The following is a 56663-nucleotide window of genomic DNA, read 5'->3' on the forward strand; positions in this document are numbered from 1 at the left end:
CCTGTGGCTGCTTCTTCTCGACCGGCTCGACCTCGAACAGCCCATCCCCACCACTCATACCGACATCATCCCGCATGAATGATCACGAACCACAGGCGGGTTGCCAGTTACTGACCCACGCTCCTAGGTGAGCAGGGCTCTGCCCAGCCAGTCGGTGCGGTCCCGGACTCCGGGCAGCGCGAAGAAGTAGCCGCCGCCGAACGGCTTGACGTAGTCCACCAGCGGCTCGCCCGCCAGGCGCTTCTGCACCGTCTCGAACTGCCGGACCAGGTCCTGCTGGTAGCAGGAGAAGATCAGGCCCATGTCGAGGTTGCCGTTGACGTCCATCCCCCGGTCGTAGTTGTAGCCGCGGCGCAGGATGCGCTGCCCTGCGGTCTGCGGTGTGCGGGGGTTGGCGAGGCGGATGTGGCTGTCCAGCGGAATCACATCGCCCTTCGGGTCCTGCGCGTACTTCGGGGCGTCGAACTCGCCGGTGCCGTCCAGCGGCGCGCCGGTATCCCGGCCGCGCCCGAACATCCGCTCCTGCTCGGTGATCGAGACCCGGTCCCAGAACTCCACGAGCATCCGGATCAGCCGTACCACCTGGTAGGTGCCGCCGGCCGTCCACTGCGGCTCTGCGCCCGCGCCCACCCAGAGCAGCCCGTCCATCGCGGCCGCGTCACCGGTGTCCGGGTTGGCGGTGCCGTCCTTGAACCCCAGGTGATTGCGGGGTGTTCCGCTGGGGCGGGGCGGGCTGGTGAAGCCGTCCATCCGCCAGCGCACCTGCATGCCGCCGCGGGTGTGACGGGCGATGTCGCGCAGGGCGTGCAGCACGACGTCGGGGCTGTCGGCGCAGAGCTGGAGGCTCAGGTCGCCGTGGCACCACGCCGCGTCCAGGTCGTCGTCGGGGAAGGACGGCATGGCGCCGAGCCGCAGCGGCCTGCGGCTCTTCAGTCCGAAACGGTCGTCGAAGAGAGAGGCTCCGACGCCGGCCGTGACCGTCAGCCCGCCCGGCGGAACCTCTGGTCCGAGCACCCCGGAATCGGTCGGCGGCGCGGTGATCCCGACCGGCGGCGGGGTGCCGCCGGTGGCCAGGAAGCGCGCCCGGTCGGTGAGCGTGCGCAGCAGCTCCACCAGTTCCCTGCGGCCGTCGGCGGTCACGTCGAAGGACATGAACGCGGCGGCGCGCCGCGGGGGCTGGAGGATCCCAGCCTGGTGCACTCCATGGAATTCCGTACGCGGGACAGCGGCGCCGTCGGCCGCGCCGGACTGCGGGGCCGCGCTGTGCTCCGCGCCGTGGTCCGCGCCCACCAGACCGGCTCCGGCCACCGCCGACCCGATGCCCACGGCCGCACCGCGCAGGAATCCGCGCCGCCGCACCTCACTCATGCCGTCCTCCGTACATCGCAGATGGCCGCCACCGGGGCCAGCCGTTCCACCGCCTCGCTGACGTCGGCGTTCAGCCGCTCCCGGTCCGCGCGCGCCAGACCGCTCAGCGGCGTCCAGCCGCCCTCCCGGTCGAAGCCGTCCAGGGTGTGCTGGGTGCGGTCCAGCCAGGAGTCCAGTTGCGGCAACTCCGGGTAGCGGGTGGTCAGCAGCGGCCGCAGCCGGCCGAGCAGCTCACGGGTGCCGTCGAGATTGGCGCGGGCGGTGGCCAAGTTGCTGCCGCTGCCGTAGTCGGTGCGCCCGGTCAGTTCCAACTGCACGGTGTTCTCCAGGATCTCGTGCGCCCGCAGCCCCAGGTCCGCCGGATCCATCCGCGCCTGCGGCCAGCCGTCGCGCAGCGTGTGCACGGCCTGCGCGAGACGGTCCGCCGGCCCGCGCAGCGAGGCGGCGGACTCCCCGTGCCACAGCCCGTACTCCACCCGGTGAAATCCTTCGAACCGCGGGTCGGCGCTGCCGCCGGGCAGGCCCGCGGTGGTTCCGTTGATCGCCGCGTCCGCGTCCCCGAAGGTGCCGTAGGCGGCGCCCATCCCCTCGTACACCAGATGCGCGGGCAGCCACGCTGCTCTCGCGGACGCCAGGTCGCCGCTGTCGACTGCTTCCTTCAACACATCGGTCTTCTGGGCCAGTTCGATGGTCCTGGCTTGGATCCACTGCTGGTAGGCGAGCGCCGGAGGGATGAGATCGTGCTGGGTCACGGGCACCGCGGCCGGGCCGCCGGCCGCCGGTGCGCCGCTCACCCGGACCGTGGGTCCGGTCACGGCATCGGCATCGTCAGGCAGGCATTTGAACGCATACGCCCCGGTTCCCAGCGCCACCCGCATCGGCCGGGATGTGCCTGGCGCAAGCCCCTCCACCTCGCCGTAGACCGCCCCGGTGCCCGGATCCAGAAGATCAACCTCGGCGGCGGAGCTGGACGTATTGCGCAGATCGAAAACCTGGGTGCCGGGCCGCGGGCTCAGCCAGCCGCGTCCGCAGCCGCTCGGTGAGACCTCCACGGAGGTGTGCCGCAGGCCATCGGCCGCTTGCGGTGCCGGGGGTTTCCCCGCTTGCGGGCCGCCCCGGGATCCTGACGACAGAACGATCCCCACGATCAGCGCGCCCGCGACACCGAGCACGCCTCCCGCCACCCACAACCGCCGACGGCGTCCCAGCCATGGCGGACGGCCGGGGGCACCGGCGTGCTCACCGGGCGTGTCGGCGTCCTGGCCGGAATCGGAGACTGAGCTGGACACACCGGGCCTCCAATACTGTCGGGAGCGGGCGGGCGGCGCCGTTCATGCTAAGCATCCCGGCTGACGCGAAGGGCCGCCCGGGTCCCCCGTGAACCAGATTTCCCCGGCAGTTCACCACTCGGACACCCCGTCCGCGCCGATCGTCCTGGCCGGTGGAAGCCACGGCCGGGCGATGCGCCGAAGGCGAAGACCTCTGATGCGGTGTGCTTCTCAGTTCCACCGCATGGAGGTCTTCGCCTTGTCACGACCGACGTCCGTTGACGACGCCGGCTGTCACCGCGCCTGGGCTGCCGCCCTGCGCGGCAGGCGCGGTCCCCGGGTGAGGGTGTAGCCGCCGATCGCCGCGAGCGCGCCGAGCACACCGCCGCCCGCGGTCCACAGCCAGCGGTCGGACCACCAGCCGGCCGTCCAGCCGCCGTCCGGGGCGGCCAGTACGCCGGACTGCCCCGCGGGGGTCAGCGGGGCAGCCAGTTCGCCGCCCTCGGAGTGCGCTCCGCCCGCGTCCTTGGCCGTCGCGACGACCTCGGTCTTGAACGGCAGCCCGAGATCCTGCGCGGGCAGATCGACGACGGTCAGCCGTACGTAGTACGCGCCCGGCAACGGGTCGTTGGACCTGCTGTCGGCGATGGGCCGCACCGTGCGCAGAGTGCAGGTGAGGGTGACGGACGGGCCCGAGTCCGGGCTCCGTGCGGTCCTGTCCCCCGCGACGCACGGCTGGCGGCGGCGCAGCCCGTCGTAGACGTCGAGCTGCCAGGTCTCCGCGCCGTGCCGGGTGGCCTGGTCCGGCAGGGTCACGGTCGCCTTGGCCGTTGCCGTCTGTCCGGCGGCGGCCGGGAACATCCAGTAGAGGTAGTCGCCGGTGGAGGCGGCGGCCGTGGCCGGCTGTCCCTGTTTGATCGCGGTGGCGGTACGGAAGGCGGTACCGGCCTCGGTCGGCGCGGCGCTCTCGCTCGATCCGGGACTCGGAGTGGGACTCGGGGTGGAAGTGTCGGCCAGCGCGGTCGCGGCGGGCCCGAGCAGGGCCGCCCCGGTGAGCAGCGCGGCGGTCACCATACGAGTCGTCATGCGGGTCGTCGCGCAGGTCGCCTCAGGCGTCTTCAGACGTGTCGTACGCATCAGTTGGTCCTCCAGACGGCGACGCGCCAGCGGGCCAGCCAGCCCCAGATCAGTCCCGCGAGCAGACCCGTACCTGCCAGGACGCCGAGCAGCACCCAGCCGCGCCCCAGGCCGAACGCGGCGACATCGCCGGGCTCATCGGGGGCGTCGACCAGATCGAGCGTCAGCTCGACGGGCAGACCCGGGGAGCGTTTGACGGCGTCGGGCGCCGAGAAGGAGTTGCTGACCTCCAGGCACACGGTGTGCGGCGGCAGCGCCGCGTCACCCGAGCTCGTGTCCTTCGCCGGGTACACGTAGCGCAGGCCCGAGGACATCACATCGGTCCGGCCGCTGCCCGCGTCCGAACCCCTGACCAGTTCCTGGCCCTCGCCGCTCACCGCCCGCACCAGCACGCCGTAGTCCGCGTTCACGGCCCGGTCGGCGCCGACGCTGACGGTGGCGCGCAGCTCCTGGCCGTCGGTGACGGCGACCTTGTAGTAACGGTGCTGCCCGAACTCCTCGCGGTCGGTGTAGACGCCCGGGGTGATACCCGCCGCGTCCCCGCACCGGTCCGCACCCTGGACCGCCTTCGGGACGATCGGCGGGGCCTGCGCCGCACGCCGCACGAGCTGCTTGATCCGGGAGGAGAGCTGGTCGGTGTGCTGCACGGAGGTGTAGGTGCCGCCGGTGGCCTCGGCGATGCAGCTGAGCTGCTTGCGGATCTTGTCGTCGGCTACCAGGCCGAGGGTGTCGACCACCAGATGGGTGCCCTGCGCGGCGAGTTCACGCGCCACGTCACACGGGTCCGGCTGCCCGCAGGAGTCTTCGCCGTCGGTGATGAGCACGATCCTGCGGGTGGCGGCGCCACCCGCCAGGTCCTGGGCGGCGCCGCGCAGCGCCAGCCCGATCGGGGTCCACCCGGTGGGGCGCAGCGTGGCGACGGCCGCCTTGGCCTCGGTCCTGTTCACCGGGCCCACGGGGTACAGCTGCTTGCTGTCCGCGCAGCCGATCTTCTTGTCCGTTCCGGGGTAGGTGGCCCCCAAGGTTCGTATGCCGAGCCGGACATCGTCCGGCACCGCGTCCAGCACCTCGTTGAACGCCTGCTGCGCCGCGGCCATCCGCGACTGCCCGTCCACGTCCCGGGCACGCATCGATCCGCTGACATCCAGGACCAGTTCGACCTTGGGTGGTTCCTGTGCCGCGGGCTCGTCCGCGGCGGCGCTCGCCGGGAACAGACCGGCGGCGAGAGTAGCGGCCAGGCCGCACAGGCCGGCCGCCAGCCGTCTTTTGGTGATCATCCGGGGAGCCTAGTGATCCCCAACCGAACCGGGAAATCGGCCCCTTGAGCCGCCTCGCGGACGGCCGCCGCTGTCCCCAGTAGACCCGTTACGTGCAGGTTCGCGACCGGTCGGCCGGACCACCGGCCGGATTCAGAGGGCCAACTTGAAGCCGTCGTGGCTGCGGACGAAGCCGAGCGAGTCGTAGAAGCGGAGTGCGTCGGTGCGCCGTTTGTTGCTGGTGAGCTGGACGAGGGTGCAACCGCGGCGACGGGCGCGGTCGATGGCGTGGGTGAGCAGCGCGCGGCCGAGGCCGGCGTCGCGCCGGTCGGGCCGTACGCGCACACCTTCGATCAGCGCCCGCTCCTGGCCGTGCCGGCCGAGGCCCGGGATGTAGGTGAGCTGGAGGCAGCCGAGCACGGTGCCGGCGCCGTCGTCCAGGACGACCAGCTCGTTGCGCTCGTCGCTGTCCACCGCGTCGAAGGCGCGGCTGTACGCCTCGTCGACCCCGCCCACGGCGGTGACACCGGCCTCTTCCGTCAGGAGGGCGATGATGGCGGGCAGGTCGTGGCGCGTCGCGGTGCGGAAGATCATGTACCGATCTTCTCATCGGGGGTCCCGGGCCCCTGGGCGAAGCGGTCGCGCAGCTCGCGCTTGAGGATCTTGCCGCTCGCGTTGCGCGGCAGCTCGTCGATGAGCAGCACCCGCTTGGGCGCCTTGAAGTGGACGAGTTTCCCGCGCGCGTAGTCCATCAGTTCGTCCTCGGTGACCTCGCCGCGCGGCACGACGACCGCGGTGATCGCCTCGATCCAGCGGTCGTCGGGCAGCCCCACGACGGCGACCTCGGCGACGGCCGGATGCTCGTACAGGACGTCCTCGACCTGGCGCGAGGCGACCAGCACACCGCCGGAGTTGATGACGTCCTTCACCCGGTCGACGACGGTGAGGTAGCCCTCGGTATCGCGCACGGCGAGGTCCCCGGAGTGGAACCAGCCGTCGCGGAAGGCCTCCGCCGTCTCCTGCGGCTTGTCCCAGTAGCCCTCGCACAGCTGTGGGGAGCGGTAGACGACCTCGCCCGGCGTGCCGTCGGGTACGTCCCTGCCCGCCTCATCGACGACCCTGGCCTCGACGAACAGCACCGGGCGGCCGCAGGAGTCCAGCCGCCCCTCGTGCTCGTCCGGGCCGAGGACGGTGGCGAGCGGGCCGATCTCGCTCTGCCCGAAGCAGTTGTAGAAGGCCAGGTGCGGCAGCCGGGCGCGCAGCCGCTCCAGGACCGGTACGGGCATGATCGAGGCGCCGTAGTAGGCCTTGCGCAGCCCGCTCAGATCGCGGGTGGCGAACTGCGGGTGATTGGCGAGGCCGATCCAGACGGTGGGCGGCGCGAAGAGGCTGTCCGCCTTTCCCGCCTCGACGAGGTCGAAGACCGTCTCCGGATCGGGTCCCGGAATGATGGTGTTCTCCGCGCCGGCCATCAGGTACGGCAGCAGGAAGACATGCATCTGCGCTGAGTGGTAAAGCGGCAGGGAGTGCACCGGCCGGTCGGTCTCCCGCAGACCGAGCGCGATGACGGCGCTGACGTACTCGTGGACGAGCGCGCGGTGCGTCATCATCGCGCCCTTGGGCAGGGCGGTGGTACCGGAGGTGTAGAGGAGCTGCACGAGGTCCTCGGCGCCGACCGCCGGCGCGTCGTTCCCGGGCGCATCGTCCTCCGGCGCTTCGAGCGCGGGCGCGGGCGCGGCAGGCGCGGGCGCGGCAGGCGCGGGCGCGGCGGGCGGCAGCAGTGCGAGCAGCGACTGCTCGTCGTCCCGGAGCGCGAGGGTCCGTACGTCCTCGGGGAGCCGTTCGCACAGCTGCGGGTCGCTGAGCACCAGGGCGCTGCCGGACTGGCGGATCAGATAGGCCAGGTCCTCGCCCTCCAGATGGTGGTTGACCGGCACATGGACCAGCCCGGCACGCGCGCAGCCGAGGAACGCGATCAGGTAGGCGTCGGAGTTGTGGCCGTACGCGGCGACCCGCTCGCCCGCCCGCAGCCCGGTTTTCAGGAGAACGGCGGCCGCCGCGGAGACAGCCTCGTCGAGTTCCCGGTAGGTCCAGGTCCGGTCCCCGAACCGGACCGCCACCCGGTCCGGCACCCGCCGGGCGCTGCGCCGCAGCACCCCGTCGACCGTGTCGCTGTGCACCGCGATCATGACGCCTCCCCGTTTTCCGGACCTGCCCGGGCCACCTTCGGACGGCGCGGGCGCCCAGGTCAAGCGTTGCCAACCGGTGCGCGCGCCGGTCCGGCCGTGCGGTGCGCGTCCGTCCCGCCGCACGGTGCGCACGGCGGTTCGAGGAACTCCGGGGAATCGCGGAAGGAGACCCGGATCGCCGCGTATCCCTTGACCTGCGATACGGATCCTGATTACTTGGCCCCGTGACGACAGTACCGAACGATCGGTCGGGAGCGGACGGCACCCTCCTCGACGCCGCGGAGCAGCTGAGCGGTGCGGAGCTGCGGGATCTGCAGCTGCGGCGATTGCGGGCCACCCTGCGGCACGCGTACGACAACGTCGCCTTCTACCGGAACTCGTTCGACGCGGCCGGGGTGGGCCCCGAGGACTGCCGCACCCTCGCCGACCTCGCCCGGTTCCCCTTCACCACCAAGGCCGATCTGCGGGACAACTACCCGTTCGGTATGTTCGCCGTGCCCGGGACGGACATCCGCCGCATCCACGCCTCCAGCGGCACCACCGGTCTGCCGACCGTCGTGGGATACACGGGCAACGACCTGGACATGTGGGCGGACATGGTCGCCCGGTCCATCCGCGCGGCCGGTGGCCGGCCCGGCCAGAAGATCCATATCGCCTACGGATACGGCCTGTTCACCGGCGGGCTCGGCGCCCACTACGGGGCGGAGCGCCTGGGCTGCACCGTCATCCCCGCGTCCGGTGGCATGACGGCGCGCCAGGTACAGATCATCCAGGACTTCCGGCCCGACATCATCATGGTCACCCCCTCCTACATGCTCACCCTGCTGGACGAGTTCGAGCGACAGGGCATCGACCCGCGTTCGACGTCACTGCGGACCGGCATCTTCGGGGCCGAGCCGTGGACCGAGGAGATGCGGCGCGAGATCGAGGAGCGGCTGGACATCGACGCGGTCGACATATACGGGCTGAGCGAGGTCATCGGCCCCGGCGTGGCGCAGGAGTGCGTCGAGACCAAGGACGGGCTGCACATCTGGGAGGACCACTTCTTCCCCGAGGTCGTCGACCCGCTCACCGACCAGGTGATGGCGCAGGGCGAGAGCGGTGAGCTGGTCTTCACCTCGCTCACCAAGGAGGCGATGCCGGTCATCCGCTACCGCACCCGCGACCTCACCCGGCTGCTGCCCGGCACGGCCCGGCCCGCCTTCCGCCGGATGGAGAAGGTCACGGGCCGCTGCGACGACATGATCATCCTGCGCGGGGTGAACCTCTTTCCCACCGCGATCGAGGAGATCGTGCTGCGCACGCCCGGCGTGGCACCGCACTTCCAGCTCCGCCTCACCCGTGAGGGCCGCCTCGACCGGCTCACGGTGCGGGCCGAGGCGCGGCCCGGCGCGAGTACGGAGCTGCGGGCGGCGGCCGCCATCGCCATCGCGCAGGGGGTCAAGGACGGGGTGGGGGTGACGGTGGAGGTGGCCGTCGTCGACCCGGAGACCCTGGAGCGGTCGGTCGGGAAGATCAAGCGCGTCATCGACGAACGGGAGCCGCGGCAGGGCGCGTAGCCGGCGAACGCCAGCGCACCAGAAGGGGCTTGAGGCCGTTCTGGAAGTTGGACGCCAGCCGCACCGGCGCACCGGCCGGCTCCAGGCCGGGCAGGCGGTTCATCGCCTGGCGCAGCATAGGTGATCGCGGTGTCGGCGGCGCGCGGCGGCTACGGCCCGATGACGACCGTCCAGCAGTCGACGACCTTTCAGCAGGCCGTGCTGGACACGGACGTCCTGATCACCGCCAGGGTGACCAAGCTGGGCCGGCGCCTGGCCTTCATCGACATCACGCTGGCCGCCGAAGGCAGCGAAGAGGTGGTGGCGCAGGCCACCACCGTCTACGCCTTCCCCGGCTGAGGTCACTGCACAGCCAGGGCTGAGGTCACGTCAGAGCTGAGGTCACATCAGATACGGCTGAGCCGCACGACCGGGATGTCCCGTTCCGTCTTCTTCTGGTAGTCCGCGTACGGCGCGAACACGTCGACCAGGTGCGGCCAGACGCGAGCCTTGTCCTCCACGGAGAGGGTCTCGGCGCGGGCGGCGAACCGCTCGGTGTTCACCCGCACGTGAACCTCGGGGTTGTCCTGCAGACTCAGGTACCAGAGCGGGTGGTGGTCGGCGCCGCCGTACGAGGCGACGACCAGGTAGTCGTCACCGTCGCGCCCGTAGATGAGCACCGTACGGTGCCACTTGTCGCTGCGCCGTCCCACGTAGTCCAGGAGCAGGCAGGGCGAACCGTTCATGCTGGTGCCCTTGGTGCCCCCGGACTCCTCGTAGATCCGCGCCTGTTTGGCCACCCAGTCCGTCGGGCTGATCTCCACTGCCGCGTCGTCGTACTCGGTCACGTCTGCCTCCAGGTCATCCTTAGATGTGATCTCCAGCCTAGGCCGGTGAGGCGGCAGGCAAGGGACCGGATCCGGCCGGTGGTCGTGAGCGCCTCGGCACGCCGCTCACAGACCCGGTGCACCCCACACCGGGAACCAGCGCGAGAGGTCCTGTTCGATCCGCAGGTCGTCCGTGACCAGCGCCCGGACCTGCAGTTCCAGCGGGTTGTCGCGCTTCTCCCCCGGCAGCGGCGCGAACGGGTAGAAGGCGCCGCGCTTGTAGAGGTACACCAGCGCCAGCGGGCGCTGGGCCGCGTCCCGGAAGCCGATGAGGGAGCACAGGAGTTGGGGGCCGAAGCCCTGGCCCTCCAGACCCGCGTTGATCGCGTGCAGGTCGGTGACGAGGGCGGGGATGTCGTCGGGCTCGTGCCGGGACAGCAGCCAGGTGTAGCCGTACGCGTCCTGGCTCGGTTCCGTTGCCACCAGGGCCTTGATGTCCTGCTGCGCCTCGGCGAAGGCGCCGCCCTCGACCGAGGCGAAACACACCGACCCCAGTCCGGTGGGCCGGAAGCCGGCCGTCTGCAGAGTGATCGCCGCGGACGGCAGGCCGAAGAGCTGATCGAGGTCCGGCTTGACGGGTTTGCTGCGGCCCAGCAGGACGTCCAGCAGGCCCATCAGCCGCGGCCCAGTTCGACGGAGATCCGGCCGAGCTGTTCGAGGCGCTGGTCCAGGGTGGGGTGGCTCGACAGCAAGCGCGACATCCACTGCCGGGAGTTCGTCCCCGAGTCCGTCCCTGAGGTCTGCCGGGTGCTCCGCTGGGGGGCGATCGCCGGGGCGAAGTAGAAGGCGTTGAAGGCCCCGGCCTTGCGCAGGTCCTTGGTCGGGATGGCCGCCATCTCGCCCGTCACCTTGGTGAGCGCGGAGGCCAGCGCGGACGGGCGGCCGGTGAGCAGGGCGGCGGACCGGTCGGCGGACAGTTCGCGGTAGCGCGACAGCATCCGCGTGAGCAGGAAGCTGATCACGTAGACGACGGCGCTGACCAGCGGGATGAGGACGGCGATCGCGGCGGTGCCGGGACCCCGGACCCGCCGGAAGCCGCCCCACAGGCCGATCCGGGTGATCACTCCGGCCAGGACGCCGAGGAAGGAGGCGATGGTCATCACCGCGACGTCCTTGTGCGCCACATGCGACAGCTCATGGGCGATGACGCCCTCCAGCTCATCCGGCTCCAGCCGTCGCAGCAGTCCGGTGGTGGCGCACACCACCGAGTTCTTGCGGTTGCGGCCGGTGGCGAAGGCATTGGGGACATCGCTGTCGGCGACCGCCACCCGGGGCTTGGGCATGTCGGCCAGCGCGCAGATCCGGTCCACGACGCCGTGCAGCTCCGGCGCCTGCTCGGGGGTGACCTCGCGGGCGCCCATGCTGAACGCCGCGATCCGGTCGCTGAACCAGAACTGGGCGATGAACAGGCCGCCGGCGATCACCAGGATCAGCGGCCAGGATCCGCGCAGGAGCGCCAGCAGCGCGCCCACGAAGACCACATACAGCAGCCCGATCAGGAACATCGTGATGGTCATGCGGGTGGTCAGTCCTCGGTCGGAGGCGAATCGGCTCTGGTCCATGGCCGCTCCCGGGATGTGCGGGGCGCGGGTCGCATGCCGCGGCCCGTCGTACTCCGTTGTTGATTGTGCCTCCTGTACAACGGATACGACGTGCCTGGGGTTTCCGGATCGGCGGGTCGTTCTGCACTTCCTTGAGCGGAACACCGAGCGGGGCGTCCGGTGGGGCAGCCGGCGCGGCGTTCAGCGGGTCATGTCGAGGATCAGTTTGCCGTGGGTGCGCCGCGAGCGGAGGTCCTGATGGGCGCGGGCGGCGTCGGCGAGCGGGTACACGCCGCCGACCTGGGGCTTGAGCCGTCCGTCGGCGGTCATCGCGAGCAGCTCGGCCATCGGTTCGCGGTACATGCCCGGACGGCCGAGGCAGTGCATCAGCCAGAAGCCGACGACCGCGCGGGAGCGGCCCATCAACTGGGCGGCCTGGACGGGCGCCGGGGGGACGCGGGAGGCCATGCCGTACGTCACCAGGCGGCCGAAGGGCGCGAGGGCGGCGAGCGAGGCGTCGAAGACCGGACCGCCGGTCATCTCCAGGACGATGTCGACCTTCTTGCCGCCGTTGGCCTCGACGAGCCGGTCCTTCATGCCGTCGGCGTCGGCGTCGACCGCGATGTCCGCGCCCAGTTCCAGGGCGAGTTCCCGCTTGTCCTTGGTGGAGGCGGTGGCGATGACCCGGCCCGCGCCGAAGGACTTGGCGAGCTGCACGGCCAGCGACCCGGTGCCGCCGGCGGCCGCGTGCACCACCACGCTCTCCCCCTCGGCGATCCTGGCCGAGGTGCGCAGCAGGTGCCAGGCGGTCAGACCCTGGACGACGAGGGCGAGTGCCTGACCGTCGCTGACACCCTCGGGGACGTCGTGGGCCAGGTAATCCTGGACGGCGGCGATCTCCGCGTAGCCGCCGTTCTCGGCGAGGGCGACGACGCGGCGGCCATCGGGGGTGCGGCCGACGACCTCGGCGCCCGGAACCAGGGGCAGCGTGGAACGCGAGAGGTAGCTGTCCTCGACCGTGTGGGTGTCGGCGAAGTTGACCCCCGCGGACGACACCTCCACGAGCAGTCGTCCCGGCTGTACCGCGGGCTCCGGCAGTTCCACCTGCCGCAGCACCTCGGGTCCGCCGAATTCGGTGATCTGAATCGCGCGCACCGCGACTCCTTCCGCTCCGTGTTGTCCTGGCGACCTCACGTTAGGCGGTGGAGCGCCGCAGGGGAATGGGTGACCGACCAGTCGGTATGTGATCTGCGCCGCGTGTGGCCAGGACCGATCCGCCACCTCCCCCGCTTACGCTTTCCCGCGAAGCGGGCGAATCCCCCGGTCCGCTCCGGCCTGGAAGGGAACCCGCGTTGCGCGCACTGCTGGGCGTTCTTGGTGTCGTCGTCGTGCTCGGCATCTACTCCTCCGTCCTGCGGACGCTGGTGATACCCCGCGCGAGCCGTTCCGGCTTCACTCAGATCGTCCAGCGGCTGGTCCACCGGCCCTTCCAGCTGGTCGCCGACCAGTTCGGGAGCGCCGAGACGAAGGACCGGGTACTCGCGCCCGCGGCGCCCGTGGCGATCGTGGTCACGCTGATGAGCTGGCTGGTGTGCTTCATGGGCGGCTACGCGCTGCTGGAGGCGGCGGTGAGCGGTCTGGGCCCCCAGGCGTCGCTGTTCGAGGCCGGTTCCTCGCTGTTCACCCTCGGCTTCGCCAGCAGCAACCGCGCGACGCTGACGGCCATCGACTTCTGCGCGGCGGCTACCGGCCCGGTCGTCATCGGTCTGCAGATCGGCTATCTGCCCACGCTCTACGGGGCGTACGCGCGCCGGGAGACCGAGGTGACGATGTTGCAGGCCCGCGCCGGGAGCCCGCCGTGGGGGCCGGAGATCCTGGTGCGGTACGCCCAGGTGGAACTCCTGGACAGCCTCACCGACCTGTTCCGCAACTGGGAGCGGTGGGCCGCCGAGGTGAGCGAGAGCCATACGACCTACCCGGTGCTCATCGCGTTCCGCTCCCCCCGGGCCACTCGCAACTGGCTGGTCGCCCTGCTGTCGGTGATGGACGCCGCCGCCCTGCGGCTGGCACTCAACCCCTCCGGTCCGCAGGCCGAGGTGCGGATGGCGCTGCGCGCCGGCTTCGTCTGCCTGCGCGACATCGCCGACGTCCGCGGCATCCCGTACGACCGCGATCCCCATCCGGACGACCCGCTGCAATTGGACTACGCGGAATACCTGCGGGGCGTCGCGCGCATGGCGGACAAGGGCTATCCGATGGAACGCACCCCGGAGGAGGCCTGGCCGCACTTCCGCGGCTGGCGGGTGAACTACGAGACGCTGGCCTATCGGCTGGCGCGGGACATCGACGCCGTCCCCGCCCCCTGGTCCGGTACGCGCCGCACCACGGTGGCCATCAGCAATCCGGTCACGCCGGTGGACCGCCGACCGGTCGGATGATCCGTCGGCGGCCCCTCCCCCAACCCCGTCGCCGGCTCCTCACCCGACCCGTCGGCCGGTTCAGATCGCCGGGACCGGCCTGGGCGGCGGCGGGCCGGTGTAGCGAGCCGCCGGACGGATGATCTTGCTGTCCTCGGCCTGTTCGAGGATGTTGGCGCTCCAGCCGACGACCCGCGCCGAGGCGAAGGTCGGGGTGAACATCTCGCGCGGCAGCCCGCACAGCTCCATGACCACACCGGCGTAGAACTCCACGTTGGTGTGCAGCTCCCGGCCGGGCTTCAGCTCGGCCAGGATCGCCTCGACCCGCTGCTCGACCTGCATCGCGAAGTCCACGAGCGGTCCGCCGAAGCCCCGCGCGATCTCCTTCAGCATCCGCGAGCGCGGGTCCTCGGTGCGGTAGACGGGGTGCCCGAAGCCCATGATCCGGTCACCGGCCAGGACGCGTTCACGGATCCACGGGTCGATGCGCTCGGGCGTTCCAATGGCGTCCAGGGTGTCCAGCGCGCGGCTGGGGGCGCCGCCGTGCAGCGGTCCGGACAGCGCCCCGATCGCGCCGACCAGGCAGGCGGCCAGGTCCGCTCCGGTGGAGGCGATGACCCGGGCGGTGAAGGTGGAGGCGTTGAACCCGTGGTCGATGGCGGAGATCAGATACCGCTCGATGGCCCGGGCGCGGGCGGGCTCGGGCTCCCGGCCGGTGAGCATGTACAGGTAGTTGGCCGCGTACGGCAGGTCGTCGCGCGGTTCGACGGGCGTCTGCCCCTGGCCGAGCCGGTGCAGAGCGGTCAGCAGCGTCGGCACGATGGCGCTGGCGGCGAGCGCGTCGGCACGGCGCCGGTCGGCGCCGATGTCGTACAGCGGCCGGAAGCCGGCCGAGGCGCCGGCCAGGGACAGGGCGGTGCGCAGTCCGGCGAGGGGTCCGGCGAGCGCGCAGGAGCGGGCGATCGCGGGCAGCGCGTCGCAGACGTCTTCAGGCAGCCGGCGCAGCGCCGCGGTCCGCGTGGTGAAGGCGGCGCGCTCCGCGGCGTCGGGCAGCGAGCCGTGGAACATCAGGTGCCAGACGTCCTCGAAAGTGCGGGTCTGCGCCAGCTCCACGGCCGAGTACTCGCGGTAGTGATAGAAGCCCTCAAGGCCCCGGACGTCGCCCAGCGCGGTGTCGGTGACGACCACTCCCTTGAGTCCGCGGGGTACGTCGATCGGGGCGTTCTGCTCGGTGCCGGGCATGGTTTCCTCCCTTGATGTTGATTCGACTGTCTATGATTGATTCAATCCTTGTCAACGTTGATTGAATCAATATGGATACGGTGTGACCATGGCGGACGACACAGCGAGCGGGAGCAGCAAGCGGCTCAGCACCCGGGAGACCGCGGACCGGCTCGGGGTGAAGCCCGAGACGGTCTACGCGTATGTCAGCCGCGGACTGCTGACGAGCCGGCGCGCTCCCGGCGGCCGCGGCAGCACCTTCGACCTCCGCGAGGTGGACGCGCTCGCCCGCCGTTCCGGGCGCGCCCGGAACGGCGCCGAGAGCACGGCATCCGGAACGGACACGGGCTTCCCCGGCGGCGGCCCGTGGGGCGAAACGTTGTCCGCGCGGACCGGCATCACCCTCATCGACGCCGACCGCTACTACTTCCGCGGCGTCGACGCCTGCGCCCTGGCCGCCCGTTTCGGCTACGAGGAGACCGCCTCCTGGCTGTGGACCGGCGTACTCACGCCCGGCATCCGCTTCACCGCGCCGCACGAGAGCCTCGCCGCCGCGCGCCGGTCTGTGGAGGCGCTGCCCCGGCACAGCGGGCTGGTGGACCGGCTCCGGGCGGCGGTGATCGCGGCGGCCGTCACCGATCCGCTGCGGTTCGACCTCACTGCGCCGACGGTGCTGGCCGCGGCGCCCGCCCTCATCGCCACGCTGGTCCGCGCACTGCCGCTACGAGACCCCGGCGCGCATGCGGGGGCGGATGCGGGCGCGGCCGACGATGCGAGCACGACACTGGCCGGGCTGCTGTGGCCGCGGCTCTCCCGGCACCCCGCCGACCAGGGCTCGCTGCGCGTCCTGGACGCGGCGCTCACCCTGCTCATCGACCATGATCTGGCCGCCTCCACCCTCGCCGCCCGGGTCGCGGCCTCCGCGCGCGCCCATCCGTACGCGGTGGTGTCCGCCGGCCTCGGCGCGGTGGACGGCCCGCTCCACGGAGCCGCCAGCGGCCTCGCGCACCGGCTGCTGACCGATGTTCTCGAGCGCGGCAGCGCGGCAGCGGTCGTCGCCGACCATCTGCGCGAGGGCCGCCGCGTCCCCGGGCTCGGACACCGCCTCTACCCGGGAGAGGACCCGCGTGCGGGCATGCTCTTCGGCCTGCTCGAGGATCTGCCGCAGGCCGCTCCGGCACTGGCCGCGGCCCGCGAGGTGGTGGAGACCACCGCGCGGTACACCCCGCTGCACGCCAACGTCGACCTCGCGCTCGCCGTGCTGTCGGTCTCCGCCGGCATGCCGGCCGAGGCCGGCGAGACGGTGTTCGCCGTGGCCCGCACCGCCGGCTGGATCGCCCACGCGCTGGAGGAGTACCAGGAGCACCCCTTGCGGCTGCGCCCCAGCGGCCACTACACCGGACCCAGGCCGCCCCAGCCGCTGCCGTGACGACCTGCACGTCCACCACATCCCGACCCCCTCTCGGGACTCCTTGGGCACCTTCCCCTCACTTACCCGCCCGAGGGAGTCGAGGAGGTGTATCTCATGTCGGAGAAGAAGATGTCGTCCGCGTCCAGCAAGCCGGAAGAGCTTGAGGAGTCGGAGCAGAGCGAGGAGTCGGTGGAGCCCAACTGGGTTGCCACCTGAGCGAGCGGCACCACCAGGGGCGTGCCCGTACGCCATGGGCGGGCACGCCCGCGCCGAGCCGTTCCGGGGACGGAACGGAAGCCGGCCGGGGAGGACGCGGAACGCAAGCGGGAGGGAAGGGAAGGCCGCCACATGCCGATCGACCTGGCGCCGGACACTCGCATCGGAGTGTCCGACCATCTCCAGCTCGAAGCCGGTGACGGCGCCGCCGCGGGGAAGACTCTGGTGGTCGCCCCCGGCACCGGCGGCTGGACGGTCACCGAGGACGCCGGCGCACTGGCGCTGCTCGCGCATCTCGACGCGAACGGCCCCGCCTCCCTCGCCGACCTGTACGCGCTCGGCGACCCCATCGCCCGGGTCTCCCACGACACCGTCCGGGAGCTCTTCGACCGGGGCCTGCTGGAGGCGGACCACCGGGTGCGCGGCACCTCGGCCACCCGCCCCGCCCCGGGCCTGGAACTGATCTCCCCCAAGGCCGCCCACAACAGCTATCCGGTGCTCGGCATCTTCCATGTGCACAACTGGTGCAATCTGGCGTGCACTTACTGCTACACCATCGAGGAGGGCATCCCCCGGGAGCAGCTCTCCGCCGAGGTGATGTGCAAGGCCGTCGACGAACTCGCCGACATGCCGACCCGGTTCACCAGTTTCGAGTTCCACGGCGGTGAGCCCACCATGGCCATGCCGGCCATCCGTGAGGTCACCGCCCACGCCCAGCAGGTCTACGCACGCGCCGGCAAAAAGGTCCGCTTCTCCATCCAGACCAACGCCTACAACCTGTCCCCGCAGGTGTGCCAGTTCCTCGCCGACAACGACTTCTCGGTCCGCGTCTCGCTGGACGGCATGCCCGGGACGCATGACGAATTCCGGGTGGACCACGCGGGCAAGGGCTCCTACCGGGGCGTCGTCCGCGGCATCCGCAGGCTCCAGGACCTGGGGATCGCGGTGCACGCGGTCTGCGTCGTGCACGCGGGCACCGCGGACCGCATCGTGGAGATGTACGACTCGATGGCCGCGCTGGACGTCGCCAGCGTCCGCTTCCTGCCGGTGTTCACCACCGGCAAGGCCGGGCTCGAGCAGTGGCTCACCGGCGAGCGGTATCTGGCCGCCTACCTCGGAGTGGTCCGGCACGTGGCCCGGCTCGGACGGGCCGGCGCCCCCACCGTGCCGCTGGCCAACCTCACTGCCGGGGAACTGGGTTCGCTGCGCTCCTTCAAGCGCGAGTACATGTGCATGCGCAACCCGTGCCGTGCCGGGGTCAACATGGTCACCGTCGACACCAACGGCGACCTCTACCCCTGCGAGGAGATGGTCGGCAAGCCGGAGTTCGTCATCGGCAACCTGCGCACCGAGACCATCCGCGACGCGCTCGACACCAGCCCCGTGGTGCGGCAGCTGCGCGACCGGCATGTCGAGGAGATCGACGAGTGCGCGAAGTGCACCTGGAAGCAGATGTGCCACGGCGGCTGCGTGCACAAGAGCTACACCCACTTCAAGAGGCTCGACCGGGAATCGGAGCACTGCTCGTACTACAAGGGCGTCTACCGTGAACTGATCTGGCTCGAGGTGAAGGAGCCCGGCAGCTGGGAGGCGCTGAGCCCGTCCGGAGCCCGCCGGTGAACCGCCCCTGGCCCGCCGCGTACGCGCGCCTGCTGGGCGCGCGGCTGCTGCTGCGCAGCTACTTCTTCCTCCCCTACATCGTCCTGTACGCCCGCCAGGTCGGGGTGTCGCTGGGCACCCTCCTGGTCATCGAGGCCGTCTTCGCGCTGCTGATCGTGCTGATGGACCTGCCCGCCGGGCTCTTCGCGGACCGGATCGGGCCCCGGCAGGCGCTGGCGATCGGCGCCGGGATGGAGGGCGCCGCCGCCCTGCTGCTGGGCTGCTGGCCGCACGCGCTGGTCTTCTGGCTCGTGCAGCCGCTGTTCGCGGCGGCCACCGCGCTCACCCAGGGCAGTGACGCGGGTCTGGCGGGCGCCCTGCTGCGCCGTGCCGGGCGCGGCGCGGAATTCGAGTCCGGGGAGCGGCTGTTCCAGGCCGGAGCGCTGGGCTGGAACGCGGTGGTCTTCGCCGCCGCCAGCGCGTTCTCCCTGATCTCCTTGCGCGCCACCTTCGTGGCCAGCGGCATCGTGCTGTGCCTGACCGTCGCGCTGGCCCTCTCGGTCCCCGACGCCCGCAGCGCCACCAATGACGACGAACGGCCGGGCCTGGTCGCGCAGTTGACCGGCGTGGGGCGCGCCGTGCGCGACACGGCCGGGCTGCGCTGGGACCTGACCGCGATGGTGCTGACCGGGACGGCGTTCTCGATCCTGCTCTATCTGACGCCCGTATACGTCGTGGGAGCCGGGATCGACGAGCGGCTGGTCGGTCTCGTCGCCGCCGCCGTGGCGCTGGGCGCGGCGCTGCTGCTGCACACCGCGCCCGACGGCCTGGGGACCGGCACGGTGGTACTGGCCGCCGTCGCCGCGTCCGCCGCCCTCGCCTCGGCCTCCGTGGCACTCGTCCTGGCCGGGATCCTGGTGGTCCAGTGCGCCCAGGGACGGCTGCTGCCCTCCTACCGGGCGCTGGTGCTGCGCGATCTCGCCGACCGAGGCGACGCCACCGCGATGAGCGTGGTCACCACGGCGTCGAGTCTGGGATTCGCCGTACTGGCCCCCTTCCTCGGCATCCTGGTCGCCCGGCTGGAGCCGGACGGGCTGGCACTGGTGTGCGCACTGCTCTTCTCCTGCGCCGGGGCGACGCTGCTGGTCCGGATGCGCACGGCACGGCGGTGGCGGACCGGCGCACCGGCCGGCCGGCAGGAGGGCGCCGTATGAGCGGACGGGAGCCCTGGTCGCTGGCCGGCCGCCGGGTGGTGCTCACCGGGGCCGCGGGAGCGGTCGGCCGGGAGGCGGCCGCCGCCTTCACCGCCGCGGGCGCCGTCGTCGTCGGCGTGGACCGCAACGAGGCGCCGCTGCGGGAGATGCGCGAGGACGGCATCCTCGCCGATCATCTGTGCGGCGATCTGCGCGAGCGGGACGTCCAGGACGCCGCGGCCGAATGCTGCGACGCCGATGTGCTGGTCAACAACGTCGGCGCGGGCGACGCCCGGCCGCTCGCCGACACCGACGACGAGCTGATCGACCGGATGCTCGACATCAACCTCAAGACGGGCGGCGGGTCTGTGCCGCCGCTTCGCACCGCGGATGGCCGCCCGCGGCCGGGGAAAGATCATCAACATCTCCTCGGTGCTGGCTCTGCACCCCGTCCCCACCGTCCCCGCATACGCGGCGGCCAAGGCCGCCCTCATCGGCTACACCCGCAGCGCCGCGCTCGAATACGCGGCATTCGGCGTGCAGATCAATGTGCTGGCTCCCGGCTATCTCGAAGGGCCCAAGAACGCCGCCTACTTCGCCTCCGCGGCGGGCCGGCGCTTCCAGGACCGCTTCATGCCCGACGGCAAGGTGGGACCCACCGACGCGCTCAACGGTCCGCTGCTCTTCCTCGCCTCCGCCATGTCCGACCACGTCACCGGCCACGTGCTCATCGTGGACGGCGGCTACAGCATCTGGTGAGTGCCATGGAATGGATCGCGCGGCCCCGCTACCGGCTCCCGCTGGAGGACGCCGAGTACGCCTGGCCCAGCCACCCGTCGATGACCGTCGAATGGTTCGGCACCGGTGATCCGGCGATCGCCCTGGCCCTGATGCCGCATGCCAACGAACCGCTGGGCTACGCCCTGCACCGGCCGCTGGAGAACCTCGCTCCCGGCTGTGGGCGGGTGGCCGTGGTCTGGCCGGTGGATCCGCCGCCCGCCGACCGGTACTTCCCGCTCCCCTGCGACTTCCGGGAATTCCTGCGGACGGGTTATCTCCAACCGCTCGAGGAGCAGACGGAATTCGCCCACAGCGCCGACCCGGCCACGCTCACCCAGTGCCATGCCGCCGACTTCCGCCGGCTGGTGCAGCTGGCCGCTCCGGCCGCGCTGATCCTGGTCCACAACGACGCGTTCTCCCGGATCCCCTACCTGTACGGCAACCGCCGGTGGCCCGAGGCCGAGCGGCTGCTCGCCTCGGCGCCGGCCGACGCGTTCCCCGACGTCCCGCTGGACGAGGTCGAGTGGACCCACCACCTCGGACCGCGCACCTACGCCTACTTCAAGGCGGCCGACATCGACGTCCACGGCAGCGAGGCGGCCGGCGTCTACGTCGCCGAAGCACTGCGCATCCCGGTCCTCACCGCGGAACTGCCGATGTTCGACTGGACCGGCATCGGCGACGGGCTGCGGATCGCGGTGCGCCGGCGGATGGAACGGTGGATCGAGGAGGGCTGCGGCGACACCGCCTCGATGGTCGCCGACAGCGATGCCCTGCTCGCCGGACGCCCCGTGCCGATGATCGCGCCCGAGGTCAACGCCCGCGCGCTGCACGCGATCCTGGAAGGCGTACGCGCCGAACTCGACGTTTGGCCGACGGCCTCCGAGCGGTCAACTCGCCTCTGATGGAACCTTCTTGATCCCATACCGGGACATCGGTGGTCACTCCACGGACTGCGGCGTTCCCGAGGCCCGCAGGCCTGGTTGATTCCGGTTCTTCGATGGCATATTCCAAAGGCGAACAAACGTAGCTCAGCTCATCCGAGTTGGGCAGTCCCGGCTGCCCGTGCACGGTGCTCCGCCCGTCCAACCGCCCCACGGACCGACAACCGCCCCAGAGGAGTCATGATCGACACATCCCAGCCGACTGTACGAAAACAAGTGCGCCCGCACTGAATCGGTCTCAGCCCCCACCCGAGGAGATCGCATGGCCACCAGCACCGCTCCCGAACTGCTGCCCTTCACCGTCGACTGCCCGCCGATCTGGTGCCCGATTCCGGTCCGTATGCATCCGGACGCGGAGGGCATCGATGATCATCTCCTCGACTGGGCCAAACGCTCCGATCTGATCCGCAGCCGGTCCGCAGCCGAGCGGTTCCACTCCGCGGGCTTCGGCGAGTTCGCGGCACGGGTGTATCCCCGTGCCACGCGGCTGCACCTGGTGGCCGAGTGGCAGGCCTTCAACTGGATCGTCGATGACCGGCTCGATGAGGGGTACCTGGAAGGATCCCACCAGGAGCGTGAACACATCGTCCACGATCTGGTCGCCCAGATGCCGCTGGACCTGCGCGCCCCGCGCGCGTCCGGCCCGCTGACCGCGGCGTTGTCGGACCTCTGGCAGCGCACCGCGAACCACCACTCCTGGGCGTGGCGGGAGCGATTCGCCGCTCACTACCTGGACTTCCTGGCGTTCACGCTGCTGCCGCACTCGCGCCCGGAGGGGCCGGCCGTGCCTCCCTCCGATGTGCCGACCTTCGTGCGGCGACGCCGGTTGAATTCCGGGTGCGAAATGAGTTTCGACCTCATCGAGACCGCGAACGCTCAAGAGGTCCCTGCGGCTGTGGCGCGCAGCGACGCCTACCGGGCCGTCCGGCTTGCCGCCAACGACGTCATCTCCTGGACCAACGACATGTTCTCCATACGCAAGGAGACCGCCCGCGGGGACCAGGACCACCTCGCGGCCGTTCTCCGGCACAGCACCGGCAGTACCTGGCAGGAAGCCCTCACGCGGGCGGCGGTCATGGTCGAGGCGCTCACCCGGGACTTCCTCGAGGCCAGCGAGGACCTGCGCGCCAGCCGCGCCGTCTACGGTCTCGGCCACGCAGCCTGGATTCCGGTCGATGAATCGCTGACCGACCTCGGCGAATGGATCGCCGGGAGCTTGAGCTGGCACCAGTGGTCCCCACGCTACAAGGACGTGGAGACCACCGAAGCAGGCGCCGTTCCCACCTACATAGAGCGGCACTTGGTGTGACGGCAGGGGTCCGCGTGCCCGTCGGCCCGCCCGTTCCGGCGACCGGTCACCGGCCCCGCAGCCAGCGGGCCGGCGCCCTCCACCACGGTGTGCGCAGCCGAGGCGCGTGCTGCGGCGGCGGGGGGATCGACGGTGCGGCGGGTGGCATCTCCGCACGCGTCGCAGCCTGGGCCGGTACCGGTGCGGGCTGCGCGAGCGACTCCGCGTGCGCGGGCTTGCGCGGGGTGAAGGTTACCGGCAGCGCGGCCAGATTGCGGGACAGCAGGGTGGGGGTCCAGCTCAACTCGTCCTCGTCAACGGCCAGCGTGAGGTCGGGCAACCGGGTGAGCAGGGCATCGATTCCCGTGTCGGCGATCGCGCGCCCGAGGTCCTGGCCGGGGCACTCGTGCGGGCCGCGGCTGAACGCGAGGTGGGAACGGTTGCCGTACATGGGCACCGAGAGGTCGGGGCGGACGGCCGGGTCGACGTTGCCGCCGGCCAGGCAGAGCACCAGCATGTCCCCGCCCCTGATGTGCTGCCCGCCCAGCTCCGTGTCGCCGGTGGCCCATCGGCCGTACACGGTCGTGAACGGCGGCGCGTCCCACAGTGACTGTTCCAGGGCATCGGGAATGGTCATCTGGAGGCCGGCCAGGGATGCCCGGAATCGGCGGTCGGTGAGCACCATGCGCAGGGTGTTCACGATCAGGTTGGCGGTGGTCGAGTAGCCCGCGATGAGGACGAGGCGCAGGTGTTCCAGCGCCTCGTCGTCGGTCAGGGCGGCGGAGTTGCCGATGAGCCACGAGGCGAAGTCGTTGCCCGGTTCGGCACGTTTGCGGGCGACGAGCTCCCGCAACGTCTTCACCAGGTAGTCGTTGCTCGCGATGGCGGTCTCCGAGCCCTTCATCATGTCCTGCGCGGCTTCGACCAGACGCGGCCCGTAGTCGTCGGACATGCCGAGAACCTGCGTCATGACGAGCATCGGCAGGTGGCCCGCGAACTGCGTCACCAGATCGGCGTGGCCGTCGGAGCAGAAGGTGTCGACCAGTTGGTTGGCGAAGCGGTTGACGTAGCGGCGGATCCCGCGGCCGTCGAAGCGCTCCATGCTCTGGGTGACCGCCGCCCGGAGGCGTTGGTGCTCCGCGCCGTCGACGAAGGAGCACATGGGCTGCCAGGCGACGATCGGAAGCAGCGGAGAGTCGAGGGGAACGCGGCCCTGCTGCAGCTCCAGCCAGCGCCGGGAGTCACGGGAGAACCGCGAGGGCGTGCGGGCGACCTCCTCGTTCTCGCGGTGGCCCAGCACGAGCCAGGCGGGGACGTCGCCGTGCAGCAGGACGGGCGCCACGGAGCCGTGTTCCTTGCGCAGCTGCTCGTACAGGGCCATCGGGTCGGCATCGGCCTCGGGTCCGTACAGCCGCCGCCGGCCGTCGGCTCCCAGGGCGTGCGCCGGGCAGCCCGGGGGCGGGACAAGGGGGGAATCGGCATGGGTGTCGTCGGTGGGGGGAGTGCTCACTGGGGCTCCGGGTTCGCGGTGAGGGAGTGCAGGTAGCGCATGAGCGTCATCAGGACGTCCCGGCTGGACGCCCGCAGGCGGGCGTCGCAGTTGATGATCGGGACGTCGGCGGGCAGGTCCAGGGCGGCCCGCAGCTCCTCCGTGGGGTAGGAGGGGGCCTCGGGGAAGGTGTTTATGGCGACGACGAAGGGGACGCCGCGGTCCTCCAGTCGTCCGATCACGTCGAAGCTGACTTCCAGCCGACGGGTGTCGACCAGCACCACGGCGCCGAGTGCCCCGTCGAACAGGCCGTTCCACAGGAACCAGAAACGTTGCTGGCCCGGCGTTCCGAACAGATACAGCACCAGGTGCTCATTGAGGGTGATCCGGCCGAAGTCCATGGCCACGGTGGTGGCGGCCTTGTGCTCGACACCGTGGATGTCGTCGACCCCGACGCCGGCCTGCGTCATCGTCTCCTCGGTCGACAGCGGCCGGATCTCACTCACCGATCCGACCAGGGTCGTCTTGCCGACCCCGAAGCCGCCCACGATCACGACCTTCACCGCCGCGGCGGCCGTCGCGGGCAGTATGTCCTCGGTCCGCGGCCCGATGACGGTGTCAGAGCTTCTGAAGTCCACGCATTACCGCCTCCAAGAGTGCAACATCGGGAAGAAGGGCGGGTGGAACCGGCTTTCGTGCCTCCACCCGCTTGTCGGCCAGCAGATCGGCGAGCAGTACGGTGACGACGCTGACGGGCAGCTCCAGATAGGCGGAGATCTCGGCCACCGAGAGCGGGGACCGGCACATGCGCACAATGGCGACGTGTTCGGGCTGCATCGTCGGCTGCGGTGGTGACCGGGACACGATCAGTGTGACCAGGTCGAGGACGACGTGATCAGTGGATCCACTGCGTCCCCCGGTGATGACATAGAGCCGCTCGGGGCTGGCTTCATCCCAATCTTGGTCTGATTCGCTCATGCGGGCTGCTCGTCGTTGCGCGGCGGACTGTTCAGATGTTCGCCGATCCGGGCCACCAGGTCGCGCATGCGCAGTCCCATCAGGCCGGCGTCGACGCCCTCGTCGGCGAGCACGGCCAGATATGCCCGCTCCCCGGCGGCCATGAGGTAGAAGAAGCCGCCGGTGATCTCGATGACGACCATCCGCATCCGCCCGTCGCTGTGCGGGACTTCCGCGGCGACCGCCGCTGCCAGGCTCTGCAGGCCGGCGCATGCCGCCGCCAGCCGCTCAGCGGTGTCCCTTTCGGTGCCGTGCTGAGCCATGAGCAAGCCGTCGGATGACAGAACCACCACGTGGCGGGTCTGCGGAACGCCTTCCGCGAGATCCTTGAGCAACCAGTCGAAGTTAGCCCGCTGCTGAATCACGGCTATTCATCCCTATCCGACGACGTGTCACTGGTTTGGCTTTCGGGGCCCGTGGTCGACGTCTCGCCGGACACGCCCCGTTGAAAATCGGCCAACCACAAACCGGGCGGCGTGGGCTGATCGGAAGGCGGCGGGGACTCGGCTGCGGCACGCCCCGCGGACGCCTGCGCCTCGGTGGTGACGGCGCGGCGACTGCGGCGCTGCGGCAGGCCGTTGGGCGTCCGCTCGTACTCCGGTGACGTCCCGTTCGCCTGCACCGGGCCGGTGACCGGTGGGCGGGCGGCGGGCAGTGCGGGTCTGCGTGCCGAGCCCGAAGAGACGGCGGCGGCGTGCCGGCCTCCTGCCAGGGCTCCAACTCCGTGATCCGGTCCGGTCAACGGTCCGGCCAGCGATCCGGCCAGCGGGGTTGTCGTCGTGAGGTCGGTGGGCACGATCACCACCGCGCGGACGCCGCCGTACGCGGAGGGACGCAGCGAGACCTGCAGGTTGTACTCCTGAGCCAGCCGTCCCACCACCGCCAGGCCGAGCCGCGGGGTTTCACCCAGGTCCTTCAAGTCGATCCCGGACTGCGCCTCCCGGAGCATCCGCTCGGCCCGCTCGCGGGCCTCTTCGCTCAGGCTCACCCCGCCGTCCTCGATCTCGATCGCGATGCCGGCCTGGACCTCCGAGGCGGTCAGGATCACCCGCGTGTTCGGCGGCGAGTACCGGGTCGCGTTGTCGAGAAGCTCGGCCAGCGCGTGGATCACCGGCTCCACCGCACGCCCGACGACGGCGACCTGCGTCACCGCCTGCAGATCCACCCGCTGGTAGTCCAGGATCCGCGACATGGCCCCGCGCAGCACGTTGTACAGCGGCACGGCCTTGCTCCACTGCCGGCCCGAGCGGGCTCCGCCGAGGACGGCGATGCCGTCGGCGAGACGCCCGACCAGCGCGGTGCCGTGGTCCAGGCGCATCAGGTCGCCGAGGACGTCGGGGTCCTGTCCGTGCCGTTCCTGCATCTCCCGGGTGGCATGCGCCTGCTGGTGCACGATGGCCTGCACGCGGCGGGCGATATTGACGAACGCTCGTTGCGCGGCCTCGCGCAGACCCTCTTCGGTGTCCACGGCTTCCAGCACCCAGCGCATCACCGCTAGATGCTCGGGCCGGACAGGCCCCGCGCGGTCCAGCGCCTCGTCGACCGTCTCGCCTTTCTGAAGCCGGGCCACCGCCTCCGGCAGCAGTTCCTCAGCCAGCCGCAGCGTCTGGATCTCGTGTTCGTGCAGGAGGCGTCTGAGGCCTTCCATGCCCGTGGCGTGCTCGATGCGCAGCGCGGCGATGACCCGGCCCCGGCGCACCGCCACAGCCGCTAAGACGGCCACCGCCAGCGTCGCCGTCACACCGCACCAGCCGACGGCCACCCGCGCCTCAGCCGGGACGACGGACACGGCGACGACCGCGATCACCGCAGTGACCGCCGGGGGAAGGAGCAATGCGAGGGCAGAGGACAGCCGTTGTTCACCGGGTGGCGATTCATCACGAACCATCTGCAACCTCAAGTTATCGAAGGTGGGGGGGATGGCCCGGCGGTTGCACCTCAGACCAGTCACTGCCGAATGCCGCACATGTCCGATCCGCCCTATGCGTTATGGCCAGCGCCGCGACGGCAGGCAGCGACAACGGAGTGTATTCTCGTCAACTCGCTGCGCCACCAAGGAGCATAGCCGCTACTGGTATGCCCCAGGCACACTTCGCCCAACTGGCAAGACGCGAACTACGCTGTAATTTAAGGGCTTTGATGCGACACCAGAATCGAATCCATGCACGTCGCCAATGGTCTCGCGCAGGGTCACGATGGGGATGCGCCGGGGTGACCGGCGAGGTATCGGACCACGCGGTTCGTCCGGTTGGGAGTGCGATCGCCGGGCCCGCCCACCGGCTTGTCGGACCTACCGGAGGCCGGCGCCGGAGCCGGCGAGCGCACGGTGGCGCGCCGGGGCGCGAGATGTCATACGTCGCGCCGTTGGCGCCGGGCGAGTAGTTCCGAACGCCCCCCGGAGGGCGGCGGGGGACCGTCGCGGCTCGATGTCCAAGGGCACCTGGCTCACCCTCTCCGGGTTTACGCCTGGCGGGAATGCGATCCTATGTGGTCACGAACACCACGTGCACCCGCAGATGGGAGATGACGGGACGGCACCGCCGTATGTCGGCGGTGAGTTCCCAGCATGGTGACATCAACCCAGCTCGTTATGCACAGCATTGTCGGCGCGCTGTTCCCCGCGTTCGGCCCGGCGTCGGCGGCACCAGTTGCTCGTCAAGGATGCAGTTCGGTCTGCCCCGCTCCCGGGCACACCCGAGTCCGCCGGTCCCGGCCGCGCCCTCAGGGCCCGCGGCGCGGGGCGTCAGGCTGCGGCTGCGGCTGCGACGATGTCTGCGCCGGTCGGCCGGTGAGGGGCGATGATCCGCCCGTCGGGCAGTAGTTCACCGGTGTCCTCGAAGAGCAGGACGCCGTTGCACAGCAGACTCCAGCCCTGTTCCGGGTGGTGGGCCACGATGAGTGCGGCTTCCCGGTCCGGGTGGGAGGCGGTCGGGCACTGCGGCTGGTGAGAGCACATGAGGTTCCGTCCTATCGATCGACCAGCGGTTGAGGTGGGTGGGGGCGGACCCAGGGGGTGGGAATGTCGGGGAACATTCCCGGTCTGCCCCCGGTATCCGCCGTCCGGTCCTTCTTCCCGGTACGGGCGGCGAAGCTTGCGCCTTGCGGGGCGGTGGCTCACAGCCCGACATCGAATTTCTCAAGCGTGCCCATACTGGCGCCGACGTCATGAGCGAGGGTGGCGGCGTGGTGGGGCAGGCCGGTCAGGGTGGCCCGCAGCAGAGACACGGCGGCCTGACGGTCAGCGGCGGCGCGGCTCCGCGCCCGCACGCATCGGCGTAGCGGCTGCCCGCCGGCGGGCCGGACAGGTCCTGGCCACGCCCTGGACACCGGGCCGGTCACCATGAGCCGCTGGCGCCGCTCGAGCCGTGACCGTACGCCGCTGCGGTGCAGGCCCGGCGCGGGGCACGGCGCCCGGAAGCCGGTGGCGTCCAGGCGATCTGGCAGGTGCGCCACCGGCTTCGGCGTGGTCTCAGGCGATACTGCGGGACGGCGAAGTCGTTGATCGCCGCCTGCGCGGCTTCCGCTGCCTGCCGCGCCGCGACGCCCTTCTCCTTCGCAGACGCCGCTCCGGCCACAACTGCGGCGCCCGCGGCCTTGGCGGCCTCTCCCGCCTCGACAGCGACCAGGCAGATCACGGGCGCCAGGCCGGGCAAACAGCCTGCGCCGCGTCTCCCCCGCGGCACCCCGTCACATGGACAGAGTGTTCTCCATCGGAGCGGGTGAGCGGTCCTCGCGGATCCTGTCCTGTGGGCGCTTGACGATCAGATAGAGCACCCCTGCGCCCAGCACCACGGCCGTGCCCAGAAGCGCGGCCCACACCTGGTACCAGGGCGCGCCCGGCGGGGCGAGGATGACCCGCGGCCAGCAGACGTTGGCCACCTCGAAGCCGGTCCACAGCACCGCCAGGACGTTGAGCACGGTGCCCCGGCGACCCTGCTGGATATGACCGGAGGGCACCCAGGTGCCGCGCAGCCGGGCCACCAGCGCGGCCAGCGACACCAGGAAGAACGGCACGTAGGTGGCGGCGGTGCCGAACGCGATCAGGCTGCCGATGGCGGTGGCGTTGAGCCCGAGCAGCAGCGCGGCGCTGCTGACCAGGGTGGAGGCGACCAGGCCGCCGATGGGCGCCTGGCGCTTATTGACCTTCCTGACCTGGCGCGAGAACGGGAAGACGTCGTCCCGGGCCAGCGAGTAGACACCGCGGGCGGCCCCGCCTTGGGAGGCCATCGCGCAGGCCAGGAAGCCGACGAGTACGACCGCGACGAACGGCTTGTCCGACCAGGAGCCGAAGGCGGAGGTGACCGCGGTGGTCACCGGGTCCAGGTCTTCGCCGGCCACCACCCGCGCCGGGTCGGGGTGCGCCAGGGCCACCGAGAGCGCGTTGAGGATGACGACCGCGCCGACACTGAGCAGCGCCCACCACATGGCGCGCGGCACCTGCCGGCCCGCGTCCTTGGTCTCCTCGGCGGTCGACACACAGGCGTCGAAACCGATGAACGCCCAGCCTGCGACGGCGATCACCGCGAGGAACGCCATCCCGGTGGATCCCCCGGACAGCTGCTCGGCGCCCAGTGTCTTGGTGAACAGCGAGAAGTCGTGCTCCCGGTAGAACAGCAGCAGCGAGAACCCGACGAGCACCGACGCGACCGCCTCGGCGGCGATCCCCATCGAGACGAAGCGGCGCAGGATGTTGATGCCGTACGCGTTGACCAGCGTGCAGAGCAGCAGGATGCCGACGGCCACCGCGATCATGCCGCCGGGTGACGGCGTGACCCCGACGAGCGCGAACACCCAGGGCGCGGCCAGATAGGCCACGGTCGTATTGCCGAACATCACCGCGAACTGCCACACCCAGCCGCTCAGCCAGCCGAAGGACGGCCCCAGAAGGCGCCGCCCCCACTGGTACGGCCCGCCTGCCAGTGGCCACTGCGAGGCCAGTTCGGAGTAGACGTTCACCACCAGGCACTGCCCGAGCAGCACGATCGGCAGCGCCCACACCCATGCGGGCCCGGCGATCATCGTGCCGACCTCGGACACCGCGTACAGGGCGACCACGGGAGAGACCACCGCGAAGCCCATGGAGATGTTCCCCATGACGCCGAGACTGCGCCGGAGCTCCTGCTGGTAGCCCAGGGCGCGCAAGCGGTCGGCGTCGGAGTCGGATCCGGTGCGGGGCTCAGTTCCGGTGGAGGGCTCAGTTCCGCCGGGAGGCTCAGTTCCGGTTCTGACTCCGGAGGAGGGTTCAGTCATGGGACACCTCGTCGAAGAGGGGAGCGTACGGGCTGCGCCGATGCACTCCGACCTAAAACTAACTTTGTTAGTTTGCGGACCTTAGCCTTCCCCCGGCCCGTTGTGAACCCTCTGCGCCCCGATAGCCTGACGACGCTGCCGGGAGGGCCTCCTCCGGGCGGCTCCGCCAGCAACGAAGGAGAAGGTCAGCGTCGTGGGCCGACCGCATCTCGCCGTCCTGAACCGCGCGATCATCGCGCGCGCCGCCCTCGACCTCCTCGACGAGGAGGGCCCCCAGGCGCTGACGATGCGGGCCCTCGCGACACGTTTGGGCGTGCGCGGCGCATCGCTCTACAACCACATCGGATCCAAGGACGACGTACTCGACGCGGCCTCACAGCTGATCAACGAGGAAATCGACCTGAGCCCACTGCAGGCGCCGGACTGGCGCGACGGCATCGCCGAGTACGCCCGCGGCTACCGGCGGGTCTATCTGCGGCACACCAACATGATCGCGCTGGTCGCCCGGCGGCGAGTCGAGGCCGACCGGGCCCTGCGCGGATACGACACCCTCATGGCCACCCTGACCCGGGCCGGCTGCGCACCGGCCATCGCGGCCGAGGTCGCGGCCGCCATCGACTACCTCGTCCTCGGCTCCGCGCTGGAGACCTTCACCGCCGGCTTCACCCGCCCCCCGCAGGACTACCGCCCCGAATACCCGGCACTCGCCGACTCCCTCGGGCAGGCCGCCGCGCTGGACGACGACCCGGCCGCACTCGACGAACGCGGCTTCGAGCTCGGCCTCGGCCTGATCCTCGACGGCATGGCGGGGCGGCTGACCGCACAACGGCCGTAAGGCCCTGGCGCCGGATGAGGGCAGATCCAATGAGCCGGACACCCTTTCTCCGGCTGCTCCGCATCCACAATCATTCACGCGCAATGTGTCGCGAGGGAGCACGGCTTCCCACCGCAATGGTGAGCGCGACGACGATCAGCATCGCCGCGACGGCGAACGTGATCCGCATACCGGTGGCAACGGCCTAGCCGACCGACGCTGACGATCAGGGTGGTGATGGCGAGGAGATGGGCGAGGACGATCCACTGGACTCCCTGGAAAGAGGCGGTGAACGCCTGTGCCAACGTCGGCAGGGCAACATTGGCGGTGCTGGTGCCGAGCGAGGACAGCAGCATGGAAAGCGAAAGGCCGGCGAGCGTCCACCGAACCGAAGGCGTCCGTTCCGCACTTCCGGCTACCGCCTCATCTCGTCCCGCATTGACTGGCCTCAACATGAACTCCGTTCTCTGGCGGCTCTTCAAGCGCGGTCGTCAGGTCACCGCTGACCCCATGTCCGGCACGGTCACCGAGCCGAGCGCACGCCCGTGAAGACCGTGGTGGCGGAGAGAAGGAAGGCGTCGGGCCGCCGCAGGATGCCCTCCGGTGCCGCGGGATCGAGCAGCACGTCGAGTGTTGTGCGGTCCTCCACGTCAAGGGAGTCGCTCATCGTTGCCCGCAGCCGGGTCAGTTGGGCATGCAGGAAAGCGCGGGCCGTCTCGCCCAGCGGTGCCGGCAGGTCGAGGAGGGAGGTGATACTGCCGACGCGGGTGAGCCCGGCGCGGCTGAGCATCGCGGGCCAGTCCTCGACCACGGTGGTGCTGCCGGGCACTTCGGCTCGCATGATCTCGAACCAGTGCTCCTGGGCGGCGTCGAGCCGGGCCTGGAGACCCGGCCTGCCGATGCCGATGTCGCGCGGCAGGAAGCGCATCGGCAGGCCGCCCTCCGCTACGGCGAGCAGCCCGCCGGGCCTCAGCACACCGGCGAGCGCGTTCAGCGCGCCCTGCTGATCGCCGAGGTGGTGCACGGCCCTGCTGCTCCAGACCAGATCCGCCGTGCCGAGTCCGCCCTCCCCGTGCTCGTCACCGCCGTCCAGGCCCTCGGGCAGCTCCGCGTGCCGGACACCCTGGCCGCGCTCTCCGAGGCGACCGGCATCTCCAAGAGCACCCTCTCCCGGCTGGAGTCCGGACAGCGCCGCCCCAGCCTGGAACTGCTGCTGCCGCTCGCCGGCGCCTACCACGTGCCCCTGGACGACCTGATCGGCGCCCCCGAAGTGGGAGATCCCCGGGTACGGCTGACACCCCGCACCCTGCCGAGCGGCGGTACGTTCGTACCCCTGTCCCGGAGCCCGGGCCCCCTCCAGGCGTACAAGATGATCATCTCCGACCGGGGTGCCGAGCCGGATCTCCGTACGCACGAGGGCTACGAATGGCTGTACGTGCTGGACGGCCGGCTGCGGCTCGTGCTCGGCGAGCACGATCTGGTCCTCGGCCCCGGCGAAGTCGCCGAGTTCGACACCCGGCTGCCCCACTGGTTCAGCAGCGCGGACGGGCGGCCTGTCGAGATCCTCAGCCTCTTCGGGAGGCAGGGGGAGCGCATGCACGTGCGCGCGAAGCCCCGGGCATGACGGCGACACCTCGGGGTCCGTCTTTTAGCTCGCGCGCAACCACTCGTCGAGAGCGGCGAAGTCCGCGTCGGTGAGGCCGTCGCTTTTCAACCGGAATGCGGAGGGACGGTTCTGCCACGGTGGATCAGCAGTGGAGTGGCCTGAATCCACCGTAGACGGAGGACATACGGTCGGGCACCGTGGGTGATCGCATATCCGGAACCGATGTTCGCTCACCGGCACCCGGGTAGGCATCTTCATCCATTCAGCAACAGGAACCGGGGTCCTTCGTGAGACACGTGACCAACAGGCTTTGGCCGCTCTGTCGTCCGCCGCGCTCTTGTCGCTCGGAGCTGCCACCTCCGCGCATGCGGACGGCCCCGACAACGGCTACTACAACAAGATGACCAACCTGAATTCGGGTATGTGCGCTGCGGTGGGCAACAATTCCACCTCGCCCGGCGCCGGGTTGATCCAGTTCCCTTGCGACAACAAGTACAACAAGCAGTTCGCGGCCGGCTGGGCGGGCAGCAACGCCTACTTCCTGCGCATCCGCTCGGACAATCAGTGTGTCACTGTCCAGAGCTGGGCCGAGCACGCCCTGGTCGTCCAGTCGTACTGTGCGAACAGCGACGCGCAGGTGTGGGTGGCTGAGTCGCTGGGCAACGACAGCTACCGGCTCAGGAACCGTGCCAGCGGCCTGTGCCTGACGGCGGCCTGGGGCATGACGAACAGTGGCCAGCCCCTCGACCAGTCCACGTGCGGTGGATTCAACGGTCAGGCTTGGCGCTTCTCCGCGATGCACAACTGATCGCGTGATTCCGGACTTCCGGGCAGTGGGCTGACGCCTTCGCCCGCTGCCATCGAGCCTCGCGCCCTCGCTCAATCCCCGCCGGGAGACGACATCCTGCGGGATGAGAAACCGAAAGGCCCCCGCCCGGCACATGCGCGAGCCCAGCGCGATGTATTCGCGCGCGGCACTCACGTGCCGGTCGGGGGCACCTGACGCCAATCCCCGTCCCGAGCAGGGATGGAGAACTACGGGCGGAGATCGTCGCTGCGCGCGGCGCCCAACCCGACGGCGGTCAGGACCCAGGCGGCCACCGCGATCCACAGCAGGACCTGGCCCACGGTGTGCGGCCAGTCGATGCCGGTCGCGTCGGCTGTGGACAGACAGGCGGCGGCGGTCATGCCGAGAGGGAACACCGTCGCCCAGCGCCGGATGTCGTAGTGCGGGCGCGGCCAGCGCGCCTCGGCGACCGCCAGGACCGCATACCAACCCAGGGCGAGAGCGAGCAGTCCGAGCGTGGCGGTGCGCAGCGCGGTGTGCGCGGCGCCGGCCCACACCGGGGATGCGGTGAGTTTGGATCCGGCCAGAGCGGAGATGGCCAGCGCGCCGCCCGCCACCCACTGATCACCCGCCCCGGTCGCCACCTGCCGGAAGTCGAAGCGCAGGAGAGCATCCAGATACAGCAGCAGTCCGAGGAAGAAGCAGACCAGCGCCGCCCAGTCCAGCCAGTCACGCCGGCCGCCCGCTGCGAGGACAGCGGCCAGGACGGACAGGCCCTGGGTGGCCACGCACACCAGGAACGCCGCCCCCGGCATCCGCCGCTGCCAGTGACGCACGACCGTGAACATCAACCCGGGCCAGCACACCGTGGCCAGCACCAGCAGGATGGCGGCGACGGTCTGCCAGCCGAACAGGGACAGCCGGACGCCGAGAACCGTGGTGGCGGCGACGGCGGTCAAAGCCGGCGGAGTGTCGGCCTCGGCTTCGAAACGGGCGCGGTCGCCGAGGAGGCGCGCGGCGAAGTCGCCTGCGAGCAGCAGCCACAGCAGCCCGGTGAGGGCCAGTGCGGCCAGCGACAGGCTGTCGTGACCCGTCTGATGCAGGCCGATGGAAATGATGCCGGTGGCATTGACGGCGGCGCCGGCCGCCGGCGGAAGGTCGGCCCACCAGTGGCCGGGCGGAGGGTTCACCCTTCCAGCGGAAGCTGTCGGTCTGTCAACCGCAAACGCAGTGGGCCAATGGGGCCACGTCCGGCCCCGCCTGCAGGAGCCGGGGCTCATGGGCTGGAGTTCCGTCCCTGCTCTGGACCGTTGAGGTGTTGTCCCGGTACGAGTGAGGGCCTGGCGCATTGCCGGGTTCCCGGGGCAGGACTTTGTGGACCTGACGGCTTCCACACCCCGAGGAGTTCCTCATGCCTGTCGATCCGACCGACCCGGAGACGTTCGAGAACGACGACGTCACCGAGTTTGCAGCGGAGACCCCCGAGGCGGATGCCTCTCGCGTCGTAACGCTGGACAAGGACGACTACCGATAGATCGCCGCACTCCCGCGCGCCCTCCCCCGCACCACGCCGGGCTACTACGGGCTAGGGCAGAACGGTCTTCCCAGCACCGTTTTCGATCCGCCAGGCCATGGCCGAGACCGTCACACATGCCCAATGTAAGGTCTGCAAGTGGCTATGGTCTATTACGCGAGGTGGTCGTGATGGTGGCAGAACTCGCACGGGCATGGGTGGCCGGCTGGGTGCTCTCACGGGAGACCGCGCCGCCGGTCGAGGAGCCGTGGGGCCTTCGGGTCGATGTCGGGCTGCCGAACCATGTGGCCCGCCATGTGCTGCCCGACGCCGACGAGACGACCGTGCGCAAGGTCGCCGAGACGGTCACCACTCCTGGCACCTGGATCAAGGCGTTCGTCCCACCGGAGTCCATGGCCTCTTGGCTCACCCCCGACTGGACATCCGGCGACGCCGGCTTCCTGATGGCCACCGACATTCGCCCCTCGCCCACCCCCACCCCCGAGGGCTACGAGCTCACCACCGAGACCAGAGGCGCGGTCATCCGCGCGAGTGTGCTCGCCGCTGACGGTTCCATCGCCGCCCGCGGCCAGATCGCCCCCATCGGCGAGACCGCTGTCATCGACCAGGTCACGACCGATCTCGCCCACCAACGCCGGGGCCTGGGCAGCTTCGTCATGCGCACCCTTGCGAACGTCGCGACCGAGAAGGGCGCCACCACCGGCGTGCTCGGCGCGACCGTCGAGGGCCGGGCGCTGTACGAGTCGCTGGGCTGGAGCGTGCACGCGCCGCTCGCCGGTTTCGTCTACAAGGCCGTGGCCGTCTGCCCGTTCCGGACCGGACAACAGCCTCGTTTTCGGCAATTGAGATCGTCGGGAACTCGCGAAACAGACGCCGTCGGCGCCGCTCCGCGAGGAATTGCCCGTGAGTTCGAACCAGGCGGCATTGCCCGGCCGTGACCCGTGGTGGCGGTCGCCGCCGCGCCCGCGGCGCCTCGATATCACCGGCCTCCTGGAAAATCCGGGCGTTTCCGCCAATCAGACGGGTCCCTCGGGAGGTTCGGCAGGATCGGGAGATTCGAGCCGGTAGCCGTGGCCGCGCAGGGTGGTGATCTCCGGGGGGCGGACGGGGTCCGGTGATGCGGCGGCGGCCTGCTGCAGTCGGCGTCGCAGGGAGGCCATGGTGACGTCGAGGGTCTTGGTGGGGCCGAACCAGTTCTCGTCCCAGACCTGTGCCATGAGGTCTTCGCGTGGCACCGCGGTGCCCTGGTTGCGGCCCAGCACGGCCATGAGTTCGAACTCCTTCGCGCGCAGATCGATTTCCGTTCCGCCGAGCCGGCATCGCCGGGCGGCGATGTCGAGGGTGAGGGCGCCGATCACGACGGTGGCCGGGTCTTCGGGTGCGGAGGCGGGGCGGCGGCGCAGATGGGCGCGCAGCCGGGCGAGCAGGACGGTGAGGCTGAAGGGTTTGACGAGGTAGTCGTCGGCGCCCGCGTCGAGGCCCGCGATGACGTCGATCTCGTCGGAGCGGGCGGTGAGGATGACGATGAGCAGGTCGGGGTGGTCCGCGCGGAGGCTGCGGGCGACGTCGATACCGTCCACGTCGGGCAGGCCGAGGTCGAGCAGGACGACGTCCGGGCGGGCGTCGTGGGCCGCGGTCAGGCCGGAGGCTCCGGTGCGGCACCACGTCACGGTGTATCCGTTGCCGCGCAGGCCGGTGTGCAGATGGCGTCCGATGGTCTCGTCGTCCTCGATCACCAGGGCGACGGGCCGGTCGGGCGCGGTGGCCGGAGACATGGGCATGGTCCGAAGCCTAGGCGGCGCGCGCGGGTAGGGGCGGTGCAGACATCCCGGTACGGATAAGAGCGGGGCAGACACCCGCGGGCGCGTGGCGCCCGCCCCGCCCGGCGGACCGGCCGTCACAGTTCCCGCAGCTCTTCGACGGCCGGACGGCTGGAGGTTCGGGCCGCGGCCAGGGCGGCGGCCACCAGGGCGGTGAGCGCGGCCAGGAAGGTCAGTCCCAGATACCCCCACGGCACGGCCACCGCCGCGGGCGGTGGGTCGAAGACACCGGTCAGCACCTTGATGAGCATCTGCGACAGGGCCCAGCCGATGACGGCGCCGCCGAGCACGCCGCCGATGAGCACCGCGGCGGCCTCACTGAGAACCAGACCCCGCAGCTGGCGGCGCGAGGCTCCCAGCACGGTGGCGATGGCGAAGGTGCGGCGCCGTTCCGCCAGGCCCAGCGCGAGCACGATGCCGCCCGCGCCGGCCGCCAACAGGACCGCGAAAGCCAGCTCGATCCTCGTCAGCCCGGTGAGGTCGACAGAGGTGAGGCTGGAACCGACCGCGGACCGGGCCTGGGTGACGTCGGTGACGCTCGCGGAGGTGCCCAGCTGCTGTCGCAGCTTCGCGGCTACGGCCTTCTGGTTCGTGCCGCCGGTGTCGACCAGGAACGCGCCGACCGCGACGTTGCCGGTGGCCTTGGCGATGTAGTCGGCGTTGGCGATGAAGAAGCTGTCACGCGGAGCGGTGGGGAACTCCTTGACGATGCCCGCGTAGTGGAAGGCGACGGTACGGAACTGCCCGGTGCGGCCGTCCTGCAGGCGCAGGTTGAGCAGGTCTCCCGGCGCGAGCTGGAAGTCCTTGACCGTCTCGTCGCTGACCAGAATGGAGTCGGGCCGGGCGGCGAGCCGGTCCATCAGACTCCTGGCGGTGCCGCCGGCGAAATAGGCGTCCTGCAGGGAGGTGGCGGAGGTGATGGTGGCCGGCTGCACCCCGTACAGGTCCTGCAGATCGGAGCCGACATAGGCGAACCGGTGCTGCACCGGCTCGACATGCCGTACGCCGGGGACGGTGGCCAGGGCGCCGGCCGCGCCCGGTCCGGTGTGCGTTCCCGGGGACTGGGTCACGGTCACGTCCGCGCCATTGGTCAGCTGGGCATCCACCTCCGCCTGCTGGCGGTAGGTGGCGTTGAACGTCGCGGTGGAAGCGGCGAAGGACACGGCCAGCGCCAGCAGCACGACCGACCGCGCCAAGGGGCGGTGCTGCCGCGACATGCTCGCGGCGGTCGCCCCGGCCAGCCTGCCCGCCAAGGGCTTGGCCAGCCGCGCCAGCGGCCGCCTGCCATGGACCAGCGCGAGGGATACCAGCCGCCACAGCAGGAGCGAGGAGCCCAGCCAGAGCAGGGCCGGGCCCAGGAACGCCCAATAGGAGACCGAGATGGCGGCGACGCCCTCCGGAGCGAGCACCAGCGCGTAGTTGTTGCCGCTGGACGCGCGGAAGACCAGGAGGGAGACGGCCAGCAGGATGAAGTCCAGCCCCCACCTCCTCCAGAGCGCACCGCGACGCCGCACGACCTCGCTCCGCGCCGCGGCGACGGTGCCGGCCCGCAGATCGCGCAGTGCGGGCAGTAGGACCACCGCCGCGGCGATGCACAGACCGATGACCACGGCCACGGCGGACCAGCCTGCGGCGGAGGCGACGGTGGTGCCGAACGACGCGGTGCCGAAGGCGAGCCACCCGGCCAGCGCGGCGATACCGATCCCGGCCAGTCCGCCGGACAGCCCGACCACACCCGCTTCGACGGCGGCGAGCCGGGCCACCTTGCGGGGCGACAGTCCCCGGGTGCGCAGCAGTGCCTGTTCGCGGCGGCGCCGGTCGGCTCCCGCGCCCGCGAGTGCCGCGGTCAGCAGGGCCGCCAGGACGGCTCCGGGGGCGCCGAGGAACAGGAAGAGGATCTGGGCGTAGAGGGCGTCCTTACGGGCGGCGTCGAGCGACGCGCCGAGGTTGTCGCCCACCACAGCGGCACCGGACAGATGTGCTTCGAGGTTGTGGGCCGCCCCGACGACGGCGGAGAACGCGGCGGCGGGATCGTTCGGCAGCCGCGCGTCGCGTGCGACGTGCACCTGGGTGCTGACCGCGGCCGGGTCCACGGCCTTCACCGGCGCCGTCAGTGTGTCGAACAGCGCGGCAGGCAGCAGCATGACGTTGTCGGGCGGCGCGGCGGGCTGCGACGCGGGCGGGGCGCCGATCTTCTGGAACAGCGAGTCGGCCTGCGGCAGGTCGACGACGCCTGCCACCGTGACGGACGCCGGGCCGGCGCCGGGCCGTTCGATGCGCACGGTGTCGCCCGGAGCCACGTGCAGGTTCGCGGCGGTCTGCTGCGCGAGCAGGACGCCGCCGGCCGCACCGGTCAACTGCCGGATCTCACCGGGGAACGCCGACCGGTAGCCGTTCGGGATGCCGAGCAGGAGCCCGGAGCCGGTGCTCTGCGTCGAGCCCGCGACCGTGGCCTGGAAACCGGTGCTGCGGGCGAAGCCGACCGGCAGCGCCGACCGCACTCCGGCAGCGGTCCGCACCGCTCCCAGGACACGGGCGGGATCGGCTCCGGGCTGGACCTCCACCTGCCAGTCGACCGCGACGGAGCGAACCGCGCGGGCGGTCATCGTCGACTTCGAGGCGGTGAGGAAGGAGCCGAGTGCGGCAATGAGGGCCACCGCCAGCGCGATACCCAGCGCCGTGGCCGACAACCTGCCGCCGCGCCGCCTGAGCAGGCCGCCCAGCCACGTGACGATCATGAGGGGTCTCCCTGGCGTGTGGTGGTCAGCGTGTCCGGACCGGCACTTGCCGGAACGGCCAGTCGGCCGTCGTGCATCGTCCAGCGCGCCGGGAAGCGTTCCCCGACGCTCGGGTCGTGCGTCGAGACGACCAGCGCCGCGCGTATTTCGTCTGCCGCGGCCAGCAGCACATCGACGATGTGCCGTCCGGTGGCGCCGTCCAGCTGACCGGTGGGCTCATCGGCCAGCACCAGCCGCGGCCGCAGCGCCAGCACCCGCGCGATGGCGACCCGCTGGGCCTGCCCGCCCGAGAGTTCCTCGGGCAGTTTTCCGGCCAGGTCGCCCACACCGACCAGGTCGAGGGCGTCTCCCGCCCGCCGCCGGGCCTCGGCCTCGGGCGTGCCGGCCAGGACCATCGGCAGTGCGGCGTTCTCGGTCACGTCCAGGGTGTTGATCAGGCTGGGGCTCTGGAACACGACACCGATGTCCCGTGCGCGGAGCGTGCCCTCGGCTGGGAAGCAGGGCCAGGTCACGGTGCCGCCGGTCGGCTCTTCCAGTCCGGCCATCAGGTGCAGCAGCGTGGACTTGCCCGACCCCGAAGGCCCCATGATCGCGATCCGGTCGTACGCGTGGACCCGGCAGTGGGTGCCGTGCACGGCGACGACCGCGCCCTCCCCCCTGCCGAAGGTCCGCGCGGCGTCCTGGCAGTGCACCAGGACCTCTCCGCCGTCGCGGCCGGCGGAACTCTCGGCGTTCATCGCTCGATCCTTCCGTCGTGCAGGGCCAGGACCCGGTCGGCGACCCGGACGACCTCGGGGCTGTGGGTGACCACCAGGACACCGCAGCCGTCCCGCGACCGCTCCCGCAGCAGGTCCAGGACCCGCTGTTCGGTCTGTCCGTCCAGTTCACCGGTCGGTTCGTCGGCCAGCAGGACATCCGGGTCGTTGGCCAACGCGACGGCCAGCCCCGCGCGGGCGAGTTCACCGCCGGCCAGTTCGTGCGGCAGCGCCCGGGCCCGGCTGCCGAGTCCGACCTGCTCCAGGAGGCGGTCGACGTCCGGGGCCGTGCCCCGGCGGCGGCCCGCGGCCGACTGGGCGAGACGGACGTTGTCGCGGACGCCGAGGTGGGCGATGAGGTTGCCGGTCTGCAGCAGCACACCGATGCGACGGGCCCGCGCCCGGGCCCGTTCGGCTTCCGGCCGGTGGCTGATGCGCTCGCCGCCGATGTGGACGACGCCGCCGGCCGGCTCGTCCAGCCCCGCCAGGCAGGCCAGCAGCGTGGACTTGCCGGAACCGGACGGACCGACGACCGCAACCGTCTCCCCCCGCCCGACCTGCAAGGAGACCCCGCGCAGCGCGAGGGTCTCCTCCTCACCCGAACGGAAGAACCGGTACAGGTCCCGGGCCTGGAGGGCAGGTGCCCCATCGGCACCCATCACTGCCACCGAAAGGAGTCGGTGACGATCCGCCAGGGATCGACATTGTCGGCGTTGACCGGACCGGACACGGTGATGACGACCTCCGTGCCGCCCCGGTGGAAGGCGTACCGCTCGAAGGCATCCCGGACGATCTTGCCGGTCACCGGGTCGGGAGCCGAGTTGCCCTGGTAGGTGAGCAGCACGGCCGCTCCGCCCTGCCGGGAGGTCTGCGAGGCCTTGCCCATCGTGAACGCGGGTACCTGCCGCGACAGTTCCGGTACCACCGATGTCGTCGCGGCCTGCACCGTGGGGGCGGTCGGGGTGGCGCTGCGCGACATCTCCACGCGGTTGAGCTTGTCGGTGAAGACCGTCACACCGCCCGTCTCGGTACGGGCCCAGCCCTCGGGCACCTTGACCGTGAAACCGGCCCCGGCCGGGCTGTACGCGACGTAGGCCTGGTTGTCGGGGATGTCACCGGCGGGATTGGACTCCACCGGGGCCGGCGTCTGGCCGCCTGCGGAGGAGCCGGGGGCGGACGGCCCGGTGGACGGGGAGGAACCGGCCGTCGTGGGACCGGCCGGCGGTGTCTGAGTACCGCCCGAACCGCTGCACCCGGCGACGGCCGCCGCTGCCAGCGCGGCGCCGGTGAAGGTGACGGCGAGAGAGCGTCGCAAGCTCATGGTGGCCTCCGCAGGGGATATGGCGATCACCCTGACGTTATGGAGAGCCTGGTTAAGGCCCGGCGCGATAAGGGTTAGAGGACGGCAAAACGTCGTTGCCGTCACGCCGGGCCCGGTCTGGGCGCTCCCCGGCGCTCATGATGGGGGCATGAGACAGCGTGTGGTCCGGGTGGCCGTGGCCGCCGTCCTGGTGGCCCTCGTCCTGCTCGCCGTGCCTCTGGCAGCAGGGATCCAGCGGTCCTTCTTCGACGACGAGCGCGGCGAACTGGAGCGTATTGCCCTGGCGGCCGCCGTGGGCGTCGGGCCGCAGTTCGCCGTCGGTGACGGCGTCGAACTTCCGGACCAGGAATCAGGCGGCCAGCTCGGCGTGTACGACCTGACGATGCGGCTGCGCGCCGGTACCGGAACGCCGCAGGCGGACGATGTGACGCGGCGCGCGGCGCGCGGAACGGTGGTCCGCGGGCATACCGGCGGGAAACTGGTCGTCGCCGTACCCGTCTCGTCCTCCGAGAAGGTCATCGGCGTGGTCCGGGCGACGGCGACGACATCGGAGGTATGGAAGCGCGTGCTGCTGGCCTGGCTGGGGCTGCTGGGCGCCGTCCTGCTCGCCCTGGGCGCCGCGATCGCGGTCGCCCGCCACCAGGCACGCGCGCTGAGCACTCCGCTGGAGGCCCTGTCCGCCACCGCTCAGGCCGTTGCCGACGGCGATCTCACCGCGCGCGCCGAACACTGCGGCATCGCCGAGATCGATCAACTGGTCACCACGCAGAACACGATGGTCGAACGGCTGACCAGACTCCTACAACACGAACGGCACTTCAGCGCCAACGCCTCCCATCAACTGCGGACACCACTGGCAGGCCTGCAGCTCGGGCTCGAGGCCGCCCTGAACGCACCGCGGGAACCGGGGAGCAGCCTGCGGCCGGCGCTCGAAGAAGCTCTGGAGGCGTCGCGTCATCTCCAGCGGACCATTGACGAGGTACTGCGGCTGGCCCGGGCCGACTCCGGAGGTCCGGTCTCCACACCCGACGAGACCGCCGCCGACCTTCTGGAGCGGGCGGCACGCCGCTGGCACGGCGCGTTCGCCGATGCCGGACGCCGCCTGGACATCGATGTGCGGCCCGAGGCACGCTCCCTTCGCCTCCCGGGGCGCGCCACCGACCAGATCCTCGACGTACTGCTCGACAACGCGCTGCGGCACGGCCGGGGCACCGCGACGGTGACGGTGCGCGAAGCCACGGGAGCGATCGCGGTGGACGTGACCGACGAAGGTGCCCTGCGCATCGCCCCGCAGACCGCCTTCGAGCGCGGCGCCACCACCGGGTCCGGCAACGGCATCGGGCTCTCCTTCGCGCGCGAGCTGGCCGAGGCGGCCGGGGGCCGCCTCACCGCCAGCGGCACCGACCCGACGGCCTTCACCCTGCTGCTCCCGGACACCGACCGGACACCGAACGGTGAACGGTGAACGCCGGTCGCGCGGTTGCGCAGCGGGGGTGAGTCGCCGTGCCGGTCACCGACCGGTTGTCGCGGCCGACGAGAACACCGTCCGTCACCCCACGGGGTCACACGCCGGCGGCGGTGACCACGGCGTCGGTGGCGAAGCCCAGGAGCAGGCCGAGCAGGATGCACCAGGTGGTGAGTTCCTTGGTCGCCGCGCTGCGCCGGGCCACGGCGAGCAGTTCGATGACCACGTAGAGGATGGATCCGGCGGCCAGGCCGAGGAAGGCGATGGACAGGGTGTCGTTGACCAGGTGCTGTCCGAGCAGGGCCCCGAGGAAGGTCGGCCCTCCACCGATGAGTCCGAGCCACAGCAACGTCGCCCACGAGGGCCGCTCGCCCTCCGCGGCGAGCGGGGCGACGATGCCGAAGCCCTCGGTGGCGTTGTGCAGGCCGAAGCCGATGACGAGAAGCACGGCAAGCGAGATCTCGCCCTGCGCCGCGGAGTTGCCGATCGCCAGGCCCTCCGCGAAGTTGTGGAGTCCGATGCCGGTGGCGATCATCAGCGCGAGCTCGCCCGCCTGGGAGCGGGTGGCGGGGGCGAGTTCGGCGGATGCCGCGGCGCCGGGGCCGTACGGTCCACCGGACCTGGCCCGGGCGCGCCGCGCCGCGGTCCAGCGGTCGTAGTGCACCAGGCCGGCGAGGCCGGCCGCCAGTCCCGCCGCCAGCACGGCACCGTCGCGGAGGGCGGCCATCCAGTGCTTGTCGGTCAGGGCCGCGTCGGTGGGTTCCCAGGCGTGCGTGAGGATGTCCCAGACCAGGAAGATCAGGATTCCGATCGCCACCGCGTTCAGCGCCGCTCGCAGCCGGGGTGCCGCGTTGCGCAGCCGCCCGATCGGCAGGCCGAGGAAGATGGTGAACCCTGCGATGGCACCGAGCAGGGTGATCTGGGAACCGGACATGCACACTCCACGGACCGGGTGCCGGCTCCAGGCCGACTCGACGAATTATTAGGCAAGGCTCGGCTAACCGTAGAGGGTGATTCGCTGATCGTCTACACCGATGTAGTCAGCGCCACATGCCACTTCGCATTCCGGCCACCCTCCGTACCCCAGGAGTGGTGGCCGAATTTCTACATCGTGTAGTAGGTTCGGGCGACGACCCGGGTGGGGGCGTGCCGCGGCCTCGCGCCGAGCGGCGCGGTCCTTCGCGTGCCCGGCGTCCCAGCTGTCAGCGAGGGCGGAACACCTCCCGTCGCGCACGCGCCAGCAAGGAGACCGATCGCCTGTGTCCTACCGCGACGACCCAGCCGCCGTGCGTGAGTTCCCGCCTCCCGGTGCCCGGCCGCACCCGCCCGCCGCCCGGCGGATCGTGATCATATCCGCGAGCATGGGTGCCGGACACGACGGCGCCGCCGCCGAGTTGGAGCGCCGCCTGCTGTCCTGCGGATTCCAGGTGGACCGGCACGATTTCCTCGACCTGATACCGGCCCGGCTGGGCACGCTGCTGTCCAGCGGCTATCACCGGTTGCTGACCTGGGCCCCGACGGGCTACCAGCGGATCTACACCCGCACCGAGGAGACCCGGCGCCCCGGCCCGGCCGTTCGCGCCCTGCTGCGCAGCGCCGAACGGGGCACCCTGCGGGCGGTCACCGCGGACACCGTCGCGGTGGTGTCGACCTATCCGGGTGCGAGTCAGGTTCTGGGCGCCTTGCGGCGGCGTGGCACGGTGAGTGTGCCGGCGATCACCTATCTCACTGACTTTTCTGTGCACGCGCTGTGGGTCGCGCCGGGCATCGACCTGCATCTGGCCGCCCATCCGATACCCGCCGGCCAGGCGCGGGCGCAAGGCGCCGCCGGGGTGGTGGAGTGCGGCCCGGTGGTCGATCCCCTGTTCGCGCCCGCGACCACCGCCGGACGCCGCGCGGCGCGGCACCGGTTCGGTCTGCCCGAACAAGCGCCGCTGGCCTTGCTGGTCGCGGGCTCGTGGGGGATGGGGTCGATCGAGCGGGCGGCCGCCGAGATCCGGGACAGCGGCGTCGCGGTGCCGGTGGTGGTCTGCGGCCGCAACGGGGCGCTGGCCGACCGGCTGCGGGCGCAGGGCATCGAGCACGTCCACGGATGGGTGCGGGACATGCCGGGCCTGATGCGCGCCTGCGACGTCCTGGTGCAGAACGCGGGAGGCCTGACGTGCCTGGAGGCGTTCGCCAGCGGCCTTCCCGTCGCGAGTTACCGCTGCATCCCCGGTCACGGACAGACCAATGCCGCCGCACTGCACGAAGCCGGACTCGCCACCTGGATACGGGAACCGGCCGCACTGGCCCTCCGGCTCGCCGAGCTGCTCGACGGTCCGCTCGGCGGTCAACAGCGCGCCCGGGGAATGGTCTTGTTCGGCCCGGACCGTGATCCGGTCCTGGCCGTCGCCGCCGCGGCGGGCCACCGCACCGGCGCCGCCGCGACAGTGCGGCACCCACCCGGGCGGCCACCCGGGCAGTCAACCGAGCGCCCATCCGGGCGGCCGGTGCGGCGGACGGGCCGGCTGCGGGTGTCGGTGATAGCCACCGTGGTCGCCACCACGGTGATGCTGGGCATCGGCGCCCCGCTCGCCGAGGCGTACGGCGATTCCCCGGCCCGCTTCGGCGCATTCGCCCACTTCTTCGAAGGAAACCGTTGATGCCCCTCGAACGGCCCGCCCGCACCCTGCTGCGCAGCGGCACCGCGGCGCTGTCGGTGATCGCCACCGTCCACGCCGCGCCGGCGCTCTCCACCTTCGGACCGCTGCGCAACCGGTTCATGCCGCGCCTGTCGGGACAAGGCCGCCGTGACCATGTCGCGCTCACCTTCGACGACGGCCCCGATCACCTGTCCACACCGCACTTCCTGCGCCTGCTGCACACCCGGGATCTGCGCGCGACGTTCTTCCTGCTCGGCTCCATGGCGGTGCGCTCGCCGGGCCTGGTACGGGAGATGTCGGCCGCCGGCCACGAAATCGCCCTCCACGGCTGGGCCCACCGCCCGCTGCTGCTGCGCGGACCGCGCGCCACGTTCGACGACCTGGCCCGCGGCCGCGACGCCCTCGCGGAGATCACCGGCTTCCGGCCCCGGCTGTTCCGGCCGCCCTACGGCATCATGACCGCCGGCACACTGCTGGCCTGCCGCCGGCTCGGGCTCACTCCGGTCCTGTGGAGCACCTGGGGCCGGGACTGGCGAGCGCGTGCGACACCGCGCACCGTCCATGACACCGTCGTCGGCGACCTGCACGGTGGCGGGACGATCCTGCTGCACGATTCCGACTGCACATCCGCGACCGGGGCCTGGCGCAACACCCTGGGCGCGCTGCCCCCGATCCTGAACAACTGCCAGGAACGCGGCCTGGCCGTCGGCCCGCTGCGCGAGCACGGGCACCTGCCGGGCCCACCGGACTCCCCCGCCCTCTACACGCCGTAGTAACTTGGGGTGTGGACCAGCCAGTGCCGCGCAGCGGGCGGCAGAACCGGCGGGCCCGGACGGCGGCCTCGGAGCGGCCCGATGACGTGGCCAGGCAGGAGTACGGAACATGGGCGAGCATGAGGGTCCGAGTGCGGGACGGCGGGCACCGGGCGAGTTGGAGAGCGAAGTCCTGGCGGCCTTGTGGGCGGCCGGCGAGCCGGTCGGCGCGGGCGTGGTCCGCGAGCAGGTGGCGGGCGACCCCGCGTACACGACCGTACTGACGATCCTGTCCCGGCTGCACGACAAAAGGCTGGTGACCCGTGAACGCGCGGGGCGCGGCTACCTCTACTCCCCGGTGCGCGACGAGGCCGGGCACACGGCTGCGGGGATGCGCGAGCTGCTGGAGCACGGCGGGGACCGGGCGGCGGTGCTCGCCCGGTTCGTCTCCGAACTGCCGCCCGAGGACGAGAAGCTGCTGGAGCAGCTGTTGCGCGGACACACGGAAGGCTAGGACGTGTGGATCAACCTGTACCTGCCCCTGGTCGCCAGCGGGGTCTTCGCGCTGGCCGCGCCCTGGACGGGTCAGAGACTGCCGCCTCGCATCGCCGCGTGGCTGCTGACCTCGGCCGCCCTGGTCGCGGTGTGCGCCTGGTTGGCCGTCCTGGGGATGCTGGGCTTCACCCTGGTCGGGCAGATCCCACAAGTGGCCGCCGAAGGGCGGTGGTCCGCGCGCATGCTCGCCGCCGACGCACCGGTCGACCGGCCCGTGGCCGCCGCCTGTTCCCTCGTCCTGCTCGCGTGCGCGGTGGCGCTGACGGTGTCGGCCTGGCGGCAGACGCGCGTTCTGCTCAGCGCCTGGCGCGAATGCCGGGGCCTGCCCGCGGCCGGCGACCTGGTCGTGATCGACGATCCCGCGCCCACGGCGTTCGCGCTGCCCGGAGTACCGGGAAGAGTCGTGATCTCCTCGGGAATGCTGCGGGCCCTGAGCGTCGATGAACGGCGGGCCCTGCTGGCGCACGAACGGGCGCACCTGCGCCACCGTCACCATATCTTCCTGTTCCTGCTGCAACTGTCCGCGGCCGGCAATCCGCTGCTGCGGCCGGTCGCCCGGGCCGGCGCGTTCGCCCTGGAACGCTGGGCCGATGAACAAGCCGGCGCCGAAGTCGCCGACCGTCAGCTCATTGCCCGGGCCGTCGCCCGAGCGGCCCTCGCCGCCCGGCGGTCCCCGACGACGATGCTCGCGGCCACCGGGGGCCCGGTGCCCCAGCGCGTCACTGCACTGCTCAGCCCGCCGGCGCCGCTGCGCCGGGCGCTGCTCGTGGGATTCGGCGCGCTGATGGTGGTGTGCTGCGCCAGCCTGGGCGTCGCCGCGCAGGGGATGGACCAGTTGTTCGACGCCGCCACGCCCAGCACCGCCCTCATAGATGTCTGCGACCACTGACCACTGACGGATGCCCCGGTGGACCGCGGGCATGCCCGGGCGGGGTCGTCGCACGGGTGGACGGGTCCGACGGGTCCGACGGGTCCGACGGGTCCGACGGCGGAACGTGGTCGGCCGGCGCCGCTCGCGCCGGTCAGCGACCCGGCCAGGCCAGGCCGAGGTCATAGGCCAGGATCACGGCCTGGATCCGGTCGCGGGCGCCGATCTTCGCCAGCACCCGTCCGACGTGGGTCTTGACCGTCGATTCGGCGAGCACCAGCCGTTCGGCGATCTCGCGGTTGGTCCAGCCCTGGCCGAGAGCGACCAGAATCTCGAGTTCGCGTTCGGTCAAGGCGCTCAGCCGGGGGTCGTCGGCGGGCTCCTGGCCCACGGGGCGGCGGGGCAGATGATGCGCGTAGGCGTCCAGCAGCCGCCGGGTCACGGCGGGGGCGATGACCGCATCGCCGCCGGCGACGGCGCGGATGCCGGCGAGCAGTTCCTCGGGGTGGGCGTCCTTGAGCAGGAAGCCACTGGCTCCGGCGCGCAGCGCGGCGTGGGCGTACTCATCCAAGTCGAAGGTGGTGAGCACCAGTACGCGGGAACGGCCCCCGCAGGCGATGATGCGCCGGGTGGCCTCGATGCCGTCCATCCCGGGCATGCGCACGTCCATCAGCACCACGTCGGGCCGCAGCTGCGTGGCCTGGCGGACCGCTTCGGCCCCGTGGGATGCCTCGCCGAGGACTTCGGTGTCCGGGGTGCTCTCCAGCAGCATGCGAAAGCCGAGGCGCTGCAACGGCTGGTCGTCGACAATCAGCACCGTCGTCATGATCCGCCGCCCTGGCGCGACGGCGCGGGGACCGGAAGCGGGCCGGGGTCCAGGACGCTCTCCACGGTCCATCCCCCACCCGGACGCGGGCCGGCCGCGACCGTTCCGCCGTACAGGGCGGCGCGCTCGGACATCCCCGATATCCCGTGCCCTTCCTGGCTCGTCCGCTGAGTGCCGGTGCGGCGGGCGCCGCTGCCCAACGGATACCGCGGACCGTTCGGGGGGCCGGTATCCTCCACGCGGATGCGGATCTTGCCGCCCTCGGAGGCCACGGTGAGCTGGGCCTGCGTGTCGGTGCCCGCGTGCTTGAGGATATTGGTCAAGGACTCCTGCACGATGCGATAGACCGCCAGCTGCACCCCCGGCTCCACGGCCTCCAGGTCCCCCACCGTGCGGTAGACGACCTCGGGCCCTGCGGAGCGGACCCGGTCGCACAGCGCGTCCAGGTCCCCGATGCCCGGCTGCGGGCTCAGTTCCAGGGTCGGCCGCTGCGGTGCGGCCCCCGGATCCTCGCGCAGCATCCCCAGCATCCTGCGCAGTTCGCCGAGCGCCTGGCGGCTGGTGCCCGAGATGAGCTGCAGCGCTTCCTTGCTCCGCCCGGGCGCGAGGTCCGCCGCGTAGGCGCCGCCGTCCGCGAGGCTGATGATGACGGACAGGTTGTGCCCGATGATGTCGTGCATCTCGCGGGCCACCCGGGCGCGCTCAGCGGCGGTGGCCAGCTTGCTCTGCTGATCGCGTTCGGTCTCCAGCCGGGCGGCACGGTCGCGCAGCGCGGCCAGGTAGGCCTGGCCGATCCGTACCGCCAGGCCCAGGGCGGCGGCCGCCGTCGCGGCACTGCCCAGGAAGAACAGGGCGACCAGCGGGGACACCACGGTGGACACGCGCAGGGCCACCAGCACCAGCGCGACGACGGTGATTCCGCACGCCCAGGGCAGATGGCGCAGCCTGCCGCGCCGGGCCATCCCGTACAGGGCGATGAACAGGGCGATGTCGATGTGCAGCCACACGTCGAGGATCCACTGCAGGAAGAACACCGCCGTGACGGCCGCGAACACCGCGCTGGGCGCCGTGCGCCGCCAGAGCAGCGGCAGCGTCAGCCCCAACTGCAGCGCCAGGACCCAGCCCCAGGACAGACCAGCCACCTGCAGGGCCTCGTGGCGATCGCCCAGGCGCAGCAGGTCGGGGAGACCGAAGACCAGCAGGACCACGACCACCAGCGAGGTGTTCACCAGCCACGGCCGGTTCTGGTCCTCACGAAGCAGCCGCCGGCCGCCGCGCATCAGGCGGGCGACCACGGGGTGGCCCCACAGTGGGTCCTCGTTCGTCATCCGCGTCACCCCTCCATCGTCCGCCACGACCTGCCCGGTGCCACCCCGGGGTGGACCGGAGGTGCCACCGGTCAGGTCGCCCCCGCGCACCAGCGCGGGATGGCGTGCTCGTTCAGGCGACGCTGCTTCAGGCGTCGCTGCGCGTCAGCCGGTAGGCGGCGCCGGCCAGCGCCAGCACGGTCCAGCCGAGGAACACCGCCAGGCCGGCCCCGGCACTGAGTTCCGGGGCAGTGTGGTGCAGAGCGAACATCGACTCGCCGGCGTGGCTCGGCAGGTACGGGCTGATGTTGTCGCGCCAGGAACTGGGCAGCAGCGAGATCAGTCCGGGGATCAGCATCAGCGTCGCGACGAGCACGGAGATGCCTCCGGCGACCGAGCGCAGGATCGCGCCCAGGGCGACGCCGATCACGCCGACCAGGCCGAGGAAGAGCCCGGCTCCCAGGAGACTGCGCACCACACCGGTGTCGGACAGCGACAGCGCCGCAGGCGTGCCGGAGATGACGAGGCTGCCGAACAGGAAGGCGGCGAAGGCGCCGACACTGCCCACGACCAGGGCGACCACCCCGTACACGGCGGCCTTGGACCACAGCACCGGCAGCCGGCGCGGGACGGCCGCGAGCGTGGAGCGGATCATCCCGGTGGAGTACTCACCCGCGATGACCAGGACGCCCAGGACCCCCAGGGCCAGCTGGGCGAAGTTCGTCCCGAACAGCGAAATGCTGACCGCCGTGGCGCTGGCGAAGTCCCGGTCCATGTGCTTGCCGGGCCCGATGCCCGACTTGTAGTGGGCCGAGGCGATCAGGCCGAAAGCGACCATGAACAGCAGCGCCAGGCCCAGGGTGATCCAGGTGGAGCGCAGGGTCCAGAGCTTGGCCCACTCCGAGCGCAGCACCCTGCGCCCCGTCACCCGATAGACCGGACGTTCGACCTGCGCCGGGGCAGCCGGCTCTACCTGCGTGATTGCACTCATGCCGCACTCCCGGTGATGTCGCTGACGGTCACGGAGCCGTGGTACTCGACGGCGTCCCGGGTCAGGTCCATGAACGCCTCCTCCAAGGAGACGGTCTTGGCGGTGAGCTCGTACAGCGCGATGCCGTGCTCGGCCGCCTTCGTGCCGATGACGCGCGGCGTCAGGCCGGTGACCTGCAGCTCATCCGAGCCGGCCCGGCCGACGATGTCGACACCGGGCCCGGCCAGGGCCTCCCGCAGACGCGCGGGATCGGCGCTGGCCACCTTCACGGTGTCCCCGCCGGCCTGGCGGACCAGGTCGTGGACGGTGGTGTCGGCCAGCAGCCTGCCCCGTCCGACGATGATGAGGTGGTCGGCGATGAGCGCCATCTCACTCATCAGGTGGGAGGAGACGAAGACGGTCCGTCCCTCACCGGCCAGTCCGAGGAGCAGATTACGGATCCACAGGACACCCTCGGGATCCAGTCCATTGACCGGCTCGTCGAGCATGACCGTCGCCGGGTCACCGAGCAGTGCGGCCGCGATGCCCAGCCGCTGTCCCATGCCCAGGGAGAACGCTCCGGCACGATTCTTCGCCACCGTCTGGAGACCGGTCATCTCGATGACCTCCTCCACCCTGCGGCGCGAGATCCCATGGGTATAGGCCTGAGCCATCAGATGGTTGAAGGCCGAGCGGCCGGGGTGTATCGACTTGGCCTCCAGCAGCGCGCCGACCTCCTGCAGCGGGGCGGTGTGCTGGGCATAGCGCCGGCCGTTGACGGCAACGGCACCGCTGGTGGGGGCGTCCAGGCCGACGATCATGCGCATGGTCGTGGACTTTCCCGCACCGTTGGGGCCGAGGAAGCCGGTGACGGTGCCGGGCTTGACCGTGAAGTCCAGCCGGTCGACCGCCGCCTTGCCCCCGTATCGCTTGGTCAGCTGATGCGCCTCGATCATCGGTTCTTCCCTCAGGTCCGGCCGCCGGATCGCCCGGCGTGCGTCACCCTCCACGCTAGGAGCAGGGAGGGCGCCGGCGGTGGCACCCGGGGAGTGATCTCCGAGTGGAGGTGGTACCGCGGTACTACACGGCGCGAGCGGCGGTTCCCCTACAACGCGGGCAGCGCCGTCCGATGGCATCGCCGCGAACGCCTCAACCGGCGGGCAGCGCCACGACGAACCTCGCGCCGTCGTCGGAGGCCACCAGAGTGATGTCGCCGCCGGCCGCGCGCGCCAGGCGCAGTGCCAGCGGAAGGCCGAGACCGGCGCCGTCGTGGCCGTCGTCCGGATCAGCGCGGCGGCCGGCTTCGAACACCGCGGCTCCGACCGCGGCGGGCACCCCGCGGCCGTCGTCGGTCACGGCCACCAGCACACCGCCGGGCCGGGGGGAGTACTCCACGGTGATCCGGTGCACCGCGTATCGGCGGGCGTTGTCGACCAGCGGTGTGAGGATCCGTTCCAGCAGCACGGCGGAGACACCCGCGGTCGTCCCCTCCGCGCCGACGACCGCGACGGGCGGCGCCTGGGGGTGCTCCTCGACGCTGCGCCGGGCCAGTGCGCCGGCCACCTCGCCCACGACGCAGCGCCCCGGCACCCGGTCGGCGTCGGTACGGGCCTCGGAGAGCAGCGTCTCGCAGATCCGCTGCATCTGGGTCGCGCTGGCGGCGATGGCCTCGTGCGAGACGCGCCGCTCCGCGCGGTCCCGGGGACGGGCGGTCAGCCAGTCGGTCTCGGCGGTGATCCTGGCCAAAGGGGTGCGCAGCTCGTGGGAGAGCTCGGCGGTGAGCTGTTGCTCATGGCGCAGCACCGCGGCCTGCCGGTCCAGGAGCCCGTCGAGGTTGCCGGCGAGCAGCTCCAGTTCGGCGGGGCGGTCATCGGCGCCGAACCGGTGGGCGGTGCCGTGCTCGCTCCACTCCGAGGCCTGGGCACTCATGGCCCCCACCGGGCGCAGCGCCCGGCCCACGACGGTGCGGGACACCAGGTAGACGCCGCCCAGGAGCAGCAGGCCGAGTCCGATCGAACCGGTGAGCGCCCACTGGGCGGTTATGCGGTAGGCGTCCAGAGCCACCGAGGCGACGACGGTGCCCACCTGATGGCGCCCTGCCATGACCGGGAGCGCGTACAGGCGGGAGAGCTGCGGTTCTGAGACGTCCGCGAAGGTCTTCCCGCGCCCGGCCAGGGCGTCCGCCCGCGCCTGGAAGGCACTGGCAGCCTTGGGGCGCTCGATGGCCCGGGTGCCCTGATAGATCCACATGCCGCTGTCCAGTGCCCCGTCGTCCGTCGGCTCGCGCACCACGATCTGCCCGCCCGGCTGGACCTCCACGGTCGCGGCGACCGCCATCGCGCGGGTGCGCAGCAGGTCGTCGGCCTGCTGGCGCAGCCGGGCGTCCAGGGACATGTTGAAGGCGAGGGTGAGTACGGCGACCCAGATCGCGGTGGTGGCCAGCGCGAGCAGGGCGAGCCGGCCGCGCAGAGTGGCAGGGGCTCTCATGCGCCTCATGCGCCTCATGCGAAGCGGTACCCGACGCCCCGCACTGTCAGAATGCCCCGCGCACTGCCCGCCTCGCGCAGCTTGCGCCGGAGCCGCACCAGGTACTGGTCGAGGGTGTTGTCGCTGACCTGGGCGCCCTCGGGCCAGGCCGCCCGCAGCAGGCTCTGCCGGCGCACCGCGGCGCCGGGGGCGGACATCAAGCAGGCCAGCAGCCGGAACTCCGTCGGCGTCAGCGACACCGGCTCACCGCCGGCGGTCTCGACCACGTGCGCGACCGGGTCCAGTCGCAGTCCGTCGACCTCCACGCCCGGTTCGCGCCCGCCCCGGCGCAGCGCGGCACGGACGCGGGCGGCGAGTTCTGACAGGTGGAAGGGCTTGGCGAGGTAGTCGTCACCGCCGGCGGAGAAGCCGGACAATCGGTCGGCCAACCCGTCGTGGGCGGTGAGGAAGAGCACCGGCACCTGCACACCGGCCGCGCGCATGGCGTGGCAGACATCACGCCCGTCGGAATCGGGCAGGCCGATGTCCAGCACCACCGCGTCGACCCGGTCGTCGACGACGCGCAGCGCCCCGGCCCCGTCGGCGGCGGTGAGCACCTCGAAGTGTTCCTCGCGCAGGCCCCGGGCGAGCACGTCGCGCAGTCCGTGGTCGTCCTCGACGACCAGCACACGGTGAGCGATCATGCGCCTCAGTATCACTCGGCCGCGGCCCGGCTCCTGACCGAGGGCTGTGACGTGCTCAGGTTGTGTTCAGGTCCGATATGCGAGCCTCGCCCGCATGACGACCACCATCGATCACTCCGGAACCACACCCGCCGTCCGACGGATGCTGAACAAAGTGCCGGAGGTCACGGTCTATTTCTGGATCATCAAGATCCTGTGCACGACGGTCGGAGAGACCGCTGCGGACTACCTCAACACCAACCTGAACATGGGCCTGACCAACACGACCTATGTGATGGGGACCCTGCTGGTCATCACTCTCGCGGTGCAGTTCACCGTAAAGAAGTACGTGCCGACGGTCTACTGGCTCGCCGTCGTGCTGATCAGCGTCGTCGGAACGCTCGTCACCGACAACCTGACCGACAACTTCGGCGTCCCGCTGACGACCGCCGCCGCCGCGTTCGGCATCGCGCTCGCTGCGACCTTCGCCGTCTGGTACGCCAGTGAGAAGACGTTGTCCATCCACTCCATCCACACCCGTCGGCGCGAGGCGTTCTACTGGCTGGCCATTCTCTTCACCTTCGCTCTCGGCACCGCGGCCGGTGACCTGGTGGCGGAACGGATGGCCCTGGGCTACTGGGTGTCCGCGCTCGCGTTCGCCGCGGTGATCGCCGCGGTCGCCCTCGCGCACTTCCGCCTCGGCCTGAACGCGGTACTCGCCTTCTGGATCGCCTACATCGTGACCCGCCCGCTGGGCGCGTCCCTCGGCGACTACTTGTCGCAGACCCCCGACGACGGCGGCCTGGGGCTCGGCACGGTCGGCACCAGCGCGATCTTCCTCGTCACGATCCTGGCCCTGGTCGTCTACTTGAGCGTGACGCGCAAGGACCAGGACGCCGCCCTGGCCTCCTGACCCCGGGTGCCGCCTGGTACGACAGGGGTACGACAGGGCAGTGAGGGCGGAGCGCCAACAAGGGTTCATGGGCCCGGGTTTGACGCCGTCGGGGACGTGGTGACCCGGCGGCGGAGACGGCCGTCGAAGCATGATCCGACGGTCGTCTACAGTTATGTAGACATTCAGGGGGGCCGGGTGCGGTTCCGTCCCGGTCGGTGGGGCATGCCCCACCGGAGTACGGCACATCCAGCCCTCCCCCAACGGAATCGCGCCGCGCCAGGTTTCTCGTAGCCGACCTGTGAGCGCGAAGGGAACGAGGTTCAAGCAGTGGCATCCGTCTCCGCCCTGACGACAGGTCATCCCCACCCGACCGGCCCCGCGAGCACCGCACGGCTGGCGGCGAGCAAGGTGCCAGAGGTAACGGTCTGCTTCTGGATCACCAAGGTCTTGACGACCGGTATGGGTGAGACGGCATCGGACTACCTGGCCCATCGTCTCGGCCCCATACCCGCCGTCGGCCTGGCCGGGATCGTCCTTGCGGCGACGCTGGCGCTGCAGTTCTGGGTCCGCCGGTACTCGCCTTGGGTGTACTGGACGGCGATGGCGATGGTCAGCGTGTTCGGCACCATGGCCGCCGACGTACTGCACGTTGGACTGAACGTCCCCTATGTCGTGTCCACCCCGCTGTTCGCGGTCGTACTCGCCGTCATTTTCGCCGTCTGGTACGCGACCGAACGCACCCTGTCCATCCACGGGATCCACACCCGTCGCAGGGAAGCGTTCTACTGGGCCACCGTGCTGGCCACCTTCGCCCTCGGCACCGCCGCAGGGGATCTGAGCGCCAGCACCCTGGGGCTCGGATACTTCGGCTCAGGGGTCGTTTTCGCCGCGGTGATCACTGTCCCGGCCCTCGCCCACTGGAAGCTGGGCCTGAACGCCGTCGCGGCGTTCTGGTTCGCCTACATCGTCACCAGGCCCCTCGGCGCCTGCTTCGCGGACTGGGTGGGCGTCTCCCACGCCCGCGGCGGCCTCGACCTCGGCACCGGACCGGTCAGCCTGGTGCTGGCCCTTGCCATCGTCGGCATGGTCGGCTATCTGTCCGTCGCCCACAAGGCCGGCGCGGACCGGCTCCCCGAAGCCTGAGCCCGCCGCCGTCCGGGGAGGCCCAGGCACTTCGGCCTCCCCGGACGGCGGTCCGGTCACCGACGGTCCGTCAGTGGCCGGGCAGTACCTGGGTGTGCTCCTCGCGGACGGCCTGAAGGGACTGCGGATTGAGGCCGAGCAGGCTCAGGATGGTCGGCGCGATCTGCTTGGTCTGCACGTTCGTGCGGTCACGCACACCACTGGGGGTCCCCGCGCCGGAGACCACCAGCGGAACGTTCAGGTCATCGGCGTGGGCGCCACCGTGCTCGGCGACCTTCTTGGTGCCGCCGGTGTACACGACCCCGTACTGAGCCACACCGAGGATGTCCGGGACGCGGGAGTCGCCGGGCTTGACGCCGAAGTAGCGCGCCGCCGCCTGACCGGCGAACACCTTGCTCAGGCCGCCGTGCGTGAAGCCCTTGCGCCCGCCGTTGATGTCGGTACCGGTCCCGCTCTGCGCCATCAGGTACTTCTGGGCGAACTCGGTGGTGGCCCGGGAGCGGTCGTTCAGCCAGAGCAGCATGGCGTCGTCGTCCACGGAGTGGGCCACCAGGTCACCTGCCGCCGGATGGAGCTTCTTCCACGCGGCGTTGAGACCGTCCAGCAGCGGGCCGTCGTTGACCCGGGTCAGTTCGGCGGGGTCGGTGGGCGACTGGCCGTGCTTGGCGGAAAGGATGATCGTGGTGCTGCCGGCCAGGTGCTCC

At 71.3% G+C, this 56663-nt stretch carries 53 protein-coding genes and 2 pseudogenes (1 of these 55 running past the window's edge); 22 read left to right on the top strand and 33 right to left on the bottom strand.

Annotation, left to right across the window (positions count from 1 at the left end; all coding sequences use genetic code 11):
- Positions 1-123: 123 nt before the first annotated feature.
- The 6 genes from efeB to QMK24_RS20775 form a co-directional block, all read right to left on the bottom strand.
- Complete coding sequence (gene efeB, locus QMK24_RS20750; RefSeq protein ID WP_283467969.1) at positions 124-1368, bottom strand: iron uptake transporter deferrochelatase/peroxidase subunit; 1245 nt, start codon at positions 1366-1368, stop codon at positions 124-126.
- Entirely contained in the window at positions 1365-2576 is a 1212-nt protein-coding gene (locus QMK24_RS20755; protein ID WP_283468059.1) for an EfeM/EfeO family lipoprotein, read from the bottom strand. The genes efeB and QMK24_RS20755 overlap by 4 nt, the downstream gene beginning before the upstream one ends.
- 354 nt (positions 2577-2930) lie before the next feature.
- Positions 2931-3773: a hypothetical protein gene (locus tag QMK24_RS20760; RefSeq protein WP_283467970.1), complete on the bottom strand. Its 843-nt coding sequence runs from the start codon at positions 3771-3773 to the stop codon at positions 2931-2933.
- On the bottom strand, positions 3773-5050 hold the full coding sequence (locus QMK24_RS20765) for a VWA domain-containing protein (protein ID WP_283467971.1): 1278 nt from the start codon (positions 5048-5050) through the stop codon (positions 3773-3775). The genes QMK24_RS20760 and QMK24_RS20765 overlap by 1 nt, the downstream gene beginning before the upstream one ends.
- A 132-nt stretch (positions 5051-5182) precedes the next feature.
- On the bottom strand, positions 5183-5623 hold the full coding sequence (locus tag QMK24_RS20770; RefSeq protein WP_283467972.1) for a GNAT family N-acetyltransferase: 441 nt from the start codon (positions 5621-5623) through the stop codon (positions 5183-5185).
- A complete protein-coding gene (locus tag QMK24_RS20775; protein WP_283467974.1) occupies positions 5620-7218 on the bottom strand; it encodes a fatty acyl-CoA synthetase in 1599 nt (532 codons plus the stop codon). The genes QMK24_RS20770 and QMK24_RS20775 overlap by 4 nt, the downstream gene beginning before the upstream one ends.
- A 224-nt stretch (positions 7219-7442) precedes the next feature.
- On the opposite strand from QMK24_RS20775, the gene paaK reads away from it, so the two are divergent.
- Both paaK and QMK24_RS20785 read left to right on the top strand, forming a co-directional pair.
- On the top strand, positions 7443-8777 hold the full coding sequence (paaK, locus tag QMK24_RS20780; protein ID WP_283467975.1) for a phenylacetate--CoA ligase PaaK: 1335 nt from the start codon (positions 7443-7445) through the stop codon (positions 8775-8777).
- 120 nt (positions 8778-8897) lie between these two features.
- Positions 8898-9116 (top strand): annotated as a pseudogene (locus QMK24_RS20785) (hotdog domain-containing protein); the annotation flags it as partial.
- A 47-nt stretch (positions 9117-9163) separates the two neighbouring features.
- Here QMK24_RS20785 and QMK24_RS20790 read toward each other — a convergent pair.
- From QMK24_RS20790 to QMK24_RS20805, 4 genes are all read right to left on the bottom strand, one after another.
- A complete protein-coding gene (locus tag QMK24_RS20790) occupies positions 9164-9604 on the bottom strand; it encodes a nitroreductase family deazaflavin-dependent oxidoreductase (protein ID WP_283467976.1) in 441 nt (146 codons plus the stop codon).
- Positions 9605-9709: 105 nt separating this feature from the next.
- Positions 9710-10258 carry a PspA-associated protein PspAB gene (gene pspAB / locus QMK24_RS20795; RefSeq protein ID WP_283467978.1) on the bottom strand — a complete coding sequence of 183 codons (549 nt, stop codon included), beginning with the start codon at positions 10256-10258 and terminating at the stop codon, positions 9710-9712.
- Positions 10258-11205 carry a zinc metalloprotease HtpX gene (gene htpX, locus QMK24_RS20800; RefSeq protein WP_283467979.1) on the bottom strand — a complete coding sequence of 316 codons (948 nt, stop codon included), beginning with the start codon at positions 11203-11205 and terminating at the stop codon, positions 10258-10260. Before htpX ends, pspAB begins: the two co-directional genes overlap by 1 nt.
- Positions 11206-11385: 180 nt before the next feature.
- Positions 11386-12339 (bottom strand): quinone oxidoreductase family protein, encoded by a 954-nt coding sequence (locus QMK24_RS20805; protein WP_283467980.1) that lies wholly within the window; start codon positions 12337-12339, stop codon positions 11386-11388.
- A gap of 197 nt (positions 12340-12536) precedes the next feature.
- On the opposite strand from QMK24_RS20805, the gene QMK24_RS20810 reads away from it, so the two are divergent.
- Positions 12537-13622: a hypothetical protein gene (locus QMK24_RS20810; RefSeq protein ID WP_283467981.1), complete on the top strand. Its 1086-nt coding sequence runs from the start codon at positions 12537-12539 to the stop codon at positions 13620-13622.
- Positions 13623-13682: 60 nt separating this feature from the next.
- On the opposite strand, the gene QMK24_RS20815 is transcribed toward QMK24_RS20810, so the two are convergent.
- Positions 13683-14843, bottom strand: coding sequence for a citrate synthase/methylcitrate synthase (locus tag QMK24_RS20815; protein WP_283467982.1), 1161 nt, complete (start codon positions 14841-14843; stop codon positions 13683-13685).
- An 88-nt stretch (positions 14844-14931) separates the two neighbouring features.
- Between QMK24_RS20815 and QMK24_RS20820 the strand changes: the two genes are divergently transcribed.
- The 7 genes and pseudogenes from QMK24_RS20820 (at position 14932) to QMK24_RS20845 (ending at position 22274) form a co-directional block, all read left to right on the top strand.
- Complete coding sequence (locus QMK24_RS20820) at positions 14932-16251, top strand: citrate synthase (protein WP_283467983.1); 1320 nt, start codon at positions 14932-14934, stop codon at positions 16249-16251.
- A 330-nt stretch (positions 16252-16581) separates the two neighbouring features.
- Complete coding sequence (locus QMK24_RS20825) at positions 16582-18069, top strand: radical SAM/SPASM domain-containing protein (protein ID WP_283467984.1); 1488 nt, start codon at positions 16582-16584, stop codon at positions 18067-18069.
- The gene (locus tag QMK24_RS20830) at positions 18066-19262 is read left to right on the top strand and encodes an MFS transporter (RefSeq protein WP_283467986.1); all 1197 of its coding nucleotides are present in this window, start codon (positions 18066-18068) and stop codon (positions 19260-19262) included. Before QMK24_RS20825 ends, QMK24_RS20830 begins: the two co-directional genes overlap by 4 nt.
- Positions 19259-19582, top strand: a pseudogene (locus tag QMK24_RS41870) (SDR family NAD(P)-dependent oxidoreductase); the annotation flags it as partial. The gene QMK24_RS20830 and the pseudogene QMK24_RS41870, both read left to right, overlap by 4 nt.
- Positions 19583-19607: 25 nt before the next feature.
- Entirely contained in the window at positions 19608-20000 is a 393-nt protein-coding gene (locus QMK24_RS20835; protein ID WP_283468061.1) for an SDR family NAD(P)-dependent oxidoreductase, read from the top strand.
- Positions 20001-20005: 5 nt separating this feature from the next.
- On the top strand, positions 20006-20926 hold the full coding sequence (locus tag QMK24_RS20840; RefSeq protein WP_283467988.1) for a hypothetical protein: 921 nt from the start codon (positions 20006-20008) through the stop codon (positions 20924-20926).
- Positions 20927-21227: 301 nt separating this feature from the next.
- Positions 21228-22274 carry a terpene synthase family protein gene (locus QMK24_RS20845; RefSeq protein ID WP_283467990.1) on the top strand — a complete coding sequence of 349 codons (1047 nt, stop codon included), beginning with the start codon at positions 21228-21230 and terminating at the stop codon, positions 22272-22274.
- 46 nt (positions 22275-22320) lie between these two features.
- On the opposite strand, the gene QMK24_RS20850 is transcribed toward QMK24_RS20845, so the two are convergent.
- From QMK24_RS20850 to QMK24_RS20880, 7 genes are all read right to left on the bottom strand, one after another.
- Complete coding sequence (locus tag QMK24_RS20850) at positions 22321-23763, bottom strand: cytochrome P450 (RefSeq protein ID WP_283467991.1); 1443 nt, start codon at positions 23761-23763, stop codon at positions 22321-22323.
- The gene (locus QMK24_RS20855; RefSeq protein ID WP_283467993.1) at positions 23760-24380 is read right to left on the bottom strand and encodes a GTP-binding protein; all 621 of its coding nucleotides are present in this window, start codon (positions 24378-24380) and stop codon (positions 23760-23762) included. The genes QMK24_RS20850 and QMK24_RS20855 overlap by 4 nt, the downstream gene beginning before the upstream one ends.
- The gene (locus QMK24_RS20860) at positions 24361-24720 is read right to left on the bottom strand and encodes a DUF742 domain-containing protein (protein WP_283467994.1); all 360 of its coding nucleotides are present in this window, start codon (positions 24718-24720) and stop codon (positions 24361-24363) included. The genes QMK24_RS20855 and QMK24_RS20860 overlap by 20 nt, the downstream gene beginning before the upstream one ends.
- Positions 24717-25124 (bottom strand): roadblock/LC7 domain-containing protein, encoded by a 408-nt coding sequence (locus QMK24_RS20865; protein WP_283467996.1) that lies wholly within the window; start codon positions 25122-25124, stop codon positions 24717-24719. The genes QMK24_RS20860 and QMK24_RS20865 overlap by 4 nt, the downstream gene beginning before the upstream one ends.
- 2 nt (positions 25125-25126) lie before the next feature.
- Positions 25127-26647 (bottom strand): ATP-binding protein, encoded by a 1521-nt coding sequence (locus tag QMK24_RS20870; protein WP_283467999.1) that lies wholly within the window; start codon positions 26645-26647, stop codon positions 25127-25129.
- An 855-nt stretch (positions 26648-27502) separates the two neighbouring features.
- On the bottom strand, positions 27503-27715 hold the full coding sequence (locus QMK24_RS20875) for a DUF5999 family protein (RefSeq protein WP_283468002.1): 213 nt from the start codon (positions 27713-27715) through the stop codon (positions 27503-27505).
- A 731-nt stretch (positions 27716-28446) separates the two neighbouring features.
- Positions 28447-30009: an APC family permease gene (locus QMK24_RS20880; RefSeq protein ID WP_283468004.1), complete on the bottom strand. Its 1563-nt coding sequence runs from the start codon at positions 30007-30009 to the stop codon at positions 28447-28449.
- A gap of 193 nt (positions 30010-30202) precedes the next feature.
- Here QMK24_RS20880 and QMK24_RS20885 point away from each other — a divergent pair, with 193 nt between their 5' ends.
- Positions 30203-30844, top strand: a complete 642-nt coding sequence (locus QMK24_RS20885) for a TetR/AcrR family transcriptional regulator (protein ID WP_283468006.1) — start codon at positions 30203-30205, stop codon at positions 30842-30844.
- Positions 30845-31346: 502 nt separating this feature from the next.
- Here the strand turns inward: QMK24_RS20885 and QMK24_RS20890 are convergent.
- Positions 31347-31847: a class I SAM-dependent methyltransferase gene (locus QMK24_RS20890; RefSeq protein ID WP_349307909.1), complete on the bottom strand. Its 501-nt coding sequence runs from the start codon at positions 31845-31847 to the stop codon at positions 31347-31349.
- Between the two features lie 48 nt (positions 31848-31895).
- Here QMK24_RS20890 and QMK24_RS20895 point away from each other — a divergent pair, with 48 nt between their 5' ends.
- Positions 31896-32447 carry a helix-turn-helix domain-containing protein gene (locus tag QMK24_RS20895; RefSeq protein WP_283468008.1) on the top strand — a complete coding sequence of 184 codons (552 nt, stop codon included), beginning with the start codon at positions 31896-31898 and terminating at the stop codon, positions 32445-32447.
- A gap of 292 nt (positions 32448-32739) precedes the next feature.
- Complete coding sequence (locus tag QMK24_RS20900; protein ID WP_283468010.1) at positions 32740-33237, top strand: RICIN domain-containing protein; 498 nt, start codon at positions 32740-32742, stop codon at positions 33235-33237.
- Positions 33238-33464: 227 nt separating this feature from the next.
- On the opposite strand, the gene QMK24_RS20905 is transcribed toward QMK24_RS20900, so the two are convergent.
- Positions 33465-34406, bottom strand: coding sequence for a tellurite resistance/C4-dicarboxylate transporter family protein (locus QMK24_RS20905; protein WP_283468012.1), 942 nt, complete (start codon positions 34404-34406; stop codon positions 33465-33467).
- A 221-nt stretch (positions 34407-34627) separates the two neighbouring features.
- Here QMK24_RS20905 and QMK24_RS20910 point away from each other — a divergent pair, with 221 nt between their 5' ends.
- Positions 34628-34750 (top strand): hypothetical protein, encoded by a 123-nt coding sequence (locus QMK24_RS20910; protein WP_283468013.1) that lies wholly within the window; start codon positions 34628-34630, stop codon positions 34748-34750.
- A 170-nt stretch (positions 34751-34920) separates the two neighbouring features.
- Entirely contained in the window at positions 34921-35688 is a 768-nt protein-coding gene (locus QMK24_RS20915; RefSeq protein WP_349307910.1) for a GNAT family N-acetyltransferase, read from the top strand.
- A 78-nt stretch (positions 35689-35766) separates the two neighbouring features.
- On the opposite strand, the gene QMK24_RS20920 is transcribed toward QMK24_RS20915, so the two are convergent.
- The 5 genes from QMK24_RS20920 to QMK24_RS20940 all read right to left on the bottom strand — a co-directional run bounded on the left by QMK24_RS20920 (position 35767) and on the right by QMK24_RS20940 (position 41384).
- On the bottom strand, positions 35767-36525 hold the full coding sequence (locus QMK24_RS20920; RefSeq protein WP_283468062.1) for a response regulator transcription factor: 759 nt from the start codon (positions 36523-36525) through the stop codon (positions 35767-35769).
- Between the two features lie 122 nt (positions 36526-36647).
- On the bottom strand, positions 36648-39308 hold the full coding sequence (locus tag QMK24_RS20925) for an FtsX-like permease family protein (protein ID WP_283468014.1): 2661 nt from the start codon (positions 39306-39308) through the stop codon (positions 36648-36650).
- Entirely contained in the window at positions 39305-40045 is a 741-nt protein-coding gene (locus QMK24_RS20930; protein WP_283468015.1) for an ABC transporter ATP-binding protein, read from the bottom strand. Before QMK24_RS20930 ends, QMK24_RS20925 begins: the two co-directional genes overlap by 4 nt.
- The gene (locus tag QMK24_RS20935; RefSeq protein WP_283468016.1) at positions 40042-40722 is read right to left on the bottom strand and encodes an ABC transporter ATP-binding protein; all 681 of its coding nucleotides are present in this window, start codon (positions 40720-40722) and stop codon (positions 40042-40044) included. Before QMK24_RS20935 ends, QMK24_RS20930 begins: the two co-directional genes overlap by 4 nt.
- On the bottom strand, positions 40722-41384 hold the full coding sequence (locus QMK24_RS20940; protein WP_283468019.1) for a hypothetical protein: 663 nt from the start codon (positions 41382-41384) through the stop codon (positions 40722-40724). Before QMK24_RS20940 ends, QMK24_RS20935 begins: the two co-directional genes overlap by 1 nt.
- Positions 41385-41532: 148 nt before the next feature.
- Here QMK24_RS20940 and QMK24_RS20945 point away from each other — a divergent pair, with 148 nt between their 5' ends.
- Positions 41533-42849, top strand: coding sequence for a HAMP domain-containing sensor histidine kinase (locus QMK24_RS20945; RefSeq protein ID WP_283468020.1), 1317 nt, complete (start codon positions 41533-41535; stop codon positions 42847-42849).
- A gap of 97 nt (positions 42850-42946) precedes the next feature.
- Here the strand turns inward: QMK24_RS20945 and QMK24_RS20950 are convergent, their stop codons facing one another.
- The gene (locus QMK24_RS20950) at positions 42947-43783 is read right to left on the bottom strand and encodes a ZIP family metal transporter (protein ID WP_283468022.1); all 837 of its coding nucleotides are present in this window, start codon (positions 43781-43783) and stop codon (positions 42947-42949) included.
- Positions 43784-44108: 325 nt separating this feature from the next.
- On the opposite strand from QMK24_RS20950, the gene QMK24_RS20955 reads away from it, so the two are divergent.
- The 4 genes from QMK24_RS20955 to QMK24_RS20970 all read left to right on the top strand — a co-directional run bounded on the left by QMK24_RS20955 (position 44109) and on the right by QMK24_RS20970 (position 47690).
- Positions 44109-45494: a glycosyltransferase gene (locus tag QMK24_RS20955; protein WP_349307911.1), complete on the top strand. Its 1386-nt coding sequence runs from the start codon at positions 44109-44111 to the stop codon at positions 45492-45494.
- A complete protein-coding gene (locus QMK24_RS20960; RefSeq protein WP_283468023.1) occupies positions 45494-46267 on the top strand; it encodes a polysaccharide deacetylase family protein in 774 nt (257 codons plus the stop codon). The genes QMK24_RS20955 and QMK24_RS20960 overlap by 1 nt, the downstream gene beginning before the upstream one ends.
- A 109-nt stretch (positions 46268-46376) precedes the next feature.
- Positions 46377-46760, top strand: coding sequence for a BlaI/MecI/CopY family transcriptional regulator (locus QMK24_RS20965; RefSeq protein WP_283468025.1), 384 nt, complete (start codon positions 46377-46379; stop codon positions 46758-46760).
- 3 nt (positions 46761-46763) lie between these two features.
- The gene (locus tag QMK24_RS20970; RefSeq protein WP_283468026.1) at positions 46764-47690 is read left to right on the top strand and encodes a M56 family metallopeptidase; all 927 of its coding nucleotides are present in this window, start codon (positions 46764-46766) and stop codon (positions 47688-47690) included.
- Positions 47691-47823: 133 nt separating this feature from the next.
- On the opposite strand, the gene QMK24_RS20975 is transcribed toward QMK24_RS20970, so the two are convergent.
- The 6 genes from QMK24_RS20975 to QMK24_RS21000 all read right to left on the bottom strand — a co-directional run bounded on the left by QMK24_RS20975 (position 47824) and on the right by QMK24_RS21000 (position 53939).
- Positions 47824-48495: a response regulator gene (locus QMK24_RS20975; protein ID WP_283468027.1), complete on the bottom strand. Its 672-nt coding sequence runs from the start codon at positions 48493-48495 to the stop codon at positions 47824-47826.
- The gene (locus QMK24_RS20980; RefSeq protein ID WP_283468028.1) at positions 48492-49823 is read right to left on the bottom strand and encodes a sensor histidine kinase; all 1332 of its coding nucleotides are present in this window, start codon (positions 49821-49823) and stop codon (positions 48492-48494) included. Before QMK24_RS20980 ends, QMK24_RS20975 begins: the two co-directional genes overlap by 4 nt.
- 127 nt (positions 49824-49950) lie before the next feature.
- Positions 49951-50793, bottom strand: a complete 843-nt coding sequence (locus tag QMK24_RS20985) for an ABC transporter permease (RefSeq protein ID WP_283468029.1) — start codon at positions 50791-50793, stop codon at positions 49951-49953.
- A complete protein-coding gene (locus tag QMK24_RS20990; RefSeq protein WP_283468030.1) occupies positions 50790-51728 on the bottom strand; it encodes an ABC transporter ATP-binding protein in 939 nt (312 codons plus the stop codon). Before QMK24_RS20990 ends, QMK24_RS20985 begins: the two co-directional genes overlap by 4 nt.
- Before the next feature lie 193 nt (positions 51729-51921).
- Positions 51922-53259 carry a sensor histidine kinase gene (locus tag QMK24_RS20995; protein ID WP_283468031.1) on the bottom strand — a complete coding sequence of 446 codons (1338 nt, stop codon included), beginning with the start codon at positions 53257-53259 and terminating at the stop codon, positions 51922-51924.
- Between the two features lie 14 nt (positions 53260-53273).
- Positions 53274-53939 carry a response regulator transcription factor gene (locus tag QMK24_RS21000; protein WP_283468066.1) on the bottom strand — a complete coding sequence of 222 codons (666 nt, stop codon included), beginning with the start codon at positions 53937-53939 and terminating at the stop codon, positions 53274-53276.
- A 97-nt stretch (positions 53940-54036) separates the two neighbouring features.
- Here QMK24_RS21000 and QMK24_RS21005 point away from each other — a divergent pair, with 97 nt between their 5' ends.
- Both QMK24_RS21005 and QMK24_RS21010 read left to right on the top strand, forming a co-directional pair.
- Positions 54037-54834, top strand: coding sequence for a COG4705 family protein (locus QMK24_RS21005; RefSeq protein ID WP_283468032.1), 798 nt, complete (start codon positions 54037-54039; stop codon positions 54832-54834).
- A gap of 327 nt (positions 54835-55161) precedes the next feature.
- On the top strand, positions 55162-55959 hold the full coding sequence (locus QMK24_RS21010) for a COG4705 family protein (protein WP_283468067.1): 798 nt from the start codon (positions 55162-55164) through the stop codon (positions 55957-55959).
- A 70-nt stretch (positions 55960-56029) separates the two neighbouring features.
- Here the strand turns inward: QMK24_RS21010 and QMK24_RS21015 are convergent, their stop codons facing one another.
- Positions 56030-56663, bottom strand: partial view of an alkaline phosphatase family protein gene (locus QMK24_RS21015; protein ID WP_283468033.1) — the final stretch only. 1031 nt of this gene lie beyond the right edge of the window; only the last 634 of its 1665 coding nucleotides appear in the window; the start codon falls outside the window, past its right edge; its stop codon occupies positions 56030-56032.

The sequence above is a fragment of the Streptomyces sp. PH10-H1 genome (assembly GCF_030063355.1).
GTDB lineage: Bacteria > Actinomycetota > Actinomycetes > Streptomycetales > Streptomycetaceae > Actinacidiphila.

Excerpts from the sequence above, each read along its gene's own strand:
- efeB (WP_283467969.1), bottom strand. The coding sequence starts at position 1,368 with ATGAGTGAGGTGCGGCGGCGCGGATTCCTGCGCGGTGCGGCCGTGGGC.
- QMK24_RS20760 (WP_283467970.1), bottom strand. The coding sequence starts at position 3,773 with ATGCGTACGACACGTCTGAAGACGCCTGAGGCGACCTGCGCGACGACC.
- QMK24_RS20765 (WP_283467971.1), bottom strand. The coding sequence starts at position 5,050 with ATGATCACCAAAAGACGGCTGGCGGCCGGCCTGTGCGGCCTGGCCGCT.
- QMK24_RS20770 (WP_283467972.1), bottom strand. The coding sequence starts at position 5,623 with ATGATCTTCCGCACCGCGACGCGCCACGACCTGCCCGCCATCATCGCC.
- QMK24_RS20775 (WP_283467974.1), bottom strand. The coding sequence starts at position 7,218 with ATGATCGCGGTGCACAGCGACACGGTCGACGGGGTGCTGCGGCGCAGC.
- pspAB (WP_283467978.1), bottom strand. The coding sequence starts at position 10,258 with ATGGGCCTGCTGGACGTCCTGCTGGGCCGCAGCAAACCCGTCAAGCCG.
- htpX (WP_283467979.1), bottom strand. The coding sequence starts at position 11,205 with ATGGACCAGAGCCGATTCGCCTCCGACCGAGGACTGACCACCCGCATG.
- QMK24_RS20815 (WP_283467982.1), bottom strand. The coding sequence starts at position 14,843 with ATGCCCGGCACCGAGCAGAACGCCCCGATCGACGTACCCCGCGGACTC.
- QMK24_RS20820 (WP_283467983.1), top strand. The coding sequence starts at position 14,932 with ATGGCGGACGACACAGCGAGCGGGAGCAGCAAGCGGCTCAGCACCCGG.
- QMK24_RS20825 (WP_283467984.1), top strand. The coding sequence starts at position 16,582 with ATGCCGATCGACCTGGCGCCGGACACTCGCATCGGAGTGTCCGACCAT.
- QMK24_RS20840 (WP_283467988.1), top strand. The coding sequence starts at position 20,006 with ATGGAATGGATCGCGCGGCCCCGCTACCGGCTCCCGCTGGAGGACGCC.
- QMK24_RS20845 (WP_283467990.1), top strand. The coding sequence starts at position 21,228 with ATGGCCACCAGCACCGCTCCCGAACTGCTGCCCTTCACCGTCGACTGC.
- QMK24_RS20860 (WP_283467994.1), bottom strand. The coding sequence starts at position 24,720 with ATGAGCGAATCAGACCAAGATTGGGATGAAGCCAGCCCCGAGCGGCTC.
- QMK24_RS20870 (WP_283467999.1), bottom strand. The coding sequence starts at position 26,647 with ATGGTTCGTGATGAATCGCCACCCGGTGAACAACGGCTGTCCTCTGCC.
- QMK24_RS20875 (WP_283468002.1), bottom strand. The coding sequence starts at position 27,715 with ATGTGCTCTCACCAGCCGCAGTGCCCGACCGCCTCCCACCCGGACCGG.
- QMK24_RS20880 (WP_283468004.1), bottom strand. The coding sequence starts at position 30,009 with ATGACTGAACCCTCCTCCGGAGTCAGAACCGGAACTGAGCCTCCCGGC.
- QMK24_RS20910 (WP_283468013.1), top strand. The coding sequence starts at position 34,628 with ATGCCTGTCGATCCGACCGACCCGGAGACGTTCGAGAACGACGACGTC.
- QMK24_RS20915 (WP_349307910.1), top strand. The coding sequence starts at position 34,921 with ATGGTGGCAGAACTCGCACGGGCATGGGTGGCCGGCTGGGTGCTCTCA.
- QMK24_RS20920 (WP_283468062.1), bottom strand. The coding sequence starts at position 36,525 with ATGTCTCCGGCCACCGCGCCCGACCGGCCCGTCGCCCTGGTGATCGAG.
- QMK24_RS20925 (WP_283468014.1), bottom strand. The coding sequence starts at position 39,308 with ATGATCGTCACGTGGCTGGGCGGCCTGCTCAGGCGGCGCGGCGGCAGG.
- QMK24_RS20930 (WP_283468015.1), bottom strand. The coding sequence starts at position 40,045 with ATGAACGCCGAGAGTTCCGCCGGCCGCGACGGCGGAGAGGTCCTGGTG.
- QMK24_RS20935 (WP_283468016.1), bottom strand. The coding sequence starts at position 40,722 with ATGGGTGCCGATGGGGCACCTGCCCTCCAGGCCCGGGACCTGTACCGG.
- QMK24_RS20940 (WP_283468019.1), bottom strand. The coding sequence starts at position 41,384 with ATGAGCTTGCGACGCTCTCTCGCCGTCACCTTCACCGGCGCCGCGCTG.
- QMK24_RS20945 (WP_283468020.1), top strand. The coding sequence starts at position 41,533 with ATGAGACAGCGTGTGGTCCGGGTGGCCGTGGCCGCCGTCCTGGTGGCC.
- QMK24_RS20950 (WP_283468022.1), bottom strand. The coding sequence starts at position 43,783 with ATGTCCGGTTCCCAGATCACCCTGCTCGGTGCCATCGCAGGGTTCACC.
- QMK24_RS20960 (WP_283468023.1), top strand. The coding sequence starts at position 45,494 with ATGCCCCTCGAACGGCCCGCCCGCACCCTGCTGCGCAGCGGCACCGCG.
- QMK24_RS20965 (WP_283468025.1), top strand. The coding sequence starts at position 46,377 with ATGGGCGAGCATGAGGGTCCGAGTGCGGGACGGCGGGCACCGGGCGAG.
- QMK24_RS20975 (WP_283468027.1), bottom strand. The coding sequence starts at position 48,495 with ATGACGACGGTGCTGATTGTCGACGACCAGCCGTTGCAGCGCCTCGGC.
- QMK24_RS20980 (WP_283468028.1), bottom strand. The coding sequence starts at position 49,823 with ATGACGAACGAGGACCCACTGTGGGGCCACCCCGTGGTCGCCCGCCTG.
- QMK24_RS20985 (WP_283468029.1), bottom strand. The coding sequence starts at position 50,793 with ATGAGTGCAATCACGCAGGTAGAGCCGGCTGCCCCGGCGCAGGTCGAA.
- QMK24_RS20990 (WP_283468030.1), bottom strand. The coding sequence starts at position 51,728 with ATGATCGAGGCGCATCAGCTGACCAAGCGATACGGGGGCAAGGCGGCG.
- QMK24_RS20995 (WP_283468031.1), bottom strand. The coding sequence starts at position 53,259 with ATGAGAGCCCCTGCCACTCTGCGCGGCCGGCTCGCCCTGCTCGCGCTG.
- QMK24_RS21005 (WP_283468032.1), top strand. The coding sequence starts at position 54,037 with ATGACGACCACCATCGATCACTCCGGAACCACACCCGCCGTCCGACGG.